Source organism: Synechococcus sp. UW179A (assembly GCF_900473965.1).
Lineage (GTDB): Bacteria > Cyanobacteriota > Cyanobacteriia > PCC-6307 > Cyanobiaceae > Synechococcus_C.
This window is the reverse complement of the sequence record NZ_UCNJ01000028.1, coordinates 1-56,549: the sequence shown is the minus strand read 5'-3', so window position 1 is coordinate 56,549 and position 56,549 is coordinate 1. Positions and strand designations below refer to the sequence as shown.

Genomic DNA, 56,549 nt, shown 5'->3' with positions numbered 1-56,549 from the left:
GCTCCCGGGAGCAGGCGCAACGATGCGAACTGTGATCAATATCCGATCAGGCGGAAGGACCCCCCTCTCCGGCATGACCCATTCCGTGGTCTTACTGGTCTTGTTGTTAGGAGCCGGCCCGCTGGCGGAAGGGATCCCTACAGCACTGCTAGCAGGAATCCTGATCAAGGTTGGTCTGGACATCATCGACTGGGGCTTCCTGCTGCGCGCCCACAGGCTGTCATTCAAGACCGCCCTAGTGATGTGGGGAGTGCTGCTAATGACTGTGTTCTGGGACCTGATTGGCGCCGTCCTTATCGGAATGTTTGTGGCCAATCTGCTCACCATTGAATCGCTAACTCAGCATCAGCTCGGCAACATGGACACGGACACAGACCATCTCTCCACGCGAGAGCAAGATTTGCTGAGACGCTGCGGTGACGATCTTATCCTGTTCCGGATGCAAGGTCCCTTGAGTTTTGGCGCAGCGAAGGGAATCAGTGAAAGAATGATGTTGGTGAGGAAATACAAAGTCCTGCTTCTTGACATCACTGATGTGCCACATCTAGGAGTCACAGCAAGCCTGGCCATCGAGCGAATGGTCAAAGAAGCCGAACGACAACAAAGAACAGTGCTTGTGGCAGGTGCAAGCGGCAAAGTAAAACAACGTCTGGCCCAGTTTGGAATTGAGCATTTAATCGATGACAGAGTCCAGGCGCTGGATCAGGCCGTGAACTGGATCAACCAGAGGAACAATCAAGCCAGCGGAAAATGATTCAAGAAAAATACACTATAAGCACAAATAGATCAGAAGATAAAACCACCCGATACTTAACCAAGGGACTTCGAAATAGCACATAAGCACACCAAGCATTAGGCCCAGCCGGCGAAAGCAAAATAAGGAGAATGTGTCAACGAGCAACAATCGTGAAAGTCGAACACATGAAAAATTGACAAAAAATCAAAACGACACTGGGCATTAGACCAACAAAGAACTAACGAATCAGCCGAAAGGCCAGCCATGGATCTACAAGAGTGCGGGAAAAGACAAAAACAACATCGAACAACACTTAAACAGGCTGAACGAAATAAGTCATTAGCCCTTGAAACCACGAGCCAACTATTCGACAATCGATACGTAGGCGCGTAAAAGCGAAGCCGAAAACAAGCCCGTCGAGGAGTAAGGTTTCACGAGAAAAGGGGGCGGACATGCCAATGAATGGCAAGCAGATTCTCGAAGCATTTATTGACTACATCGAATCTGATTCTCTGAAACGCAAGCACTGGCTAAGACGCGTTAGAGAAGCTGGTTTCGACCAAGCACTGTCCGAATATCGCGAAAAGACCTCAACAAAAGAGATGCCGTTACAGATGTGACTAGAACCACACAAAAAACAGCAGTCTCAACACAAAATGTCACAGGGTTGTAGCATAAGCACGAGTGCATGTGTCGCATACAACCAAGCAGCGCGTCAAAAGCGGGAACAATCCCGCCCGGAAGCAAGGATGATGATTCAGTTATTCAATTCCTATGGCTTTCACGATTTTCTTTGCAACATCAACGGGCAAGACGGAAGATATAGCCGATCGCCTGAAAGAACTCCTGGGGACTGATGCCAAAGACGTTGACAGCATCAGCGGTGTTGACGAATTGGCCTCCGCAGAAGCCCTCGTCTGCTGCATTCCAACATGGAATACAGGTGCTGATGAAGCACGTTCAGGTACAGCCTGGGATGATCTGATTACTGAAATCCCTGACCAAGATTTTGGCGGTAAGCCTGTTGCCATCCTCGGACTGGGTGACTCCTCCGGTTACGGCGACTACTTCTGCGACGCCATGGAAGAGCTATACAGCGCATTCAAAAAATCGGGCGCCAAAATGATCGGCCAGGTATCTCCCGAAGGATACACCTTTGATGAATCAAAGAGTGTGGTCGACGGTAAGTTCTGTGGACTGCCTATCGACGAAGATAACGAGTCTGAACTAACCGATCAACGTCTATCTTCATGGGTAGAACAAATCAATTCTGAAGCCTGATTAAAATTCAGATTTAAAAGTCAACAAAAGCGCCCATCGGCGCTTTTTTTATGTTCTGTTAAAAATCAAAACAGTTAAAACCCCAGCCCCCTACCTACCTGCCTACCGGTGAACCCAATCGACCCTGATTTCCTTGCGCTGATTTAGAAACTTATCAATAGACATTGCCGCGATGCAACCATCCGAACAAGCAACAACGGCTTGTTTGAAAGGGGTGTTACGGATGTCTCCAATAGCCCAAACTCCATCCAAGCCGGTCATCATATCATCGTTAACAACTACACCACCCTCATCATTCAAAGGGATCTGTCCATGTAAATAATCAGTAATTGGCAAACTGCCGGAAGAATAAACAAAAACACCGTTAACATCTAATTGAGTATCTTCTTGACTTCCGGATTCTTGAAGCTTAACAGCAGTAACACCTGAATCGTCACCATCGACAGATGTCAGGCGTGTACGCTTCCAATGCTGAACATTAGGAGCTGATTGAAGCTGAGACAGACCAGTGCTGTTAGCGTTTGGCTTGCTATTCGTGATCCAATGAACAGTTGACGCGAATTTGGTAAGAACAAGAGCCTCATCAATAGCTTCTTGATTAGAACCATATACTGCTACTTGCTGGTTTTTATAGAACGCTCCATCGCAAGTAGCGCAATAACTCACACCACGACCTAGGTACTGATCTTCTCCAGGAAGTGTTGATGTACGCCCCATCGCACCGGTGGCAAGCACAAGCGTTTTGCCTTTAAAAGTGCCTTCTGGAGTGTAAACAGTTTTTTCAGGCCCTGATAAATCAATTCCATAGACTTGCACTTGCTGGTAATTAGCTCCATAGCTAATAGCCTGATCTCTCATCGTATTCAGCAAATCCGCCCCTGATGTATCTGCCGGAACACCAGGATAATTTGCGATTTTATGAGTAATCGCCAGGGCTCCAACCGCAGGGTTTTTATCCAAAATATATGTTTTCAACGAAGAACGGGCAGTGTAAAGAGCGCATGCACAACCTGCTGGACCACCACCAACGATAATGACGTCAGCCTCAAAAATATCTGACATAATTAGCTCCGAGCGAGAGAAGTGAAATCATTGGAGCTAAGTTCGCGATCAATCCATTGACCAGGAACCATCTGAATGAATGCGGTAATTAAATCCGCTGCATGTTGAGCCTGATTAAACTGAAAGAAGTGGCGCCCGTTTTTCATACAAACGTATCGATCACCAGATTTTAGCGTTTCAGACCAGCGATCGTGCGAATTGATGTCTACAACAAAATCAAATTCACCATTTAAGACTAATGTTGGAACTTCGGGAGTTTGTAAGTTTTTGATAGTTTGTTGATTAACAATAGAACCTTGGATGAATTCAGTATCTAAACATTTAGCCAAAAGACAGGGAACTATCTCAGTAGAACGAGAGTTGTTACTGGAAAAGAGTAAAGACGACAGATGGCTCAAAATAGCTTGCCTCGAAGTTGGCAATTGACTCCGCATGTCCAGGTAATGAGAAGACCAGTGGTTAGCTGAAAGAGTATCGACAGAGAGCAATGTAAGAGATTTTACCAGGTCGGGGTACTTTTCTGCAAAAAGACAAGCTACCGTACCACTGATGCCGTGGCCAACCAGATGCATTGGCTCGGAAGACGCCACAAGGGTCTGTCGAAGCAACTCCAGAACAGTCTGCACAGAGCAAGACTCATCGAGATCATGCTGGAAGGACCATCGCTGTACAGCGAATGACCGACTTAATAATTGAGCAACACGCTTATTGAGGCAATGCAAGGTCGGCTGCAGATCTATCCAAAGGACCTTGTCTTGAGGCATATGTTGCACCATTTCAATTATTTTGAAAGAGCACAGCACTGTTCAGTCGGCACAGCTAACAAGCCGTTGTATCAAATGGAATCGCAGAAAGTAGACGATAAAACTACGCCGGGGAATTGATCACTGATATCGAACCCTGTAAAATTCTTCGTTTTAAATGCTGGATGAGCTTTTGGTCGATCTTGTCAGCAGATTCCTCAAGACAGATCAGGGATTCATAAGCACTTCCCGAAATGGAGCCAGAACAAGTGGTCTCAAGGTATAGATCAACGACCTTGGAACATGAGAAGAGCAATTGAGATTGTCCGTTAAACAAAAGAGCAAGACGCAATCCTTAAGCAAAAATAAATGCAGCAGGGTTGAACAGGTCGTATCAAATGAGTCATGAGCAGACGTCTTATGCAGGCAAGAGTCACCCAGAAGAAAGACGATCACGTCAGTTCTTTAAAAGAGCTAAGACAAGGAGTCATGCTAAAAATAACATTCATAAAAAATCAAAGAGAGAACTACACTGAAAAAACACTATTAAAGAACAAGAATTTTTCCTTCAAGGCAAGCAACACATAACCACTAATGATGAATAGCTTTAAATGACTCGTTAATGGTCAGTGTCAAAAATATAGACAATAAAAAAAGCCTCTACAGGAGAGGCTTTAAAGCTTTAAAGAAAACTACTTGAATAACAATCAGTTAATTTTGGCTTTATCCATAGATTCAAAAGCGTTAACAACACTCTTGAAGTTGAAACCCATACCTCTCAGAGCATGCCAGAGATGCCCCTGAAGGAAGAAGAAAGCAAGGTAGAAATGTGTATTCGCCAACCATGCACGGGCAGTGTGCGCATCTCCAGGAAGTGTGGAGGTATCAGTGAAGTACGGGGAAAAGGCGAAATTAAGCTTCAAAGGAGCGCCATACAATTCCACGGGATAGATTGTCGTGTTTTGTGCACACCAGATAGCGGTCACAAAACCCATCAATGCGATGCCCGCTAGCGAGTAAGAAAGGATCGACTCACCGTTATAAATCAGGACTTTCTTGAACGGACCAAAGGGAGAACTGATGATATGCCAAACACCACCAATGGTGAGAATGAACGCTAATACAGCATGACCGCCCATCACATCTTCCAAACTGCTAATGGTAAGGAAGTTGGTCTGATAGCCCCAAACCATTCCGAGGTCAATGTTGGGCTCAACAGTACGAACAGCTCCGAGAGAAGCATCATAAATACCGTGGACGCGAGCCCATTCAACAAATGCGATTACACCCAGACCTAGAAAAATCAGATGATGACCAAGGATAAAAGTCAGCTTTTTAGGGTCATCCCAACTGAAGTCGAATTTTTTAGCACGACCAGTCGCTTCTGACAGATCCTTGGGTGCACGAAGAGTATGCCAAATACCAGCAGCACCCAGGACAGCTGAAGAAACAAGGTGCGTTGCAGCCACAACGATCAGTGGTTGCTGGTCAATGATGACTCCGCCATCCCCAACACCAAGACCTAAACCAGCCAGGTGAGGAATCAAAATCAGACCCTGCTCACCCATCGGAAGGGAGCCGTCGTATCGAGCGAGTTCAAAAAGAGTGAATGCTCCGGCCCAGAACATGATGAGACCGGCATGGGCAGCATGCGCAGCGATGAAAGAGCCGGAGCGCTTCGCTACTCCAGAATTTCCCGCCCACCAGTCATAAGTGACTGATGAATTTCCATACGATTGCATTGGGAAAATGAAAGGCAATCACAACCTAATAAGCAATCAATTTGCTCTAATCATCCGTTAACAATAGTTTTCAACCTAAAAATTTATGAGACACGCGCAAACTGCTTTTGACACCCTCTCTCGTAGCGTATGGCTCGCCTCTCAGCGAGAGGGCATAGAGGCAAGCAAAACCTTGTGAAAAGTAAATGTTGCTAGGCGGAACGCAATAACGTGCTGTAATGGGCGAAAACGCAAAACCTCAGAAGCCCTCAAAAGCAATCTGGATCAAAGATTTAAAACAAATTTAAGACCAGGAGGCAGCTCAGATCATTTCACAACCCATATTACAATTGAGTTGAATAATATATCGTGAACTACTCCCAGTAACAGCAACAGCAACATAAGACCAGTCAATCAACACAAAAGCAAACAATCACAAAAATTGTGCCCATTGTCATACAACGATGGCAGTAGCCCAAGCAAGCCGAATAAGTCAAAAAAAGCACCGCTTACATCTGAATCAAATCAACATGATTGATAAAAACAAATGTGTATGGTTTAGTCACAACATGCACATCGAGAGTGCATACGAAAGCGCTTTTGATCACTTCGAGCTGAAGCATAAAGCACGGCACAGGCTTCATCTTGCGAAACACACCACAAAGAAGAGAAAAAAGACCAACTGAATATCTGAGGGGCTAGATCAAAAGAAAATTCATATTCTACGCTGATTTCAATCAAAGTTGACATAGAGCGACCACTCCGAAGCCGATAATCAACTATCTGATAATCCCCGCATATCAGTGAGCTCTCCAAATCAGATATCGAGACGATTAGGGCCTAGTGAGGGTTGGCGAAGTAAACGCGTAAGAATCGCAATGGCCCTAAGGCAGCAAGGGTGGACTTATAAAACAATTTCTGAGCATTTATTTGTCTCACCAAAATCAATCATGCGGGATATCAAATGCTTTGTAATCAATCCCAGAAACTTGCCAAGACCTTAAAAACAATGCAAAATTCGATAACTGAATAGTGTATTTGAAACAACAATAAATTAAAATTCTTAAGAAAACTAGTAATAGCAATGTCGTGTATATAAATTCGATTAAAAATAAAACCTTTGAGAATTGGATTAAGGAGTTGTCAGCCCGACAACTCCAAAATCCCGATGCCGGTGCCCACCTGCATCATACTCAAATCAGTCGTTGAAACTGAAAGAGCAGCGATTATCCAAGTCGCTCATCAATTGTGATCGCTTCTCGATCACAATTCACAACATTTTTAACCGAGGGGGCGATCATCGAGTCTAAACAAAGGCCTTAGATGTTACCAGTCGAAGGGCATGGCCGAAAAAGCTGCCTCATCGACGTTTAAAGAGCCATCAAAAACAGGCTGGATAGAGGAAGCAAACAATAAAACTTGAACTTACGGAGTAAAAAAGGCAGAACACTCATAACAACCGCTGAGATTAAAACCCCTACAGTCAAAGCATTCCATCATTAATAACAGCGAATATGGGTCTAATATATACGAATACTGAAGAATCGGAAGTAAAATTCGGAAAAGCCAATAAAAAAATAGTGCTATTCCAGCAACTCAAACCCTGACAAAACCTTAACCAATGCTGGTTTCAACAATGTATGCCAGGCTTTTAATAAGATAGTTAGACCAACTGCAAGTTACTGTTCACACAATGCTCCAATCGAATAAGTGAAGCATTGTGTGAGTCTGAATGATCAGTTATATGCTTTAGCAATCAGAGGCCCAGCCTGCTCATCAGTAAGAACTGGTGTCACTTCCCAATCAAGACATTCTGCCCATTCGGCAGCATGTTCATAACATGCATCAGCGCTGTCAGCCTCAACAAGAATCCAACCTTCTACTGAACCTGGTCCATGAAAACGTTTCCAAGATTGACAGGCTGGAAAAGGTGCTCCAGAGGACAAAAATTTCTTCGCCGCAATCTCGTGATATCCGGTCTTAAAAGACCAATGCATCAAAAAAGTCATAAAAAAAAAGTTGACCCGAGCAGAATCGCACAAAATCCAAGAAAAAGGAAGTGGTTAAAAGACCATAATAATGTATGGGCTCTGCATCAACACGATGCAATCAAGAAAGTAGCAATCACTACGATCAGAAAAAATCAACAGAACGGCTCCACTACAACCTATTTTTTTGAGCAATACATTACTAGACAAACCAAATACGAAGTATTCACAATTCAGCCTCCTCTAATCAACACCGACAAATTGAACGTGATTTCCTTAATCCGAGATAAGAAAACAGGGTCAGCAAACAAACGATATAAACCAAACTAATGCCTAAAGAAAAAACGAGACTAAGCCTAACTAACATATTATTAACGAACCAACTCACATTATGTACAAAGATTAAATGACACGACTTCACGGTCGATGAATTAATAGCTGTGAATTCAATGAATGAAAAAGCACCTGGGAGCCACAAGCTGCGGTTGGTTAACGCCGCGCAGGTTTCGACACAACAACCCTAACAACAATGATCAACTGAATACAATGAAAGGTCCAGAGCGAAAAAGTTAGCTCACTTAAAATACATCAAAGCTACCATTAATAGTAATCAGTGCTATTAATTATCCTTCAATGCCACGCTCTAATGGCAGTATGTCCTCATCAGAGGTATCTTTAGATATGGTTGGAACTGGTATCGCTACCTTAGCTTTTGCCTTTTTAATCGTAAAGGGAGGAACTGCAAACGATGGAATTGGAACACGTACAGAAAATTGACTAGTGCCTACTGGTACGTTGTTAATTGAACCAATTCTAGGGCGATTTGGCAACACTTCTTCGTCGGATGCGTCATAAATAAATGCAAAAACATCAATATCCTTGGTCAAACTTTTAGCAGAACTCTTAATCTGTCCATTCAAAATATAACATCCGGAGCGATAACCTTTTGGCTGCTTGGAAGCAGGGTCAGCAGTATCGCATTTCACGAGCTCAAGCTGACTTAACTCAAAATCAAGCGCATGAACAGAAGGAGTAGCAAATAAAAAAGCCAAGAGAAAGACTAGAAAGATTGTGAAAAATCTACGCCTCAAGAAGCCCATAATAAGTACACTTTTGGATTAACGTTGCTGCAAAACAAGAAAAAAGGCAACTGCAAATGAGCAAAGGCATGTATCGATTGATGCGCATGGATCGCACAGTGCAGCTGGTCACCATGCAAGAAATCGCGTGACTTGAATAAAATCAAATAATTCAACAACTTACAGTTAATTCAGAATAAAATAGCCCTAAAGTTTGCAACTGCATGATGAGTTCTAGTCCAACAGTGACGCACCAGCAATCTATGCTGGTGCGCTAATCCCATAATATTAAATGTGAGCGAGAGTATTTTTAGACCATATCAGAGAATGATTATTGTTTTGAATAAAAGCCACGGCGCTCAACACACCTCTTGTAATCTTTTGATTCGTATAACCAGAACTTTTCCTTATCGAGAACGAACCCCTCACTCAAGGCAATCGCAACAACGTGATCTTCGTTATTTGCTTGGCTGATTTGTTGCTGAAGAAACTGATCCTGCTTGAGACGAGAAAGGAAAGCGCAGAGATCTTGTTCTGACTGCTGACACTTTTCCAATCTCCCCATGTAAAAGGGGACAGGCTCGTGATAATTCATAAAAAGAATGGAAGCAAGCACAAGCTACAAGCAAAAAATGCATTGATTGAGAATAAATAAATATCTTAAATTAAGATAAACTCTTAAACTGTTGAGCTTTATTGAATAATTTGAATTAACGTCCTGCTGAAATGGGGGGTTAATCAGAATCGTTCTTGAAAAAACAGCAATGATTATTCATTAATACTGAATAACAGTCAATCAATCCAATTTTTACTCGTCGAACTTGAAAAACTAACTGATATCTTGATTCATTTTGCAAGGTTGATTGTCCATCGTCTCCCTCCCATTCGATCATCCTCTGAATAACAATTGGCCAACAAATCGCCCTTTGCACTTCGAACCATACACTCAAGACCATCTTTTGTGGTAATAAAGCTGGAAGCATTAGGGCATATAAGCTTGGAGAAATCACTGCTCATCTCTTCAACAATCTTCTGCCAAACGATATCAATATTTTCATCAAAAGCTGCAATAAAGTGCATGGGACTAAGATTGAAATAAAGTTATCGTAAACAGCTGGATGGTTATAGCAACGTTCAGATGTCCACTTAGGGTGTCAATTATGCTCAAGCCAACGACTCGTCCAATCAAGAACTCTATATCGATAAATAATGCAATTGAATTATGGCAACAAATTGTCTCTCATGAATCATGACGTAAATTTTTAATTTTTAATCCGCGATGCAACTTTCATATAGTCAAAACCGTCCAGATCATCAATCTTTTGGGGCGAAAACCCCTGCGGCTGAACAGTTTTAGCCATACTCAGGAACTCACTAATGTAACCGCGGCGGAGAGTACGCGCAGGGATGCGCTTAGGTGAAAGGTCGCTAATGATGAAAAGCTCAATTGCAGTGATTATAGAACTTCATGAATTCATGCGAAGAATGATTTTTTACAGATCATCCGCTGCACAACAAACTGACCCCAGGAAAGCCCGCGTCCGAATCAGGCTGGAAGGTTGCAAACGCAACGAAGACGGAACTTAAACGAATCGTTGACAGAATTGAATCTGAGCAACAAAAATATCTACCAAAACGCGAATGGTTCTTGTTTAATACAGGCAAAATTCAACCAAATATTGTCAGAATAATGTTGATTGCTTAGACAACATCACTCAGAGAGTATCTTAGGAACTTGAACAGAGAAATCGGACTCAAAGTCAACCAAATCTCGAAGATTGTCAGCCGATCGGAAGAAATAGAGCATTGCGATTCGTAGCGACGATTAAAATTATCTCGACTTACAATTTGATCTTGCCTCTGCTCAAGTTGCTTGTGCAGATTTGCCATATTTTCCTGATCGATAATCACCTCATCGATCACCAAGAACCAGCGATCACCTCCCTTTAGTACATTGACGAAACTTTGAAGGAGGTTGCTGATCAAAGCAAGTAAATTTTGCATCTGATCAAAAAGACATCTGATCATAAGACCCGTTCTTCGGTGTCACTGGTGTTAGGGAATACATAGGCATGAAATTATCCGTTGCTAACGAGGATTGAGGTTTGGTACTCTGTTTTGAACAAACGAATCATGCTGATCTACGCAGGGATTTTCATCGCAGGTTTTCTATTCGTCTCCACAGGGCTTGCCTACGACACCTTCTGAACGGTTTACACAACAGCATGACTTATTCCGCTAGCAATTCATACAGATCACAATTATGGCTACGGCAACAAAGCATACAAAAAAAGACTGGGGGAAGTTACCCATCAAAGAGCCAGCAAACTATTTCATCGTTTCGTCAAAACCATCTAATTAAGACAAATCTTCATCAGCAGGATAAAAATATAATCATGAATTTAAAGAGATGAATAGAGTAGAAAACGAAGAATTTTTTGGAGGTAGAGTGTTGAATATTCAACCAAAGAAAGCTGAACCAAAGACAAGGCTTGAGAACCTATGCAGACACATTCAAAACGCAAGATCAAATCATATGATCTTGATAAACAATTCAAGATCAATACTAGTAGCTAGGGTTATGTTAAGTGATCAGACTTGCAACACCAAGGAATCGTCTGATGAATGATTCAGAACAAGGAGACTACCCGAAAGCGGTATATGACAATGCCTGGGAAGACCTGAATGTGATGTACGAAAGCTGGAAGACAGTACATGGGGTAGATCGTCAATTCTGCATCGAAATAATCCAAAAATTTGCCAAACATCTTGATACTGAACGCAGTTAAATGATCAACAATAGCTTTATGTCAGCTATAAGGAATGGGTTCTAAATAATTCAAAAGGTCAAAAAGTATAAATTCAAACCAAGACGTGTGCAAACAATAAATGCAACGTCACTACGCATTCAAATCATCATCGAGAAACATACACCATAAAGAATGCCAGTGCAAAGCAAGCCGACAGCCCAGCATATCGATCTAAGCAGTGGAATATTGCCTATGTAAGCAACAATATAAATAGCTCGAAGAATTGGATGAGCAATTGCAACATTAATTGCGAGAGAAGGAAGAGTAACTCCATTCAGAACAGTAAGAATGGCAAAAAGGGCAGAAGGGGCATGAAGCGAAAATGATTCAAAACTGTTTTGCTGTGCCCAGCTGGCCCGTTTCCCCCATGCTGGATAACGATCAAACATTGAACGTAGAGATGACAGATCACTCAGCTCGAACTGAGATTTAAATCGAGCCGCATAAAGAGGCGCAATACTCAGAATCACTATTGCAAACGACAGCACAAGCGACCAGACGTATGGAGCCACATCGGAGTGAGGTAATAATTGCTCAAAAAACATGGATCTAGGTGTTGGATTAATCTGCTGTATTCCACAATTCTAATGAATCATTCTCACCTAAACAACTAATTCTTTTTAGTCAATGAAAGAGCAGAGTTTGTTAAATCTGCTTAATATCTCCCAAATTGTAGATGCAACATCATTGAAGCTTCGTGATCATTGCAAAAGACTTGCAGACTCTATACCACCAAATTACGATCTCATCATCGAGGAGGATAGGCAGATAAAAGTCACAGCGGTAAGTGCCGAAAGAACAAGCGAAACAAAAAACCACGTCTTATTTTTGCAGAAATATCAAAGCGCTCGTCTTCTGAAACAAAAGCCATCAATCAAGTCAATACGAATGAAGCTTAGATGAATTGCGTACAAGCTACTTATTCAGTAGAGTGAAGTAAAATGATGTCCAGCGCGTGCTCATCAATCCAAACGAACTTCCTCTCAAGCAAGCCGCAGATCAATGCCAATCACTGCTAAGCAGCAAAAAAGTATTGGTGTGTAGCAAAAACCGATTGACTTTAGCTGCATTATGTCTTTGCACACCAATTTTAAAATCACTGATTGGTGGAGCAACGACTGAAGATGAAGGCTTAGATTTACAGCTTAAATTTGACCCAGACATCTTAATCACAAGCGAAGATCTTGAAAAGGGCTATGGAATTCGTCTGGTAGAGAGGGTCAAGCAACACAATCCAAAGATCACAACACTTATTTTTCTAGGGCGAGAAACAACTGACGTTGTCCATGAGGCGATGGATGCTGGAGCAGACGGAGTCATGTTTGTCTCATCGGTAGGATCAGGGCACGGAGACTTCATCAAGGCACTAATTACGACTAACGATGGTGGTGTCTACTACCCAAAATCAGTTCGTGCTGCAGCTACGGCAAGAATAAAACAACCGCCTGAGCTCATCGATCCACTGTCCGAACGCGAGCGTGAGGTTCTTCGTTGCATTATTCAAGGCATGAAAAATGCCGAAATAGCAGAATCGTTATTCCTATCTGCAGAAACGATCAAAAGCCACGTCAGCACTACAATCCAAAAACTAGGTGTTAGAGACAGAACTCAAGCTGCTGTGTTTGCCCTCACTCATGGTTTAGTCGACGTCGATATTTAGGTTTCAATTGGTGATAGATATGAGTCCGCTTTAGATAGAAGTCCAAAAAGAAACGTCTACACTTATGGCGAATCACATTTAACTCACTAGCTTAATTTCACTATTAATTCGTAGACAAGCAGATTCCAGATCACGGCGGACGAGTTAGGTCAAACTTTTAAAATTCCACGAAAAACTCTGTAAAATCATTACTGAGATCACAAGAAAAGCGGTCACGCCGGTACATCCAACATTCTCAGAATAACTTGCATCAATCAAAAAATCACATCACTCACGGTAGAAATGTTGAACCTCTGAAGTAATTGTACTCATTGAACCATCATGACCAGTTCTTGCCTGCTCATACTCTTTGTCAGCTTTTCAACTGCCTGCCTCGTGCGTAGCATTTACAAAATCAACCAGACAGCTCAATGAGTTGACGCTAACAATTCCGCCGACAGAGTTCTGGCTCAGGGCTGCTACCTAACTAAGACTGAATATTTACAGCACGCTCCAATTGATCAAGGGTTGTATTCCAAGTGCGATCAGCAGACTCACAATTAACCCTACAGAGGCTTTTCCGATATCACCACCAATCACCTTCGCAAGGCTTCCATGAACCTGGTTAGTAAATACGGTTGTTTGTTTAAGCTGTCTAATACGAAGAGCTAATTCTCTACCTGCAAGTAAACCAAGAAACACCCAGGTTGTGCTTAGCGGAAAGCTGCTTAGAAACGCCCTATAAAGCAAACAAAGTCCAAACATGAAGTCGATTACGCTTGCTGATCGCAAATCCGATGTATTAGTTTTTGAACGCAAAACACCCTGAATCGGGCCACCTCCGATCACGATGAGCATGCAGAGACCCATACAAAGAATCAAAGTGCATACACACATCGAAATAAGATTTAAATTACGAGGCAGATAGACAAAGATATTCGCCATATCCTGAACCAACCACATACTCCACAAAAAACCAGTCGAAAGCCACTGGATTGGATACCAAATTCTATGGATCTCTTTTGAATCCTGATGACGTCGAAAAATCCATCGTTCTAAAACCCATACACCCAAACCCCAAGAAGCAAGGCCTAGGAAAAGTGCCATGACATATCCGGAAATTGAACTCCCTAAAAGTCTTCCGATATTTTCAGGAACGAAAGAAGAAAGTACCAGAAATGAAGTACTCACGGGTGCGCCCCATGCAGTTAGAGCAAGCACTGCAATCGGAGGAATGATGTAGGCCCAGGTGAACGGTTCGGGGACAGGGAATGAATCAAGACGACCCCAAGCAGGTTCGCCTTGATTAAGAAACCAACCCAGAAAAAGAACGATAATGGTGATACAACAAACAAACAGCATCTGAACACTCTTGGGCGTTCGCTGTCGATTTGAGGCGATATAAGTACCAAGCGTTTGCAGAGAATCGTTGGAAACAACTGAAAATGCTGCAAGCAGAAACCCGATGATCATCCAGACATTGACATCAATCACCAGCAGGACTGCTTACTGACATCGTTAGATCATCGCATTGCCCAGAGACACTGCAGGCAGAGTAAAAAACGCAGAGCCATCAGAATATACGTTAGTGGCTGCGAAACAACGCTTTGGTCGCTGTGCAACAAAGGTTACTGCGAAGTTTTTTGACATGAATCAGTTGTTGTTCGTTGTTAACTCGGGCCAGCTCAAGAGAGATTGAGGAGCTTCTCCAGCCAAACCATAAAACGCTGTCGCCATGGACAGGATTGGAAACAATCGACTAAATAGTTCAGATGGCTAGCTATGAGACGGCATGCTGCACGCTCAGCCTCTAGAGAAGCGCTAAGACAACTCCCTAATTAGCAGTCTGCTGCCTTAGCTGCAGCAGCACGAACCGATTCAAGCCAATAGAGATTAAGTGAATCTACGTTCTACGCTCATGCTCGTAGCATTGTTCATGACTCGAAAATATGAGTACTGCAGCGTGAGATGGACTAAAGCAAAAGCAGCCCTCTTCAATCATCCAATCAACGCAGACAACTCAAGGGATATTCCTTAGGCAATTCTTCCCCCCATTCGTTGTGAGGAAGCTTTGTAAATGGAGAGGGGTAAATCTGTTTAACCATTTGAAACCGAATAGGGATTTGTGAATAATTTGGATCATAATCAATGATCCAAAAGTAATCATAATTGTTCTTCCATTCCTTGGGCACACCTTCTAAATGGTCGATATTCAGCAGCTGACGAAGAGTGACTTTTTGAGCTGAATACAGCCGCTCCAATCGTGGACTAGCGATATGGTGGTGTTCCCAGAACATTAAAACAATACGATCATGCCATTTGGGATTTCCTAGTACATCAGCTGCAGCGGCCTGGGTAGCACTATTTTTTTCTGAGGTTTTCGTTATTCCATTTTCACCAGGCATCGCTGCATAAGTCTTGATCGGCAGCCTCCAACTGACAGCAGTGTGACCTGCCGTTTCAAGCGTGTGAAGAGTCATCGCAAAAATCGCGGCAGGAACCTGTCCTTCGAGCAGTGACTGATTCTTCGCGTTCTGGCCCAGATAATATTGACTTAATGCAACCGCACGTCTCAAACCGATCCCACAAAGCGCGTGGGAATTAGCCTTTTCGCCATGACGCAAAAGAATAATCCGACGGGGCACAGCCCGTACAGATGTTCCATGCAAAATGACACCGGTACAGAGGCAAGCAGCAGCCGTCAGCATGCCTAGCCACTTAGGCCTTTTCGCACATGTCATCGATCACCCCTGTCTGGACTCCCTTGGTAGCAGCACCGGATCACCAGAGTGATGGGAGCTATCCATCCAATGCGCAGAACCAGCCAAAAACCTTGAGCTCTGAATGGCCAAAACGGCATTCAAAGCTTACATGAAAGACAAGAATAGTACGACTGTTTTGCAATAACTAGCTAGCAAGCCAACGGGTTATCACCGTCCCTTCGTAAACATGGCCAGAGGCCTCAACAATGGGCTTGGTCTGCGGGTTCGTGAAAATGTCGTGTAAAACATTTTCCTGCCCTTGAAACATGACCGTTGCTCGCTTGGGATCCTCTTTAGAAAAACCAAGATAGAAGATCTTGACACCCATTTCTAAGAACATCGCCTGCTGCTCAGGTGCTTCCATATGGGCTCTATATTCTTCGAAGGTGTTGCTGAGCTTGAAATCAAGAACAGTGGTTTCGATCATCGCCAATTGAAGAAAAGAATGATTTCACAAAGGATATGCACTTAGAGCAGTGATGGCGAAGATCGATTCAAGGCTGCGATGTCGCTCGTGGCTCGAGCAGGTGAGCATTGGCCAACACATTCTGTGCTTCTTCGAGACGACAGCTATTCCTTGGAGAGAAGGCGTTTAGCAAAAACAACCATGGAGAAAGACTTGCAAACCAGTGAAAAACCGTTGCCTTGTCAGCCCTCAGTGGCATTCACAGCTCAGGACATCAAGACAGTGCCAACCACCAACTCAACCAAGTGGAAGCAGCTCTGGGCCCAGTCACAGCATGCCTACAGTGGCAGAACAACGTTTGACAAAAGCTGAGGCCTCTGGAGTTGAAATTTTGAGCTGCCCCCTCGCTACGGCATAGGGAGAAATTGTTATCGCACCTTGACTGTTCCCAAGGCATTTCTAAAACACTGGAAGAGGCACTATTCCAATGGAAATCCATACTGCCCACGCCGAACCAATCGGTGAGTTCATTCGTGAGGGCCATCACAAGCCATTTCGTGCTTTGGCTTGCCCGATAGGCCCCAGCTGCAAGCTTGCAGGTCCAAGAGCACAGGCCAAAGAAAGCTAAATCCGAGCGACAGACATCGCTATGAAGTTATTTTCACGCGATCAGTCAAGACTGATACATCGCAGTGGCGAAGCATAAAGTCTCCAGCCGACACCAAGAATTCAACTGGTGTGGTGGTCTCATTTCAAATACTTCCATAGGCCCTGTAGCAAATTTCAAGTGAGATCACAAAAATTGAGAGCATTTCAGACTTGATTTTTCTTTTGATACGCCTGAGTGCATTCATTTTTATTCGCCAAGCAAAACTAATTTCAAGATAAAAAGCACCAATTCGGAATGATGACGCAAGCAATACATGGATCGTTAAATTTTGGCAAAAATCACCGAGATCTTTCTATTAAGCGCAGCACCATGCAAGACCCCTCATCGAGCAAGCTGGCGTTGGTTGGTTGAGAAAAAAAGGAAAGGGCACCTCTCGATCCTTTTGGATTCATTGCGAACTGCCACCTCAACTGTCCAGAAGCAAAAAATGTATTGAGAAGCTTCAGAGACGCCGGCAGCGCATGGGAGACGCGATGATCAAGGAGCACTCGGCTTCGATAGATGGCTTCTAAGTTCTACCACGTTCACCATGAGTTTCGGGCTGGGAAAGCCCAGCAATGGTGTGGGACAGCTCAAAAAAGCGATGGCTCCGGGCGGAGGCTGGGATGATGCAGTCGCCAATAAATTGAAGGCTGGTTTCTATAACCACTGCTTCTGCCCGGTTGGTCCTGAAGGTCCGGCGTTCTGCATCTGGGAAGTGCGTGAGGGCATCACTGCTCAGCAGTTCCAAGACTTCATCGATTGTCCAAACGGTGTGAACTTTGGACTTGGTGCCTGGATGAATATCTGCAAAGAGATCAACGTCGAACTGGCTGGGAATCCCCCTTATCCGCGCAAGTTCTGAACACCATTGCAAAACTGACCTGAATCAATTCGGGGCAGTTCATGAAAACTTTGGATTAAGCCATCACAAGGCCTCCAAGGTGCTAAACATTCGGCATCATCATCGGGTCGGTTCTAATGAACCGAATCAACCGTGATTCCCATGACTCTTGTAAGAACGAGATAGCCGCCCCAAGCGATCATGTTTAGTCCGATCACCCAGAACCAGACAGTTTTTGTTGTTTTGCTGGTGTCTTCATCCATGAGTCCTCTACTCGTCAGCCCATAACCACTAAACGGTGCTGAAAAATCACTGCTCAGGCGGCAGCCTGCTCCGAAATATTGCGAAGGACCTTCTCTTGAAGTTGCTGGACAGCGCAAAGAGCCTCATGGGCAGGCCAACCATGGTTGTTCATCAGCTCCTCCACCAGATAGTCAGGAGAGTTGGAGATTCGAGCGTTGAGATCAGCCACAGCCCTGTCGTCACGGGCTAAAGCATCGAGTCGGAGTGATCGAAGTTTTTGAATACTTGGCTGATTCATGCCCATACTCTGCATGACGGTGGTGCCTGAGCGCCATCAAATGACCATTAGACACACCTCAAGTGGGCGCACCCGGGGCCGATGACAAGGACGGTCGGGGTCAGCTCGTGCTTTCGGCCAGGGGCCTACATAATGCACTGCTGGAGGCGGTGCCAGCCGTACGAGTGCTTGTTATTGATGCCGATAGCAAAGACCGCGAAGCAGCCCGGCGATTACTAAGGGGTGAGTTGGCAAATTGGGACGTGGTCATCTGCACACCGGTGACTCAGTCGGGGGTGAGCTGGGTGGGAGCGTTTGCCGAGACTGTGTTTGTTGCCGGCGGGAGAACACTGCCGCCGAGTATCTGTGACGCCAAGGCGGGGCGGCGCGAGAGGAGAGCGACTACATGCGTGACCTTGCTACCCAAAACAGCATTGGACCACTCCTTACCGTTACGAGGGCGGGTGGCAGAAGCCATACGTGAGGAGCTGGGCCAGGCGCGTGAGCAAGCAGATGACCTGGCCGTTGCAGGTCGATGGGAGGGCTGCTGGAGAGCATCTACGTGTTAGCAGCCCAACGCCAGATCGAAGTCTTGTATTTATTCCATGACTACACGCTGCACTACGCAGCAGTAGATGACTGGGCCACGGAAGGGCTGGCGGGAAGGGCTGGCGGTTGTTGAGCAACTGCCTCGGCTGAAGACGGCATGTGGCATCCACGAAAAGCGTACCGAGCCAGTGCATTAGCAGGAGCAGGACCTGTGGCGCGAACTATTGGTGCGCAGTTTGCGGCTGCAGGCGGAGGGAGCAGAGCGCGAGGCGGCCAAGACCAAGACAGAAGCGCTGAGAGCAACGCAGGCGAGGAAGGTTGAACGTGCCGGCGCCGACCTAGTGTCCACGAAACTGAGCGAGGTGCAGTAGCTAATGCTCAGAGATGGGCTGGAGCGGTTGTGTAATGGAGAGCGGCGTGCAAGTGACCACAAGCTGGAGAAGGCCGTGGCTGAGGCCTTGCAAACCCTTGAGGCCGCGCTGAAGAAAATGCTTGATTACTCCGCCTTTGTTTATTGAAGATTGCCAGATCAAAGGCATCCTGTTTCAGGGGGTTTGGATGAGGTTATGGGCAATTGCGAGAGATCCATTTACTCGCGTTTGATCATTTAAGCAGGCTTGTTCTAGTGTTGAACTCGTTTTGATTTATTGTTGGGTGAAGCTTGGTTTTTGTTTCCTAGTCAAGGAAGGATTGAACCATGTTTCCCTGTGGGAGAGCTTTCTAAGGCCAGCACCACCTGGATCTGTAGGGATTTATGTGCATGCCAAAACGCCCACGCCATGGCCTGTGCTGAACGGTGCCTGGATCGATCCTGCTCCCCTTGAAACAGCATGGGGAGAGAGGAGTCTGGTGGCGGCCACCCAACGATTGTTTGTTGCGGCGATCAATGATGGCTGTGACGCCATGGTGCTTTTGTCGGGAGACATGCTGCCCCTGCACCCATTTGCCTGGATTCAGTCATTCTGCAGTCAGACGCGTTTGGCGTTGCAGCCCCGGCATGGTCTTAGCGAGCGTCAGGTTCGGGCCAATGCAGAACGATTTGCACAGATCGCCCTCTATTTCGGGCTCTCGGTGGATCAGCTGCGCAAGCAAAACATGTTCTTTGTGATCCAGAGAGAGGCGATCTCCAGGATCATCAAGAGCGCCAGTGTGGATGATTTTCCATTGCTTCAGCTGGCCGATGAGTATTACTGGATCAATCATCTGATTCGCATTGGAGCGGAATGGGAACGATCCAATGTTGTTTTCTGCAATTCTGACCCCACCCGCACCCAGGCCGAGGTGATGCAGCTGACCCCCGCTCTCCTGGAAAGTTGCCGCAATAATAATTATGGCTTCATTCGGAAGATCACGTCACTTGATGATCAGGTCAGGGTACATCTTCAGGCTATTTATGAATCGGTATGAGTTCCTACACTGCCGATTTGATTGTGACCTGTCCGTAGTCTTCTGAGTCCTGAGGCCCTTCTGGATCTTTTGACGAGCGCGGGCTCGATCAGCCCCTGATACAGCAGGATCCCCAGAGCCCCTCTCCTGCCGTCAACGAAAGGATCATCAGGTCTTTGATTGTGTCAGGCAAATTCACCAGTTCTCAGCGGTTCGATCGAAGGGTATGGGGACCGCTCTGCCAGAGGGGTCCAACATCCCAGTGATGGTTGATCCCTATGGCGTTCACATCCACATGGACCGATGCATCCGCTGCTGTAATCGGATCTGCTGCGATCGTGACGCTGATTTCGCCATCGTTGTCGAGATCGAAACATTGGTTCGGGGACGGCCGGGAGTCTTTGAGAAGGTCGCATCTCCGATCACTCCCCTCAACCTGGGAGAAGACAATGAGTTTCACGGCAACGCTGGCGGGGTAGCTGATACCTATTCGATGCCGAAGGCTGCATCCACCAGGCTTCTTTCCTTCCGCAGAACTTATCCCAGAAGTCCAGGCTGACTGGGTTGGCATCCCGAAGTAAAAGGCCCTCACGCCAGTTGCCCTGACGAGCAATGGATGCGCGATTGAGCGCAGTTGAGCAGTAATCAGGCTGGTGAAAGCGCTGCCAAACTAGGTGTTGACTTAGTTCTGAGTCATTCACCAGAAGCGCACCAGAACCTCGCGGGGTCTACACCAGAGTTGTGTAGTGGGGTTCACCAGAAGAGCTGTGATCTTGAAGGAGTCGAGGGGGCAACACCCCCAACAATTCATTCCTTAGAACCATGACACAAGAACAACTCACAGCTTTCCTGGCTAACGCTAAAGGCAACAACAGCCTTCAGGAGCAGCTCAAAGCGGCTGCTGATGCCAATGCTGTTGCTGCAATTGCTAAAGAGGCAGGATTTAGTATTTCTGCTGATAACCCCACCAAGGCTCAAACAAAGATTTCAGCAGAGGAGCTGGAAAGCGTGGCTGGTGGCAAGGATTATGTTGGAAGAACGCTCACTCAGGGGAAGTGTGGCTGTTAAACAGCGTGCTACTTGCCGCCCGGTGGATATTAATTAGCGTTGGCCTACTCATCAAAGCCCCTGCATTGACAGGGGTTTTTTATTGCCCTGGAGCCTTGGCGTCACCGGCTTCCGGGTCAGCGTGGATCGACCGGCACCAACTTGCTCCGGTTACCACCTTCCGGCATCTCAGGCCCGACCTTCATATCCGTCGTACATCGATATTGCGACGGCTGCTAAGTCCACCCCACCACTCACATTCTTTAGTTCTGATTCGCTGAGTTCTGGCACATCTTCACATCCACAACCGGCACCTTCGACACCCTTTAGCTCTTCTTTGCTGATTTTTGCTTGCGTTCTTTCTTCTTGACTTGCTCTTCGGTCATCAGCTTCTCCAGGACTTCCCCAGTGTTAGCAGTTATCTCGGGTCTGTTGGCACCAGCTTCCACTGCAATGGCAGCAAAAACCCAGCACTTGGCAGGGTTTTCAGCAATATTCTGTTCTCGAAGTTCCCATTTCTTGGTACGTTATCTACCATGTCGTTACGAATAAGTTGCGAACTTGGCTAAGTAGGCTTGTAATAGCTGGTCAGCTGACTTTGGTTGGCTTGATGATGTTTGGAGTCCTCAACATATTTTTTGAATGCTATGAAGGAAGGCATCCATTAAAGCGCAAAGTACCTGAATTTTGTCGGGAATAAATTAGCGATATTGTTTGCCGCCATCTCCCGGCATAAACCTCACACCAATCACGCCCCGCCAAGTGCGGGGTTTTTATTGGCAGTCGATGAGAACAATTGCAATGCCAAGCGCAACCAGGCAAAGCTCGGCATCATGCGCGGACTGACGCCTGATCCAATGCACCAGTCCCTGCGCCAGTCGTTATCGCTGAGTGGTCTTGCTGCGCTGGTACTCGCTGGCACACCTCTTCAACCAGTGGCTGCTCAAGAGGACGGCAATGCTGAGGATCTGGGTGATGTGATGAGCATCAGCCTCAAGGATGTGGTCAAGCCTACTCTTGGCTTCCAGGGCGCACTGCAAGGCGCTGGGACACCAAGCCAAGCAGGCATTGGCGGGTTCCTGCCTCTCTCTGTTGGCGAGAACAGTGTTTTCTTTGCTGATGTGCTGCTCAACGTCAACTTCGCTGATTACGGCAACTACAGCAGCCTGATCAATACAGAAGTTGCTGGAACCACGATCAGCACCTCATCACGGCTTGGTTATCGCTGGCTGAATGGTGATCGCTCATGGATGTTTGGCGTCAACGGTGGTTATGACAGCCGTCCGATGAATACAGGTGATGCTGATACAGGGGTGAACGTCAGCAACAAGCGCAGTGTGTTCTTCCAGCAGGTGGCTGTGAATGCAGAAGCAGTCTCTAATGACTGGAACTTCAATGCTTATGCCTTAATTCCTGTAGGGGAGAAAGAAGCTCAACTCAACAGCGTTTATCAAGGCGGTTCACTCAACACCTACGGGCTTAATGTTGGTTATTTCATCACTCCAATTATCAATGCTTCTGTTGGGTATTACTACCAAAATGATGACCTAGGCACGGCTGATGGTTCTGGGGTGCTCGGACGATTGACCTATGAAGTCAGTAGTGGCTTAACAGCAGGAGTAAATATCTCCTACGACGAGGCTTTTGATACCAGAGTTTCAGCAGATCTTAAAGTTCGCTTTGGCGGCCCAAGCACAACAGCAGCCAAGAAGAAAAAGTGGGACAATCCGACAATTAACGCCCTAACCGCATCACCCAATAACAGGGATGTGCGGGTGCATGATCCAGTCTTCTCCAACACCCAATCTTACAGAAACACTGTACCCGCGCAGGCTTAGTGAAGCGAACAAACAGTTGAGCCAAACCATCTAAAGCCTTTGCAATTGCGGGGGCTTTTTGTTTCTTCAACCAACACCATAAACCCTTAAATCAGCCTCCAATACCTGGCACGATTGAGCGCAGTTGAGCAGAGATAGCCGGGGCTTAATTAGTAATCAAGACTGCAATTATCTAGCAACTCCGGCCAATACTCGTTCAGCGGCAGCCCGATCCACCGGGACGCCCCAAGCCGCAACGGGCGCAGCTAAGCAAAGCCCGGCATCATGCGCGGAATGATGCCTGAATCAATGCAGCGGTCCTTCAGTCTGTCGTTATCGCTGAGCGGTGTTGCTGCACTGGCACTAGCTAACGCCACTCTCTTGCCTGCCGCTGCTCAAGACGCAGGTGGTGCAGATGATCTCGGGGTGATGGAGATCAACCTCAAGGATGCAGTCAAGTTCAACTGGGGTTTTCAAGGCGCACTGCAAGGAGCAGGCACACCCAACCAAGCAGGCATTGGTGGGTTCCTGCCAATCGCTGTTGGCGAGAACAGTGTGTTCTTTGCTGATGTGTTGCTCAACGCCAACTTTGCTGATTACGGCGGATACAGCAGCATCGTCAAAACAGAGGTTGCTGGAACAACAATCAGCACCTCATCAAGGCTTGGTTATCGCTGGCTGAATAGTGACCGCAGCTGGATGTATGGCGTAAACAGCGGCTATGACAGCAGGCCGATGAATACAGGCAATGCTGAAACAGGTGTCACGCTCTACGACAAGGAAAGTGCTTTTTTTCAGCAGATCGCAGCAGGTTTAGAGGCAGTATCAGATACCTGGAACTTCAATGCCTATGCCTTAATCCCTGTTGGTGATACAGAGCAGCGCCTCAATGCGCGTTATCTCGGTGGGGCGCTTGATACCTATGGCCTTGATGTTGGTTATTTCATCACCCCTGAACTCAATGCCTCTGTTGGTTACTACTACCAAAGCGGTGATCTAGGAACAGCAGATGGTTCAGGTGTGCAGGTGGAGCTGGATTATCAGATCGCTGATGGTTTAACTACTGGGATCAATGTTTCCTATGACGAAGCTTTTGAAACCAGAGTTTCAGGCAACATTGAGTATCGCTTTGGCAGCAACACTACAGCTGCAGAAACCAAGAAAAAAGCATGGCAAAAGCCAACCATTCAAGCCTTATCTGAAAGCGTTAAAAACAGGAATATCCGCGTTCATGATGCAGTAGATCCAGATGCGAAGTGCAAGTTCAAGTTGTTCCCCGGCAGCCTCCAGCCCTCCTCCTGGTCTGCTTTGAGTACCTATCATGGACCCAATTCAACAAAGTCCCTATGGCATTGCAACCCTGGCGCGCCTGATGCAAATGCTAACGGCTGGACGAAGAAAAAAAGGGCTGAGGAAAACCTTTAAAATTTTCTTGGGTACTGGCCCCTCTGGGGTTTAATATCTCACCAAAACGCCCATACAAGCAGCTAATGAACTGCTCAATACCTGGCACCATCTGAGTGCAGAGTTGGCTTGCTTGGGTCAATTTATTTAATACCTAAGTTGCATTAAAACCTGGGCAAGGTGAATACACTTTCGCATTTAAGTCCGCTAGTAATGTAGTTATTTGCTCTATTGTTGCGCCGTTAAGCGCGAAAATAATTTATGAAAGAAACATTCTCGTGTCACCATCGCGAATGCCATTTGCTCTTCTAAATTTCACCGCAACTTGCTGCCACTCCTCTGGGATTTGATTGAGGCGAATGTCAAAGGCAAACGGTAATTTCTGTTGTCCTGGTGATACTCGGCTCTTTTTGGTTTGTCTGCCTCTGCCCTTCTCAACTAATCGTTTCAGCATCCTTGAGCCCCAATGGCACCTAGAGCCGCCTTTGCTTTTATGCCGGTAGTTCTGGCAAAACCATGCATACCGTTTGGAGCAAGCTTTCAGGCTTGATCCCAATTGCAAAAAACTGGGGTGCCACTCACTGATGCCATCACATTCCAACCTGCCGTAATGCCCGTAATTGGAATAGGGGTCATAAAAACCTTTCCTGATTCCTGCTGCTTTGGGATTGGCATGGATATACCTCAAGGTATTCAGCATTCGCCTGTGATCTTTGGGATGGATTGGGGTTTAGAAATACCTGGCCTCCCAGAAGTGTCCGCAACGACCGCTCAAGCGGTTCAAGGCCATGGCGGAATACCAGGCGAACCAATGCATCAACCTCGGCAGCTCACTTGCATCATCAGGACGCAGCAGCAAGTGCAGGTGGTTGGCCATCAGGCACACCGCATACAAGCGATGAGGAACCTTCTGCTTGGCTTTTGCCAGCACAGCTAGCAGCACATCTCTTCTCAATCCTTTTGCAATCAAGAACTGCCTGCTATTGCAGCGCAGCGTGATGTGAAATGAATGGCCTGCTGGCAGAAAGCGGGGTTGACGTGCCATATCCTGACCATTGATCTATGCCATTATTGACAAGATGTTAATGATGAGTTTTAAAAGCTAGATGGTAAGTGGAACCAAACGCTTTAAACAGCATCCCCAAGCTGTCTGCACAGAACTCGACGGCGGTGTGGCTTTATTTCAAAGCAATACCTGCGACTATCTTGTTCTCAATGAGACAGGCTCAGCTATTTGGCATGCACTGAAAACTCAGCCAACACTGCCTGAACTCTGCAAGAATTTACAGGCGGAATATGAAGTAACTCTCGATGAATGCAAGTCTTCCATTGAAACATGGCTGGAAGCTGCCTTAGAAAAAAAAGTGATTGCCGTAGTTGGTGATTAAAACGAGAAGTGTGTTTTGAGCTTTCTTGCCCAGACTTCACCACCAAGTCGATTTCCTCCAAGCATTTGGAAACCAAGGCGTGCAAAATAACGTCGCATGGATGCTTTTTGCAAGCCAGGATTAATGTTTTCAGCTAGTAATACTTTTGCTCGATGATCGCGTTTCTCTTCTTCACGATCAAACCCTTTAAGGAATGCTCTAAAGAGCTGATTTGCCAGACGTGGATTCCTGGATTCTGGAATTACATACATGCGTTGAAAATAGGCATGGCTTCCAAGGTCTAGCGAGGTTTCTAACTCTCGTAATACGACAAATACAATGCCATCAATTGCTCCTGATTGATCACGTGAAATTGCGGCTGGCTGTCGCGATATAGGCTTTTTAAGTAGACCCATGCGCTTCTGGTTATTGCTTAGTGTTGCTCGAAACGACTTCAATTCTTCTTGATATGGCTTGCCATACTGTCTCCAAAAAGCCTTCAATTCGCTTCTGAGCTGATCATTCACCTGTCCAAATACAAACTGAATTCGAGGATCAGTCAACTTCTGGCCCTTCGTATTTAAAGCGATTCATCGCTTCAGACAACCCATTTGCTAATCGCTTTCGCTGCTCAATTGAAAGTTGTTCTGCTCCTTCTCCGGTGCGACCTGAGCGAAAGAATCGTTCACAACCAGCAGGCTTTTCTGCAAAACCATTAACATCTTCCTCAAGCTTCTTGAGTCGATCAATGGAGGTGTTTTCCAAAGCCTGATGTATGAGTTTTGAGTCAGTAGGAAGCCCTAAAAAAGTTGCCAATTCAGTGAATATTTCTGATCCTTTCGATAGCATATCTTCATAGCGCATGATCAAGACTGGTAGCTGAGTTTGATCGGCCCATGAGCGCACATGTTGATCCCAGCGGCCCATGTGTTGTCGTACTTGATGACCTCCAAAGCGTTCTCCTGGCACCAGTGCTGCACCGGGATCCAACAGAAAATCAACGCATCGATCCAACGGCCATGAGAAGAAGTGACTGAGTGACAGGGCCACATCCTCTGGGTGGCGCAGAATATAAACAACTCCAGAGCAACCTGTTGTGCTCACCACCGGGCGTCTACGGGAATCAGGAGATTTAAATGAATCATGCACTTTATGAAATCGCTCTCCTTCTGCGAATAGCCACGAACTGGCACCAGCACGTCCGCGCAACGGGTCAAGTTCACTAAAACTTAGATCACAACTATTAATTCCTAATTGATCGTCCAGCCAAAGCCTGGATGAGGCAATCGCTCCAGTTTCAATATCTTGATTAAGGTTTAGTTCTTCTCCAGGATTATCTCCTGCCAACCTCATTAATTCAGTGATAAAAACCCGGCACCAGGTGTTGCCTGATTTTGGATAAGAAGCCAGATACCAGTAGCTGTGATCTTCATTCATTGCTTGAGTCCTCTTCTGTGGCTTCTCTGCGCTGTTGCATCGATTCAGGTTGCATCAGGTCCACCTTCTTCAGGCTTTTGGCCATTGCTTTGATTCCATCTGGAACGATCAAGGCATGCAACGGCACCGTTCGAGCTAGTGCAGCTGCCTGCATAAACAGCTGCGCTTCTGCGTCCATGCCTCGATACATTCTTGCGTGAAAGGCTTGGTTACGCAGGCGCATCAAGGAATTGGTTTGTGAGACATTGCGTGAAGCCTTAAGAGACATTTTTTCCTTCTCATCTTCTGCTTCAGCGTCATCCTCTTGACCCGAATCCTCTTTGGCGCGATTCAACACATAAATCAGCCGCAATGGTGATCCTTGGGGCAGACAATCCAAATCGTGAGCATGCAGTGCGTAGCGCTTCAATCCCTTTCTCACCGGTGGCAACTGATGCCAATTCAGTTCCAATGCCACAGCGGCGTCATGCCAGAGCTTGAGTTGATGCATCCCTGGCAGAACCAGCCCATCAGGGCTCACGGCAACGAGCTCACTGCTGAGTAAACGCCAACCGTCTTGCAGCAAACACCAGGCCAGGGTGGACTTACCGGCAGCTGGATGACCCAACAGAAGGATGGCCTCACCATCTCGCTCCAGCGCTGTTCCATGCAAAACCAAGGCACCACGCTGAATCGCCAAGGCCCCAAGCCCACTGGTGACAGCAAACGTGCGGATGTCGCGATCGCTGACGCTGTCGTCCCAGCGCTGCCATTCCAAACGCTCACCACCGGTGGCACGGAACCAACCAATGCCTTCCAGTTCCAGCCGCCATTCCTGCGGCGCCAACTGCAACGTTGGCGTGCTGTGGGGGCTGGCCTGCAGCATTGGCCACTGCCTGTGATCAGCTTCCACCAGCTGCACCAGCGACTCACGCTCCACAGACGCGGCCGCTTGGATCAACTCCGGCAAGACCAACGTGGACTCCAGATGCATGCCCAGGGCTTGATAGATCCCAGGCGACGCTGCAGGCATCAGCTCACGTGCTCGCGTTTAGAGATCAATGCTGCCAGCTCTGCACGGTTTAATCCTGCCATCGACGCCAACAACAACAGCACCCGTGCTTTCTGGGGATTGAGGCGGCCTGCTGGCAGCAGCCCAGTCCCAGGCCTACCGAGTGCTCCTCACCATCCACGAGTCACTTGCGTGCAAATTTGCGTGCAATCAACTTCAAGGCGCTGCGCCAAGACCCTACGAAGCAAGTCTCTGGCAATTAAAAAGGGCCCTTCCAGGCCCCATGAGTCATTTGGGTGATAAGGCTGACTTCACCCCATCTCCCTTAAAGGGTCAGGCAGCAACAGGGGCTGCTTGACGGGAGAAACGAACGATGTTGTTCGCAGTTACGGGTTTGCTCTTACCGAGCAGGCTTCAGTCACCCTCCTCATGCCCCGTCGAAACCATTGCAGCCCCAGGAAGGGGGAATGGAGCTGAGCGGAATCGAACCGCTGTCCGAAACACTGGTGTGGATCACCTAGTCCGATCAAGACCGGACGTTGTCATTCTGACAGCAGTGGTGAAGTGGAGCAGAGGATCTTGGGGAGTGAGCACCGACATGCGCCGCTGCCGATTCATGGCGTCGCCGTGTTGCCCCAAGGTCTCGAGGACATCGGCAGCCAGGAATTGCAGGCACTCGGAGCCAAACAGATCACACCACTACGACGTGCTGCATCGTTCGAATCCGACATGGCCTGTTTGTACAGGCTTCACCTGCAATGCCGGCTGCCCTTCAGGTTGCTGCGGGAAATGGCACGCTTCCGCTGCGATGGTCGCGATTCCCTTTACGACGGCGTTCAACAGGCCCTCGACTGGGAACGCTGGCTTCATCCATCGATGAGCTTCCGAGTGGATGTGACCGGCACAGCCCCCGGGCTGAAACACAGCCACTTCACAGCACTCCAGGTGAAGAATGCCTTGATTGATCGTCAACGTGATCTCTGGGGAAAACGGTCGTCTATCAACCTGGACGAACCCGATCTCTGCCTGCATGTTCACTTGCATCGTGATGAAGCAGTCCTAAGCCTGGACGGCAGCGGTGGCAGCCTGCACCGCAGGGGATATCGAGCCGCCGTAGGGGTAGCTCCGCTGAAAGAGAATCTGGCAGCAGGACTGATCAGGCTGACCGGCTGGGACGGAAGTACCCCACTGACCGATCCTTGCTGCGGCTCAGGAACCCTGCTGATTGAGGCCGCAGCGATGGCTCTGCAGCGCTTCCCTGCTCTGCATCGCAACTTCCTGCTCGAATCATGGGCGGATTTCGAACCAGATCTGTGGAATGCAGAACAACAAAGAGCCCAGAAACGGCAGCAGCCCGTGGACAATCCACCACGAATTTTGGGCTATGAGCAGGACTCAAAGATTGCCCAGCAGGCACGCGACAACATCAGAGCAGCAGGCCTGGAGGAGGTAATCGAAATCGTTGAAGCCGATTTCAGAGATGCACCAGCTCCAGAAGAGGACCACGGCGTGGTGGTGTGCAATCCGCCCTATGGGGTGCGACTGGGCGACAGCATTGAACTTCAAGAGCTCTACAGAGAGCTTGGAGCAGTGTTGAAAAAAGATTACGGCGGCTGGGATCTGTGGCTGCTCAGCGGCAATCGAGAATTAACCGGAGCCCTACGCCTCAAAGCAAGGCGAAGGATCCCTGTGAATAACGGGGGATTGGATTGCCGCTGGCTGCATTACGAGCTGAACAGGCGACTCCGCTAATCCAATCCTCCTGGAAAACTGAAAACTGGCGATTCATTTGCCCAGGACGGCCCGCGTGGTCCGCATCAAGCCTTCCAGTGTCTGAGGCAGATACGGCCCTTTGGCGAGTTGACCGCCAATCCGCAGACTGAATCCGGCCACCACCAGATTGAGAATCGCTATCGCCAGGAGCGCTTGGATCAACGACCAACCCCAGGATTCCAGCATCCAAACCAGCAAGGCAGCTTCTCCAGCCACAAGGGCCATCAGCATCAGGGTGCCTCCCATGGCCAGAAACACGCCGCCACTGATCAGGCGCCGTTTCTCGCGATCCACCTCCTGCAAGGCAATACGGACGTGGAGGTCCATCACCGAGCCCGCAAGTGCAGTGACCCGGGCAGCAGCGCCAAGTCCTCTGGAGCGCGGTTGCTCGGAACGGGGCAGCTCACTCATGAGGATCTCCGTCCACCGGTCAGCAAGGCACCCACCAGAAGCCCTACACCAGCGGCCACAGCCAGTGACATTAAAGGTCTTTCGCGCACCGGTTTCTCAAGCTTCGGCCGGAGAGTGCTGTTGAGCTCATCGAGAAGATGCTCAAGCTGCTCTTCCAGCGGATCAAGGTTGTCAGCAAAGTTGCGGGTGCGATCTCCAGCCTGATGCAGCAACTCTTCGAGTTGGACAGTGACAAGGCTCGCAGCACGGTCGCTCTGGGCAGAAATCAGTTGAACCACCTCATCGAAACTGCCGCGGGTGGCTTCAAGAGCTTGATGGGTGACTTCAGGCCAACGCTTTTGGATTTCTGGCAAGAGACTCTCAAAACGATCCCGAAAGCGGTAAGCCAGATCCTGGGAGTCCGCAGGCGCATCGGCTGATGAGGGAGCTGAATCCATGGCGATCCTGACGGCCAACCGCAGGCTAAGGGTGGTAACTCTGAGATGAAACCCATTGGCATTGGTGGGGCATCAGTTGCGCTACGCCCTGTTAGAGCATTTTGGGGCCCCGGATGACCCAGGCGGTTGCCACCTCGACTTGTTGCTTGAGGACGGAGACAGCTGCCGCAGCTGGCGACTGGAAGCGATTCCACGTTTGAACGGTCCTGCGGTGCAAGCCACACCTTTGCCCCCCCACCGACTGGTGTGGCTGGATCGTGAGGCAGCCTCCGTATCCGGCAACAGGGGTTGGGCGCGACGGGTCGTAGCAGGCAAGATGCGAAGCGGCCTGCCCTCTGATGCCAATCAGCCCATTCAGGTGGAGCTGGAAGGGATGGCCGTCATCGGCCTCAGCGAGCCGGTTGTTCTGGAAATCGCAGCAGCAAAGTGCCGCATGCGCTCTCCCAGCGACCAGAGCACTGCAAACAGCACTTGAGCTTTTTCAAGGCTCCGCTAATTTCGGACGGCTAACAGCCGTGGCCCCTGTTGGTACACATCAATCAGGTCGGGCTGACACAGTTCAAGTCCTTCGGGGGGGCGATGAGCATCCCCCTGGAGCCCGGGTTCACTGTGGTGACCGGGCCAAACGGATCTGGCAAGAGCAACATTCTCGATGGAGTGTTGTTCTGTCTTGGTCTGGCTAACAGCAAAGGCATGCGTGCTGATCGCCTGCCTGATCTGGTTAATAGCAATGTGCTGAAGGCCGGCAAGTCAGCCGAAACCACGGTGAGTGTCCGTTTCGACCTATCCGAATGGGAGCCTGACGCGGCTGAGGAAGGACTGGAGCCCCCGGAGGAGGGGCCATGGATCCGCGCCGATCAAACGGAATGGACCGTTACACGCAAGTTGCGGGTGATGCCAGGAGGTTCCTACAGCAGCAGCTACAGCGCGGATGGGGTCCCGTGCAATCTCCAGCAATTGCAAACCCAGCTGCGCCGACTGCGCATCGACCCTGAGGGCAGCAACGTGGTGATGCAGGGAGATGTCACCCGCATCGTTTCGATGAGCAACCGCGATCGTCGCGGCCTGATTGATGAGCTGGCCGGTGTGGCGCTGTTCGACACCCGCATTGAACAAACCAGGCGCAAACTCGATGAAGTTCAGGAGCGCCAGGAGCGCTGCCGCATCGTTGAGCAGGAGCTGCTGACGGCGCGGCAGCGACTTGAAAAAGACTGTGCCAAAGCCAGGGCCTATCAAGAACTCAAAGAACAGTTGCAACTCGGCCGCCGACAGGAGCTGGTGTTGGCCTTCGAAGCGGCTCAATCCGAACGTCGACGCCTTCAGCAGCGACAAGAACAACTGAGCACCAAAGAGGAAAACGATGCTCGGTCAATCGAGCAACGCGACGTCAGCCTGCAGGAAGCGGCTGGAAGGCTTCAGACCCTTCAGGAGAGCGTCAAAGCTCTCGGCGAAGACCAGCTGCTGAGCGTGCAGGCTGAACTGGCAGGGCTTGATCCACAGAGCCGCGAACTGGAACGGCAGGCAGGCCAGCATCAGCAGGAGGCTGAACGCCTGCAAGGACTGCGCCATCAGCTACAAGCCCGCCGCGGCCAACTTCAGGATGAAACAGAAGACCTGCGCCTGAAAACCAACAATGGATTGCTGGAAAAAGCGGAGCAAGACTGCAGAGATGCGGAAGCAGCAGTGGAGCTCTCCCGGCGGCGACTAGGAGAAGTGGCAGGACGCTCAGGAACCTGGCTCGAAGAACAAAAGCAGCTCTCCGGCCAACGTCAGGACCTTCAAGGTCGCGTCACACCGCTTCAGGAGGAACGTCAACAGCTGCTGGAACGACTTCGACAAGACGAAGAACGACAGCTGGAGCTGGAACAGGAGCGAGATCAGGACGGGGAGGAAGACCAGCGGGTCCAGACCTTGCTGGAGCAGCTCGAGCGAGAGTGGCAGACGCTGCTGGAGTCGATTCGCAGCGGCAGAGAGCGACTTCAGCAACTGCTGGAGTCGGTCGCGATCCAACAACGCACCCGTTCCAGGCTCGAACAGGAACAGACGCGGCTCGAACGCGACATTGCCCGCCACGACAGCCGCCGGGAAGCCCTTCAGGAAAGCAGGGGCACTGGGGCACTGAGGCTGCTGCTCGAATCGGGCCTGGAAGGGATTCATGGCCATGTTGCGCAGCTTGGTGAAGTTGATGAACGCCATCGCCTGGCTCTGGAAGTGGCTGCCGGCGCAAGGATGGCTCAGGTGGTGGTGGACGATGACCGCATCGCTGCTCGAGCGATTGACTTACTGAAAAGTCGCCGCGCCGGTCGACTCACCTTCCTGCCGCTCAATAAAATCAGAGCTCCTGGCGCGGGGGCTGCGGCAGCTACAGCTCGTGGCCGCAGCCCCCAGGCGGGTGAGGGGAATGGCCTGATTGGACGCGCTGTCGAACTAATCCGCTACGAAGCGATTTACACAGACGTTTTTGCCTACGTCTTCGGTGACACGCAGGTGTTCAGCGATCTGAACAGTGCCAGACAATTCCTAGGCCGTTCACGAGCCGTCACCCTCGAAGGTGAGCTGCTTGAAAAAAGTGGTGCCATGACAGGCGGAAGCTTCTCGCAGCGTGGTGGCGGGCTGAGCTTCGGTGCCAGCAGTGATAGTGATGAAGCCGCCCCACTGCGTCAGCGACTGCTGGAGCTGGGGGAGAGCCTGGCCGCTTGTCGGCGGGAGGAACAGAGGCTGGCGGAGGCCGTGGATCAGCAGCGGCCAACATTGCGGCAACTGGAACAGCGCCAGGCCGCCCTGGAAGCAGAACGCCAAGCCGCCAAGCGTTCCCATGGCCCACTGCTCGAACGCGTGCAACAGCGTCAGCGCAAACTCAGCGAGCTGCAACAGGCCCAGCAGAAACATCGTCTGAGGCTTGATCAGCTTGAGACGAGCCTGAACCCCCTACAAATACAACTCAATCAGCTCAATTCCCAGGAATCCAACCTCGAAGCCAATGGTGATGCCGAGGGTTGGCAAGCTCTGCAGCAGGAGCTTGAACGGGTGGATTCCGGCCTTGAGGCCGCGCGGCAGCAACGCGATGCACTGCTGCAGCAGGAACGCGACCGACAACTCTCTCAACAGAGACTCGGCGATCAACAGCAAGCCATTGAGCGGGAAGAAGCTTCGCTTCAGCAAGCGGTTCAAGCCCTCTCGGAAGCGCATGGCCGGTGGCGTGAGCAGCAACAGGCGTTGAAGACCCGCCGAGATGCGCTGGAAACTCAGCAGCAGGAACTGCAAACCCGTTTCGGGGAAGAGCGACGCGCAAGAGATGAAGCGGAGGCTGCCGTTGCTGAACAGCGGCAGGCCTTGCAGCAGGCCTGCTGGGAGCTGGAGCGCCTACGCGAGGAGCGCAGCTCACTCGAGGAGCAACTGCGCAACGGAGGTCTCCGTTTGGAGGAGCTGCGGTCCACGCTCCCTAATCCACTTCCGGAAATTGCCGACGAGCTGCGTGAAAGTGGTCTGGAGAGCCTTCAAGAACGCCTGCAGCAATTGCAGCTGCGCATGGAAGCTCTAGAACCGGTAAACATGCTGGCCCTGGAGGAGCTGGCAGAGCTCGAACAACGCCTGGGCGACCTGGGTGAACGTCTGGATGTGCTCAGCCAGGAGCGAGAAGAACTGCTGCTGAGGATCGAAACTGTGGCCACGCTGCGCCAGGAAGCCTTCATGGAAGCCTTTGAGGCAGTCGACAGCCATTTCCGCGAAATCTTCGCCAGCCTTTCTGATGGCGATGGCAAGCTTCAGCTCGACAATCCGGATGACCCTCTCGAGGGTGGGCTCACACTGGTAGCCCATCCCAAAGGCAAAGCGGTCAGACGTTTGGCGGCAATGTCAGGAGGAGAGAAGTCGCTCACTGCACTCAGCTTTCTATTCGCTCTGCAGCGCTTCCGTCCATCCCCGTTCTATGCCCTGGATGAGGTCGACAGCTTCCTCGACGGGGTCAATGTGGAGCGTTTGGCAGCCCTGATTGCTCGCCAGGCCGAACAGGCACAGTTCCTAGTGGTGAGCCACCGCCGGCCCATGATCGGAGCCTCCACTCGGACCATCGGCGTCACTCAGGCGCGCGGTGCCCACACCCAGGTGGTTGGCCTTCCTGATGCAGCCTGAACAGCCAGCGCAGGGTCCTTGCGCCAAAATGTCACGAATCCCTCCGGCTGAGGCCCGCGGTTGAGCTTGTCGTCAACTCCGAATGACCCCCTGGCGAACGTGCCGAGTGACCGCCTCTGGCTGAGGTCGGAACTGATGGGTACGCAGGTCATCACCCGCGACAGTGGTCGTCGTCTGGGCGTTGTGGGTGAAGTGGTCGTGGACATTGACCGCCGCGAAGTAGTGGCCCTGGGATTACGCGACAATCCGCTCACCAGGTTCCTGCCGGGCCTGCCGCGCTGGATGCCCCTCGACCGAATCCGCCAAGTTGGGGACGTGATCCTTGTCGACTCAGCCGACTCCCTGAGCGAAGGCTTTGCAGCTGATCGCTATAGCCGCATCATCAACTGCCAAGTCATCACGGAATCAGGTCAGCAACTCGGTCGTGTCCTGGGCTTTTCGTTCGACATCGAAACCGGTGAATTAACCACCCTGGTGATGGGGGCTTTGGGTGTGCCGCTACTGGGTGAAGGTGTGCTGAGCACCTGGGAGATTCCCGTGGAAGAGATTGTCAGCAGTGGTGCTGACCGGATCATCGTTTACGAGGGCGCCGAAGACAAACTCAAACAACTCAACAGTGGATTCCTGGAAAAGCTGGGAGTGGGAGGAGCCAGCTGGGAGGAGCAGGAGAGGGAGCGTTACCGCTTGAACGTGGTGCCAGTGGAAAACCAGCTCAGCTCTGGTCAGCCAACTGAAGCAGCCCCACGGCAGCTCGAGGCCTCTCAGGTCGAACGGTTTGAGGCCGAGCAACCGGAACTTGAATATGTGGAACTGGAACAGCCTCGAGAGCAGGACGTGAGACGGCGCCGCTACCTCGATGAACTGCCCATGGATGAACCCGAGCCCTATCGACAGCCAGAGCGCTACTCCAGACGCGAACCTGAGCCTGACGATCGTCGTTATCGGACTCAGGGACAGGACGAACGGTCTTATCAGGAGCCGGAGCCCCGCTATCCAGAACCCCTAGGTGAACTGGATCCATCCAGCTATGAGGAACGTTCTCGCTACGAGGAAAGGCCTCGCTACGACGATCGTCCCCGCCCGGCTTCAAGACGCCCTGTGGAACGCCCCGGGGCACCACTAGATGTGGAACCGATGGATGTGGAATCAGTCGAGCGCCAACCCTTGGAGCTAGAGCCGAAAACGCGCAACACATGGAATAACGAACGACCAGAAGGGACTTCCGGCGAGCCCGTTGAAGATCCCTGGTGAATTAATCAGGGCAGATTGGCCTTCGGATCAGCGGCAGTTCAATCAAGATTCATCACCACCCTTGAACTGCAGTGAAGCGCTATTGACGCAGTAGCGCTGTCCAGTAGGGGCTGGTCCATCACTGAATACGTGTCCTAGATGCGAATCGCAGCGTGCACAAAGGATTTCTCTACGCACCATTCCATGGCTGAAATCTTCCTTGGTGACGATGGCCCCAGAACTGACTCCCTGCCAGAAACTGGGCCAACCAGTACCGGATTCAAATTTTGTGCTGGAACTGAACAAGGGGATGTCGCAGCAGATGCAGTGATAAGTGCCATCGCCCTTGTGGTCCCAATAAACACCGGTGAAGGCCCGTTCAGTGCCTCCTTTACGGGCCACCTGAAATTGCTCGGGAGTCAGTTGCTGCTTCCACTCCTCAGGGGAGCGTTCAACGCGATCGCCGCCGGAGGTTGAGGGAGTGGTCATGAACTGTTCGGAATTCGTCTCAAAAGCTAGTCGGAAAGAGCCTTCGGCAGCAGGCTCCTCACCTCTTCAGCCAAAGCCGCCACCGCTCCCGGCTGTCCGCGCAGCGCCCTGAGATCGTCGCGCTGACCCTCGAGCCGCTCAGGCTGCTGCAACCAGCCCGATGCTTCAGCTGCGATCTGCTCGGGTGTGATGGCGCCCACACGCTCAGGGACCACCATCCGGCCTGCGGAAATATTCGGCCAGGCCAACAGGCCATGGTTTCTCATCCTCCAGGCGCTGAGCAGAAGACCGATCAGTCGCCGCAGTCCAGGCAAGCGGGCCAACAGCCCCATCCAGCCGTCCCAAGCCTGCATCACACCAAGATGCTGAGTTGGCACCAGCACGATCATCGGCACTCCCAGAGCGCCCAGTTCGGCTGTGTTAGCACCCACCGTGGTGAGAGCCAGGGAACATTGACTCAGCACTCCATGGGCAGGGGGGTCCTCCTGAAGATGGATGAGTGTGCCGGCATTGGTCAGCAGCCGCCGCCAGGGCCAGCCATCTCCCGGAGGGAGAACCTCCCTCACACCGGCCGCATAAGCATCCGCGATGCGATTGGCAGTACTGAGATACCGGAGAAAAGCCTCAGCACTGGTGGTAGGGGCTACTGGCAAAAGGAACCGACAATCTGGGCGTCGCGCCATCAAACGGTCGGCGGTTTCAAACAAAAACGGGACCCCCACGCTGAGTTTGGCTGGCTTGGATCCCGGCAGCAATGCAACCCACTCCCCTTCAGGCAGAGGATCGCTTGCCCTGGCATGGCTCGACAGGTCTGCCATCAGATCGCCAACAACACGGCAACGCGAACGAAAGCGCTTTGGCAACTGCTGCTGAACCTCTGGCGCCATGGCCGCAATGCGGTCATTCCAACGCGGCCAACGGGCCACCCATTCGGCGTAGGTGATGTGCCGATAGCCAAGCCTTGCTGAGAGCAATACACTCCAGAACTGATCGCCGCCAAGAAAGACCACTACACCTCTGTTCGGCCAGTGGCCGAACCGATCTGGATGAAGCAACAGCGACCAAAACTGAGCCGCAGGAATGATTCGATCGAACTGTTGCCAGCGACCGGCAGCTTCGGCCTCCAGGCCTGTGGCGTTGGGGCATGGGACCAGCACCAGCCTCAAGCTAAGAGGCGAATGCATGGATCTCGGCCTGAGCAGCAATTGCCGGTGGAGCCGTTCCGCCAGCGGACGGACCCAGGTACTCAGCTCGCCGGGTCCGTTGGAAACGAACACCACAGAGAGCGTTGGATCCTTGGATCGGAGCGTCAATCGAAACGGATCGGCTTTTGGAAAAGAAATGCGGATGGCGAGACTTGAACTCGCAAGGCCGAAGCCACACGCCCCTCAAACGTGCGTGTCTACCAATTCCACCACATCCGCGTGGTTGATTCAGCCCTTCGGGCTTCACCGGGGATCGATCATACCGGCTGGGGTGCCCTTTATTGCCCTGCCCGCAGACGCTGCAGGAAGCCGATGAACTCCCATGCACGGACACTGATACGATCCGCCCTGGCCTGGAATCTGCGGGATGCCCATCGGCAAGGTGCTGATCGCCAACCGCGGCGAAATTGCTCTCAGAATTCTGAGAAGCTGCCGGGAGATGGGAATCGCCACGGTGGCGGTTTACAGCACCGTTGATCGCAACGCCCTCCACGTACAGCTGGCCGATGAGGCGGTCTGTGTGGGCGAAGGACCCAGCAACCGCAGCTATCTGAACGTTCCCAACATTCTTGCGGCAGCCACGTCAAGGGGCGTTGACGCCATCCATCCCGGCTACGGATTTCTAGCTGAAAACGACAAGTTCGCAGAAATGTGCGGCGACCATGGCCTCACCTTTGTCGGACCATCGCCCCACGCGATCCGCTCGATGGGTGATAAGTCCACCGCCAAAACAACCATGCAATCGGTGGGGGTTCCCACCGTTCCCGGCAGCGAAGGGCTGCTTTCAGGAACCAAGGAAGCGGCTGAGCTGGCAGCCAGCATGGGCTACCCGGTCATGATCAAGGCCACGGCCGGTGGGGGTGGCCGGGGCATGCGCCTCGTTCAGAGCCCTGATCAGCTCGACACTCTCTTCAAGGCAGCACAGGGAGAGGCAGAGGCTGCGTTCGGCAATCCTGGGTTGTACATGGAGAAATTCATCGACCGCCCGCGTCACGTTGAAGTACAGGTGTTGGCCGATCGCCATGGCAACGTCGTTCACCTCGGTGAACGGGACTGCTCCATTCAGCGCCGCCACCAGAAACTGCTGGAAGAGGCGCCCAGCCCTGCTCTGGACCCTGAGCTGCGCCGACGCATGGGCGAAGCGGCTGTGGCTGCAGCGCGCAGTATCGATTACGAGGGCGCCGGCACGGTCGAGTTCCTACTAGACCGCAGTGGCGGGTTTTATTTCATGGAGATGAACACCCGCATCCAGGTGGAACACCCTGTCACTGAGATGGTCACCGGCGTTGACCTGATCACTGAGCAACTGCGCATCGCGGGAGGCGAGCCGATCAGCGTTCTTCAGAAAGATATTCAGTTGCGTGGTCATGCGATTGAGTGCCGCATCAATGCAGAGGACGCACGCCACAACTTCCGCCCAGCTCCAGGACGGATCACCGGATGGCTTCCCCCCGGAGGTCCTGGAGTTCGCGTCGACAGTCACGTGTACACCGGTTACGACATACCACCCTTTTACGACTCTCTGATCGGGAAACTGATCGTTTGGGGAACCGACCGCACACATGCATTGTCACGCATGAAGCGTGCCCTCAATGAATGCGCCGTCACTGGGATCCCCACAACGGTCGACTTCCACCTGGAGATGATTGAGCGGCCGGAATTCATCAACGGCGACGTCCACACAAAATTCGTCGAGCAGGAAATGCTCCCCTGAGCTATTCACGGACGCTCGCCGTTTAAGCGATGGCTTGGGAACGCATCAGGATCTGTGAAAGCACACCCTGCTGACCAACCAACAGCTCACGCGCGAGGCTGACCAAACCAAGCCAGATGACCGGCGTGACATCCACTCCGCCAATCGGTGCCACAACACGGCGAGTGAGAGCCAGAACAGGCTCCGTAAGCCAGATCACCAGAGCCCAGACCCCTGATTTGGAGTCAACCTTCGGGTACCAAGTGAGCACGATCCGCATCAGAAACATCAGGCTCCATGCAGCCAGCAGCAGACCCAAGATCAGATGCACTGTCGGCAGAACCTGAAGCAGGGTCGGCGTCACAAAGCTCAAAGCAACGGGATCAGCATCGTAGAAAGTCGCCAACGATCCCTAAGATCGCTCTTGCCTTGCATCCAGGGTTTGGTTCCGGCCCGATCGCTATGACTCCCTCCCTCACCAATTTCCTTCTCAGCCTGGTCGCGGGTGCCGTGATCGTGGTTGTGCCAGCTTCCATCGCTCTATTCCTGTTCAGCCAAACCGACCAGGTGGACCGAAAACTCTGAAGGGCCTGGCGCGCTTCGTAAACTTGAATCAACTGTTCCCGGTTACAAAGAAACTGGTGAACGCACTTCGAGGTCCTAATCGTGGTTAACGCCAGTCTTAATTGGGCCAGCATCGTTGGCATCGTGCTGGCCGTTGGCGGCGCGATGCTGTACTTCATGCGCAGCTTCAAGCCTGCCCTCGCCCGCGATTACGACGTTTTTTTTGCAGCCATCGGCCTGCTGTGCGGCGGAATCCTCTTCTTCCAGGGCTGGAGACTCGATCCGATTCTCCAGTTCGGACAATTTCTGCTAGCCGGCACAACGGTCTTTTTCGCCTATGAAAGCGTCCGCCTGCGAGGAATCTCAGCAGAGCAGGCTCGGCGCTCGGCCTATTTCGATGACGAGCCTCCTGCCAGGGGACAAGCCCCAGGGATGCGTGGCGGATACGACGACTCCTACGAAAGCTTCGACGAACCTCAGCCGCTGAGACGCCGTTTTGCAGGGCAAGAATTCGACCGCAATGAAGGACAGGAAGACGACCTCTATCGCCCGCGCCGAAGTTCCAGAGCAGCCATTCCCGAACAAGCCGCCAGTCGACGACGCGGCCGCCCTGAAGAACCCTCCAGCTGGAGGCAGGACAGTGAACAGGATCGCCGCATGGCTCGCTTCGGCAATCGAGACGACGATCGCCCAGCCTCTGGTCCCAGCTTCGGGGATCGCCGCAATCAGCGTGAGGATCAACGACGCGGCAGCAGACCCAGCGCTGCTTCTTCACGCACTGGGTCCCCGTCAATGACCTCCCCGCGTCCAACCGACGACTCACCGGAAGCCGTGTCCCGCTCTCCCTTTATCAATCGGTCCGCAGCTGCAACTCCGCCGGGAGTTCCTCAAGGAACGCCATTCCGCCAGGCTGCTGAAGATGCGGCCTACAGCCCGAGCAAACGTCAACCTGGCCAGGAGTCCCCGCCCAACACGCGTTCCCAAGATTCTGGGCGAACCCCTCCCCGTAGTTCGCGTCCACGGGATAACAGCTCCCGCTTCGACGACTGATCCGCTTCCGTACGCTGCTGCTAATTGGCCTATTGATGGCCGGGTGCAGCGGCAGAACCCAGCGAGCTCCCAGATCGCTTCTGCCTGAGCAGCAGCAGGAGCCCGCCCTCAGTGGAGACGGCAGCAAGCTGGCCATGATTGTTGACCAGCGCGGCAGACCCACCGTGCAGTTGAAAGACCTGCGTGGAGGTGGTCGCCTGCCCCTGCGCCATCTGAACCGGCAACAGCCCCACAGCTCTCCCTCCCTGAGCTGGAATGGTCGCTATCTGGCCGTGATTGTTCAGCGCGGCAACCGAAGGCTTGTTCTGATCGAAGACCGACTCAATGGCCGAGCCCATCCGCTACGTCTTCCCTCAGGTCGTTCTCCAGTCCGAGTAAGCCTCTCACCGGATGGGCATCAGCTGGCAGTACAGACCGCCGATCGTGGGCGTTGGCAGGTTGAACTACTTGATCTGAGCGGCCTGCTCGAACCAGATCGACCCGGCGGCCTGCGCAGGTCAACTGCGGCGGAGCCTCAGCCATGACAACTCAATGGCCACAAATCACCGCATTACTGCTTGGACTTTGCCTGATGGGCTGTGGTCCATCAGGCCTGCGTCCTGAGCAGGGCATCAGCAGCGCACTGCAGCGCAGTGCTGAAAGCAGGCGATGGCCTTCCATGGGCAACCGCTGGTTGGCATCGATCGCCAGTCGCAACGGTCGGGAACGGGTCGAGCTTGTGAATCTGCGCAATGGTCAGCCTGTGCCGCTGCCTGGCATTAATCAGGCGGATGCCCAGCCAATCAGTGTCAGCGTGAGCGCTGATGGCAATCGCATTGCCCTGATCCGCAGCCGTGATGGACGCACGGAACTGATGCTCTATCGCCGTGGTGTGGGAATGCTTCAACGCTTACCCATAGAACCTGCCGGAGTCCCCAGAGAGGTCAGCCTGGATGGATCAGGGCGACTGCTGGCGGTGCAGGTGAGCCGCCAGGGGCGATGGGACGTGGATCTGATCCGACTACCTTGATCAGCGAGGACCACTCAGGGCACCAGACCAGACCAGTGCAGGAAGGTGTCGTGGCTCAGTGTTTCCACAAGCAGCACTGAAAGAAAGCCGATCATGGCGAAACGACCATTGACGCGCTCCGCATAGCCGCTCCATCCGAACGCAGGAACATCACTTGTAGTAGCGGAGGGTGTCTGGTCGAGGGGAGCCTCAGGCGGCTTCGCTGAGTCGGTCTCGGAAGTCATCGGGGATCAAACGCGGCCGAATTCATAGCTTGCCGCAGGGAGAAGACGCCATCCTCCCTCGCCATCAAGCTCGAGAACCGTGTCGTGGAACTCACGCAGTGTGGGCCGGTGCCCCACACTGACGACCGCCATCTCTCTCTCCACCAGCAGTTGGTAGAGGTAGCGCTCTGTACCAACATCCAAAGCACTAGTGGCCTCATCCAGCACAACGACTTTGGGAGCATTCAGCAACAAACGAGCAAACGCGAGCCTTTGCTGCTCGCCCAACGAAAGCAGCCTTGGCCAATCCTGCTTCACATCGAAGGATGGGTAGCGATCAAGCACCGACTGAAGCTGCACTTCTTTAAGAACGGCCTGAAGGTGCTCATCGCTAAAGCGATCGCAATCAAGGGGGTAGCAGAGCTGTTCACGCAGTGAACCCAGGGTCATGTATGGACGCTGAGGAATGAACAGCAGATCGCCAGTTGCCGGTGTCGAAACCTGTCCGGTGGGGGAGGCCCAAAGGCCGCTGATCACACGCAGTAAAGACGTTTTGCCACATCCGGATGGTCCCACCACAAGCAGACGCTGACCGCTGGAGATGCTCAGATTCAGATTCTCAGTCAGCAGACGATCGGCAAAAGGGGTCTTCACAGCGGCACCTTTGAGCACAATTGAATTGGCCGGAGTGACCTCTGAGAAGAAGTCGGTGTATTCATCACGATCAACATGGGAAATGTTTGATTGGAAACCCTCGAGACGACCAACCGAAGCCGAGAAACGAGCCAAAGACTCGATGTTGTAAATAATGAAAAATAGAGAACCTTCGACCAGCGAGTAGGCGACATTCGCCTGAGCAAAACTTCCGTAATCCATTTTTCCCGCCAGGATTGGAGCGAGCAAAATCAAGTAAGGGATAAAATTACTTCCATAAATTCCCGATCGCTGCACCATCTTCAAAAGAGCCTGCCAGATAATCAAAAGGTCGTAATTCTTGATCACGGTGCCCAATCTTTGACCCACTTCTCTCGACTCCTCAGGCTCCCCGGAATAAAAGGCAATCGATTCAGCGTTATTCCGAATGTGCACAAGGCCGTAGCGAAAATCGGCCTCATATCGCAATTGATTGGTATTGATCGCCACAAGCTTTCGTCCCGCGAAAATCATCAGGGCCGACATCACCCCCGCATAAGCCAACAAAGCCACTGTTAGCTCGCCGCTGATACTCCATAGAATGGCAATATTGAGAGAAAAACTAAGAATCGAATCAAAAATATCCAGCGTGAATCTCAATGCTTCAATCGTGAAGTCCTTGGTGTCATCGGCCATTCGTTGATCAGGGTTGTCAACATCACCACCTGAACCTTCGTTGGGATTCAGAATGTAATAAGCTCGATCTTTGAGGTAATCAGAGATCAAACTCTGGGTGAGCCAGTCCCTCCAGACCAAACTCAGCTTGGCCGTCAGGTAATACTGAAGGGTGCGGATTGGCAGCGCCGCCATAAAGCAGACGCCATAGACCCAGAGATTGCGATAACTGGCTTCTGGATTCCGTGCAATCAGCGCGTTGGTTAAATCACGGGCAATAAAGGTGATGCCGGCATTGATTCCATTCACAGACAGCAGCATCAGAATGATTACCCCGAGCATCAGCCAGGGGATCCAGCGTCGCTGACGCAAACGCGAGCGAAAGGTAATAAAACAGCCGAGCCCTAATGCAAACAGAAGAAGAATGAACTGGCCCCAACAGAGCAGACCCAACCCGAGGCTGTTCATCCAGGGAGAAATGGACTCGATCGAGCTTGACCAAATTTGTGTCAGGGGATTCACCACCCCCGAGAAAGACGCTGTGACCGCAGTCGGGGCCAGCCATCCCAACAGCCCAAAAACAGTAGAGACGGTGAACAGTGCCGTAATACCCCATGCCAAAAGAATGCTCGGGGAATACAACCAGGCCTTAACTGGAAATCCTCGACCAATCCGCTCCTGGGAAATAAGAGCGATGAGCAGCGCGACCGGGTAAATGAAAAGGAAGAGCTGTCCCCATGACAGGATCTCGATGATTGGCCTTGACCACAGCGACGTGATCGCCCCCTGCACACCACCGAGATATTGGGAGGTGAGCTGAGGCCAGACGGCTCCCAAAAATGCCATCAGGCCTGAGACGAGGCCCAGAACCGTTGCAGCAACGCAAAACAGCAACGACAGCAGCAGTAATGCAAACTGCCAGGCATTGCTCTCGGTGTAAGGCAGAAAATACGGCTGAGAGAGCCTGCGCAGCCTCGTCAGCTGGGCCCGAAACGACTGCAGGGACGCCATGAAATCAACCACCTCTGATCATTCTGGCGACAGGTTGCTTTGGGCGGTTGGTTAACCGGGGGGCCAATCCAGAGCACGACCTCCAATCACATGCACATGCAGGTGAAACACTGTCTGACCTGCAGCGGCACCACTGTTGATCACCGTTCGCCAGTCCTTCAATCCCTCCTGCTTAGCCACTCTGGCTGCGATCAGGAGCAAATGTCCCAGCAGAGCAGCATGCTCTTCGCCGACGTCCTGAAGGCTCGGGATCGGTTCACGCGGGATCACCAACACATGTACTGGAGCCTGGGGAGCGATGTCACGAAAGGCGAGGCATTGCTCATCGTTGTAGACCTCGTCGCAGGGAATCTCACCCCGCAAGATGCGGGAAAAGATTGTGTCCTCGGCCATGGCACTAGTGCTGGGGGGGCAGGTGATGGGACAGGCAGGGCATCAGATCCATGCACCACTCATCATTCCAATGCTGGCACGCTGCCTCAGTGCATCCCTGCTCGGATTCGACGCCATTCCTGTGACCGTCGAGGTGGATCTAGCGCCAGGATTACCAGGCCTGCAGCTGGTGGGCTTGCCGGATACCGCCATCCAAGAGTCGCGAGAACGTGTGAGAGCCGCGCTACGCAACAGTGGATTTCGCGGGCCTCTCGTGCGGGTGGTGGTGAACCTGGCACCTGCGGACCTGCGCAAGGAAGGTCCCGCCTTCGACCTCCCCATCGCACTGGCCTTGCTTGTGGCGAGTGGACAACTCGATGCACCTGTTCTCAACGGACTCTGGTGTGCCGGGGAGCTGGGACTGGATGGCAGCATCAGGCCCTGCCGCGGAATCTTGGCCATAGCCTGCCAGGCAGCTGAGCAACAGGCCCGCGCCCTTGCCATATCGGCAGATGATGCAGCAGAGGCCTCGCTGGTGAAGGACCTGGCAATCCGCAGCGCCACCACGCTTCGAGAGCTCGTGGAGCGTCTTCACAGTGACCGAGATGAAGCGCCTCAACGCTGCAGACAGTCGGAACAGGAAGCCATTCTGCAGAGCGCTCCAGCGCCTCCAGCAACCAACAGACTTCTCCACCTTCCTGGACAAGATCTCGCCCGTCAGGGACTCGCCATCGCTGCTGCTGGCGGCCACCACCTGCTGCTGGTGGGTCCACCTGGATGTGGCAAGACCGTTCTGGCCCATCAGTTGCCATCTCTGCTTCCTCCTCTGGATAGGAAGGAAGCCCTGGACATCACCCGCCTGCATTCGATTGCCGGACTCATCCGTGGGAAAGGCCAGCTGATCAGGCAACGCCCCTTTCGAAGCCCACACCACAGCGCAACAGCAGTCGCCTTGCTTGGAGGAGGTGCCAATCCCCGACCAGGAGAACTCAGCCTCGCCCACGGTGGAGTGCTTTTCCTGGATGAACTAACCGAATTCCCCAGATCGGTGCTCGACCAGCTGCGCCAACCGCTTGAAGAGGGTGAGATCTGGCTGAGTCGAGCAAGGCTCAGCTGTCGTTTCCCCAGCCAAGTGACCCTGGTCGCTGCCGCCAATCCCTGTCCATGCGGCTGGTCAGGCGATCGCCGCTGCATCTGCAGTGAGCTGAAACGTCGGCGTTACTGGGGGCGTCTGTCAGGACCACTGCTCGACCGGCTGGATCTTCAGTTGAAACTCGAACCAGCGGAACCCAACAGTTTGCGACAAAGCATGGCTGAAGACTCTGCTCAACAGGATCCGACGTTTAGCGCTGCCTCAATCCATCGCGCCCGGGTGCGGATGCGTCAGCGCAATCCAGATGGCGTGACCAATCGGGAACTCAGTGCCGAAGGCTTACAGCGTCATGGACGGCTTGGGGCAGAAACCATCAGCCATTGGGAGGAGGTGATCCGCGCACGACGTTTGAGCATGCGCAGCGGACTGCGTCTGCTGCGCGTTGCCAGGACAGTGGCAGACCTCCATGCCAATGACCAGGTGACCCTTGAGAATCTGGCCTCTGCCCTTTGTTTCAGAGCTTTTGATGTTGCAGAGCCATGGAGCTGACCAGAAACCATGCACCATCAGTCTCAACTTGTCATCGAGCTGACCTGGGATCATCCCGATAGGGCTGTGGGCCAATGGCCGGAGGAATGGTCATCTTCTCCTCTCTGGGATTTCCCATGGCATGGGTAAGCGTTTCCACCATCCAGGAGCGGAATGCATTGATTGAGCGACCCATTGTGTTGATTCCTCATCTCTGAGTTCAGTCTCGACAGGAGCGCTGAGGAAGCCAACAGGCCGAAATACGGGTTTTTAGTCCTTTCCCAAGAACTCTCAAACTCCCCCAATCACCCAATGAACCGTTTGAGAACTCATCGGGTGGGCTTCTTCAGCGACGGCGGCGACGCTGCTGAGCCTTGCGCTTGTACTTCTCGATTGGTGTTTCGTGGTGACGCAGACGCTTGAGGTCAGCGAAGATTCCAGCTTTGGAGACCTGACGCTTGAAGCGACGCAACGCCGATTCGATGCCTTCGTTTTCGCCGACCGTGACCTGGGTCATTCAACAAGCAAGAGATTTCCAGTGCACTAACTTAGCAAGTGACCTCAAGGGGTCTGTTCTGTTTCGTCAGGGACAGCAGTCTCAGCAGCGCTCCCTGAATCGGACTGCACGCCATCTCGGTACACGTAAAGATGACCGAGGGTGCGCTTTCCGTATTGACGGCGCATCAGCCGCCAGCCGGGCTCGAGCTTCAGTTGGACGAAATTGTTGCCAAAGCCGCCTGCCCGAGCCACCAGCAAAGTGGGCTCCGATGGATTACGAGTTGGAACCGCCATCAACTGAACATCGTTCGCCGACTTGATCACCGACAGGCGATAACGCGTTCCCAGATCGTCGCCACCGATGCGCAGCGAATAGCCATTGCCATCGATATAGCGATTACAAATTCCCGTGAAATCAAAGGTTGCCAACAACGGATCAACTGAGGCTGGCGCACTGCCGCTCACCGCGTAGCAGGGACGAGCACTGGTGCGTTGCTCGTAGATATTGAGCTGGGATCGTTCGCCAGAGCCGATCGGAGCCGCAACCAAAACAAATTTGGTTTCATCCACCTCAGAGGTGGTGAACAAGGAGCCCTGGGCGCGCACCGAGGACATCAGTCCTGTGGCGACAGTGGCACCGAAAACCGTGAGAGCGGCAGCGGCGATCCGGATACGGGCCATCGAAGCAGAAGAGTGTGTCTGGATCGTAAAAGTGCCGAGGCGCTTCGGCTGCCCTGATCAGGCCGGTTTGTTGAGCCGAATCGCAACCAGAAGTGACCCGACCGTGGCGGGAAGCGTCAGCCCGAGGATCCAGCGGGTGAGCGTAACGCCAAGATCCGGGTCTCCATAAGCAAGCTCGAAAACACTTCCGGTAGCAGCAATACCGAGCACACAGGCAAGGGCCAGGAACAGCCCTGCGAGGGGTTTCATCGGCATGGGATCAAGTGACGGGGCGCACGTCGGTGGAGTGGAAACCATGATCTTTGAGCTCTTTGAGCAGTCCGCCTTTGTCTGTAACCCGATCGACGAACAGCACACCATTGAGATGATCCATCTCGTGTTGGATACAGCGAGCCATCAGACCATCGGCCTTCATCGTGCGCGGTCGACCCATCTCATCCCGGAAACTCACCTGCACCGCAGTGGGTCTCACCACATCCAAATAAACCCCTGGAATGCTCAGACAGCCTTCTTCGTAGGTGTCCAGTCCTGCGCTGGCGGAGACGATCTCGGGATTGATCAACACCAAAGGTGGAGTGCTCGGTGTTTCCGGATCGAGATCGATCACCAGCAACTGTTTGTCTACCCCTACTTGGGGAGCTGCCAAACCGATGCCTCGGGCCGTGTACATGCTGCGCAGCATGTCTCTGGCCAGATCCCTCACCGACGCATCGACTTTACCGACGCGGCGGCCTTCAACCCTGAGAACTTCGTCACCGAGTTGGTGAATGTGAAGAGGCGGAGAATCCAGAGGCTTCTTCGGCACAGCCACTGAAGAACTGGTCTTCTCGGCGGATCGTGCCAACTGGGCGAAGCTCCTGGCCAAGGTCTCAACCTGAATCAAATCTGTGCTGATCTTAGGCAGTTCTCCCATTTGCATCGGATTGCAGCGATGAGCAGTTCTCAGCCCCTGTCCGCGAGGACCGCCCTCGGACGCCAACCGGTGCTGAAAACACCACGGATTCTGGGCAACTGGGTGCTCTGGCTGGAGCAGCGACCTCAGGAAAAAGGACGGACCACGGCCATGATCCGCCCCTGGCATCAGACCGATCAACCAGCGAAGGAATTGACGGCAGCCCCCGCTAATTTGCGTTGCCGCATTCATGAATACGGCGGTGGGGCCATGGCCGTGGCCCTGATAGCAGACAAGCTGTTACTGACCTGGATCGACGACGGCGACGGCTGTCTCTGGCAGCAGACCTGGCGTGGATTGGGCAGTAAAAATTGCTCAGCCCTCACAGCGGAAGCACAACCGATTCGCATCAGCGCACCAGGCGAGTGGGCCCTGGGAGGAGGCCTGATTGATCAGACACGGCTGCTTTGGTTGGGAGTGATGGAGTGCAACGGTCGTGACCATCTGGTGAGCGTTGCCCTGAATCAGAGCGATCAACATCCCCAGGTGCTTCACGCAGCCGATGATTTTGTCGGCTATCCAGCGCTCAGCGCAGATGGAAAGCAGCTGGCCTGGGTGGAATGGCGACAGCCCGCTATGCCCTGGGATGCCAGCGAGCTTCGCCACGCCACTCTCACATCAGAAGGGGAGCTGATGCAGGTACAAACGCTGGCCGGAAGCCGACCGGATGCCGAGCAGCCGATCTCCGTGTTTCAGCCGCTGTGGCAACCCGACGACAGCCTGGTCGTTGCTGAAGACAGCAGTGGTTGGTGGAACCTCATGCGGCTTGGCGATCCCGCCAGCGGAAAGCACAACTGGGAGCGTCAATGGCCCATGCAGGCGGAAACCGCAATGCCCCAGTGGGTGTTTGGCATGAGCACCAGTGCCTGGGATGGCGAGCAGCTGCTGGCAGCGGTTTGCTCTGAAGGTCGCTGGGAGCTGAAGCAGCTGAGAGGCGATGGAACGATCCTCAGCATCGATCAGCCCTTCGATGATCTAGCCGATCTGCATGCCGACGCAGGACGGGCCGTTGTGCTCGCCAGCAGCTCCTGTATCGGCCAGGGCCTGCTGGAGCTGGAGCTTGCCAGCGGCGATTGGCAGCACACGCCGGCCAGCGAGGCCGCGCTACCGAACGACGCCGTCAGCAGCGCCGAACCATTCTGGTTTGTAGGCGCCGATGACCTGCGTACTCACGCCTGGTATTACCCGCCCCTCGGTGGAGCCAGCAGCGATTCACCCTTACTTGTGAAAAGCCACAGCGGACCAACTGCTATGGCTCGCCGCGGCCTCAGCCTTGGCATCCAGTTCTGGACCACCCGCGGCTGGGGGGTAGTGGATGTGAATTATGGAGGATCCACCGGGTTTGGTCGGGCTTACCGGGAAAGGCTGAACGGCAGCTGGGGGGTGGTGGACGTGAAAGACTGCGCAGCGGCAGCCATGGCTCTTGTCGAGGCCGGCCATGCCGATCCCCAAAAAATCGCCATTGAAGGGGGCAGCGCCGGTGGATTCACCACCCTGGCTTGCCTCTGCTTCACCAATGTGTTCCGGGCAGGAGCATGCCGATACGCCGTGAGCGACCTCACATCTCTGGCTTCGGAGACGCACCGCTTTGAAGCTCGCTATCTCGACTCGCTTGTAGGGGCCTGGCCTGAAGATCGAGCCCGCTACGAAGAGCGCTCACCGCTCCAGCATGCACAATCCATGAGCTGCCCAGTGATCTTTTTCCAGGGTCTACAGGACAAGGTGGTAGTGCCGGAGCAAACGGAACGCATGGCCGCTGCACTGAGCAACAACGGCCTGCCTGTCGAGGTACAGACCTTTGCGGAAGAAGGTCATGGATTCCGTGACAGTGATGTCAAGGTGCAGGTGCTGGAAGCAACGGAGTGTTTCTTCCGTCGTCACCTCGGACTCTGATCGGCCTGTCCGTAATGAAGACCGCGGAACTGGGCATGCACAGCTTGCATTTGTTGCGTGGAGAGCAGCGGGGGCTCCCCCAACTGCAGAGCCTGCAGATACATGCGCGCCAGGGTCTCCACCTCAACCGCCACCCGCAATGCGGACTCCAGATCCTTCCCCAGCGTGACCATCCCGTGCCTGGCCAGCAAACAGGCGCTGCGTTGGGCGAGAGCATTCACCACGTTCTCGGAGAGTTCCTTGGTCCCGAAGGTGGCGTAAGGAGCACACTGGATCTCATCACCGCCGGCCACCGCAACCATGTAGTGAAATGCAGGAATGCCGCGGTCATGGCAGGCCAGTGCTGTGGCATGAATGGGGTGGCAATGCAGCACAGCCATCGCTTCAGGGCGGCAGCTGAGCACATCCGCATGCAGGCGCCATTCCGACGACGGTCGCCGCTGTTTCTCCTTCAAGGGTTGTCCTCTCAGATCCAGTGCCACCAGATCACCAACCTCCATCTGTTCATAGGGCAGTGAACTGGGAGTCACCAGAAGTCCTTCCTCAATCCGTACCGAGAGATTTCCGGACGTGCCCTGGTTGAGGCCGGTTCCATTCATTCGGCGTGCCACGGTCACCAACTGATGGCGCAGCTCCTGATCATCCAAGCGATCAGCCACAGCCATACAGGCTCTTCAGCCCCTCCTCACTGGCATCAGCAACACCACGATCAGTGATCAGCGCAGTGACCAGTCGGGCAGGGGTCACATCAAAGGCGGGGTTGAAGCCATCACTTCCCTGGGGTGTGAGCTGCACCTGAGCCAGCGTCCCTGCAGTTGGTCCATCCAGCAGGCGACCCTGAATCGCCGTGACCTCCCGGGGAGATCGAGCTTCAATCGGAATTTCCGCCACCCCGTCATCCAGGCTCCAGTCGATGGTTGATGCGGGGAGTGCCACATAGAAGGGCACCGCGTTGTCATGGGCCGCCAGGGCCTTCAGATAGGTCCCGATCTTGTTGCAGACATCTCCACGGCGGGTGGTGCGATCCGTTCCGACGATCACCGCATCCACTTCACCGTTCTGCATCAGATGACCTCCGGCGTTGTCAACGATCACGGTGTGGGGAACGCCTTCTCGGCCGAGCTCGTAGGCCGTGAGCGATGCACCCTGGTTGCGGGGTCGGGTCTCATCCACCCAGACATGAAGATCAAGACCGGCGCGTCGGGCCTTGTAGATCGGGGCTAACGCCGTACCCCAGTCAACCGTGGCAAGCCAACCAGCATTGCAGTGGGTCAACACCTGAAAAGGCCGGCTCTGACGCGCTTCTGGCCTAGCCGCCGCGAGCCTCTGGAAAAGCTCCAGGCCGTGGTCGCCGATGGCTGAGCACATAGCCACGTCTTCGTCAGCGATCAAACCGGCCTCCTCGCATGCAGCTGCGGCCCGTTGCGCCGGAGGCAGAGGCAACACACGATCACGCACACGCTCCAGCGCCCAGCGCAGATTCACCGCAGTGGGGCGCGTGGCATTGAGATCTTTAAACGCCTCTGCAAGGGCTGCATCACTGGCGTCATTTTGCAAAGCCAACATCAGGCCATAGGCACCGGTCACCCCGATCAGCGGAGCGCCGCGGACCACCATGGTGCTGATGGCAGTAGCCGCCTGCTCACAGCTGCTGAGGGTGCGGGTCTCAAAGCGATGGGGCAACTGGGTCTGATCAATCACCCAGACCGAGAGGCCGTCCGGTTCCAATCCGATGGTGCGCCAGGCCTGGCCGTCAATGTTCATCCGGATCGAGTGGATAGACCTGGGCCAATCTGCCTGTCCGATCGCCATCACGAACAAAGCACTGTCCGAGATGGCATCGTTCCATCAATTGGCACACAGCAATGAGGATGCAACTGTTCGATGTTCTGGTGGCCTTCGCAGGGCTCAGCCTGTTGCTGCTTGTGGGAATGGCCCTGCGTCAGCGCCTGCGCTGGCTACGCAGCCTGGGGATTCCTGAGGCACTCGTGGCAGGCCTTCTTGGCCTGCTAATCGGCCCATTCGGACCATGGAAGTTGTTCCCTGAACAGGTTTACCAAGTCTGGAGCGAGACACCCGGCGTGCTGATCTCCCTGGTCTTCGCCACCTTGTTCCTTGGTCAACAGCTCCCAAGCCCTGGTGTGATCTGGAACCGGGCCGCTGGCCAAACAGCCTTTGGCATGGTTCTGGGCTTTGGCCAGTATCTGGTCGGAGGCCTGCTGGTGATGGCGGTGCTGCAGCCCCTGTTGGGCACCAATCCATTGATGGCAGCGCTGATCGAAGTGGGCTTTGAAGGTGGCCATGGCACTGCAGCCGGCATGGGACCCACCTTCCGTGAACTGGGTCTGGCCTCAGGCGAAACCCTGGGCTTGGCCATGGCCACAGTGGGTGTGCTCACCGCAGTGATACTGGGCAGCACCCTGGTCGTCATCGGTCGCAGGCGGCGTTGGCTATCAGTGGAGCCAACGAACGAAGGTCCCACAAAGGCGTCATCGCTTTTGCGACGAATGGCCGACGACGATCCGATGTCAGCCGACGAACGCCTAGCTCTGGAGACAGCATCAGGAACGATTGACGCAGACTCGTCAGCCTCGATCACGATCGACGCTCTGACGGTCAACATGGCCCTGGCTGGCGGGGCCGTAGGACTCGGCCTCCTGTTGAAGGCGGGGCTCACGCTTTTCGGCTCCCTGACGGGAAGTGTCGAAACATCCCGTCTGATCACCGCAATTCCCGTCTTTCCCCTCGCGATGGTGGGAGGACTGATTGTGCAGGTGCTGCTGCAACGCAGCCGCCAGACCTCACTCGTGTCGCCCGTGGCCCAAGCCAGCATCGGATCCCTCTCCATGGATTTATTGATCACCGCGGCCATGGCCAGCCTCAATCTCCCCTTGCTTGAAGAGAACTGGCTGCCCTTTATCGCACTTGCCCTGGTGGGGCTGACCTGGAACGTGTGCGCCTTTCTTTGGCTGGCTCCACGCATTTTCAGCGATCACTGGTGCGAACGAGGCATCGCCGACTTCGGCCAGGGCACCGGTGTCACAGCAACAGGACTACTGCTGCTGCGCATGGCGGATCCCTTCGGAAGCAGTCGTGCCTTGGAGGCGTTCTCGTTCAAGCAGTTGCTGTTCGAACCATTCCTCGGGGGAGGACTGATCACAGCCATTGCCCCACTGATGATCATCAGCTGGGGACTGCCCCGATTCAACGCTGTGGCGCTGTTGCTCACCCTAGCCTCCCTGCTACTCGGCCTACGGCTCGGCCGTCAAACTCGCAGGCGCTGATCACTCCAGAGAGCCATTGCCCATCCCAGCGAGATAGCTGTCTCAGCGATATGCAGCTGGCTCTAGGCAGAGAGCAAAGAGCAGGAGGCGGGGAAAGGGCTTTAGCCGTTCTCCCGGAAAAAATCGATCACACCCTGAAGCTCATCGGCGAAACGATCAATCTCCGCCAGCGTTGTGATGAAGCTGAGGCTGGCGCGGGCGGAACCGGTGACTTCGTAGTGGCGGTGCAGTGGTTGACAACAGTGATGTCCACTACGAATGCAGATCCCCGCGAGATCGATCATGGCCGCGATGTCATTGGCATGGACCCCATCCACGAGGAAGGTGGCGAGGGCAGCACGACCAGGCTGTTGCTGAGGTGTGGGTCCAAGGATGCGAAGACCATCAATCGCCTGCAGGCGATTGAACAGATGCCGGGTGAGTTCCGCCTCCCAGGCGGCGATGTTCTCAAGTCCGATCTGTTCGAGATAGGTGAGTGCTGCACCCATCCCAACGGCCTCTCCGATGGCGGGCGTTCCGGCCTCGAACTTGTACGGAAGGTTCGCCCAGGTGCTGTGATCCAGATAGACATCCTGAATCATTTCTCCGCCGCCGAGGAAGGGCGGCATCGAGTCCAATAGAGCTTCCCTCGCCCACAGGAATCCCATCCCTGTTGGGCCGCAAAGCTTATGCGATGAACCCACAAGAAAATCAGCATCGAGAGACTTGACCGACATGGGGTGATGGGCAAGGCTCTGGCACGCATCCACCAACACCAGGGCTCCGGCAGCATGAGCAGCTGGGATGACCAGATCAAGAGGATTGCGGCAACCCAGCGTGTTGCTGATGTGCACAAGGCTGACCAGCCTTGTGCGATCAGTCAGCTTGGAATGGAAGTCATCAAGATCGAGCTCTCCTGTTTCGGTGATTCCCACATGACGCAGCACACAACCGGTTCTCTGCGATAGCAATTGCCAGGGCACCAAGTTGCTGTGGTGCTCCATCAACGTGAGCAGGATCTCATCACCTTCACGCAGATTGGCGTTGCCCCAGCTGCGTGCCACCAGATTGATGCCTTCGGTGGCGTTTCGGGTGAACACGATCTCCTGCGGGCCGGCCGCACCCACATAGGAAGCGGTGATGGAGCGGGCCGCTTCAAAGGCCTCGGTTGCCCTGGCGCTGAGCTGATGTGCTCCTCGATGAACGTTGGCGTTGTCACAGGCGTAATAAGCCTGCAAGGCGTCAAGCACTACCTGAGGTTTCTGGCTGGTGGCGGCATGGTCGAGATAGATCAGAGGACCGCCCTGGGACGATCGCTGATCCAGGATCGGGAAATCTGAACGGGTCCGTTCCGCTAGAGAGACGCCGGTATCACGAGAAAGTGTGGTCATAGGGGTCGAGAGGGGTCAGCGATCGCTCCAGAGGCCATCCAGGCCTTTGCCGCTGCTGGTAGACGATCCACCACTTCGCAGCAGAAACCCCTCAGTAGCAATGCAGCTGCATCGTCGCCGTCAACTCCACGACTACGAAGGTAAAAAAGTTCCTCCTGCTGAAGTTGGCTGACGGTGGCGCCGTGTGCGCACTTCACATCGTCAGCAATGATTTCCAACTCAGGCTTGGCGTCCACGCGCGCGCGCCGTGAAAGCAGCAAACTGCGGCTGAGCTGAGCTGCATCGGTTCGCTGCGCCGGTCTAGGCACCTGAATAGCGCCGTTGAAAATGCTGTGGGAACGATCAGCCGCAACAGCTTTCTGCAGCTGATCAAGCTCACCCTCAGGACCACCGAAACGCATGCTGCTGTGCGTCGCGAATTGTTCGTCGGCCGTTGTCATCGACAGGCCATGGATTCCTGTGGTGGCCTGCCCCTCCAGTTGCAGCACTCGCGGTTCAAGCCTTCCGAAACACCAGCCTCTGCAAACGCTCGTCAGCCCGTAGTGACTGCTTGGCTCCTGCTCGATAGCCAGATGCACCATCAACGATGCGTTGCCAGAACCACTTGCGAGAACACCGTGACACAAGCAGGCGTCTTGTCCGAGTTGAACTTCCAATACGTGGCTATGAGCTCGCTGCACATCAGGCGGAGAACCCTCTGCAGGAAAAACCTGCAACAGCTCCAGCTCCGCACTCGACTCCAGCAGCAACAACACCCTGGTGGCAGTCAGTCCAACACCGGTGGCGAACACAAGTTCTAGAGGAGGGACCTTGCCGCAAACCCGAAGAGCGAGGACGTGCCGGCTGTGAGCGTGATTGAACTGAACAGGCCAGGCTTCGGCACAGCCGCAGTGATCCAGGCTATGGCCAAGGTGATCCGTGAGCTCGGCATCGGTGAGTGAGGTCACCCCCTCCGGAAGAGTGACTCCGTGCAGCGGATCCGTCTGACCTCCCAAGACGAGCCGCGTCACCCCATCAGCGACCGCAGGCATCCTGAAGTCCGGAGTCTCCCTGACCTCAGGAAGCGTGGCCACGGCCTCAAGGCGTTTGAGGTCCGTGAGTCGCCAGGCTTCCTGTCGACGGGTGG

General features: G+C 52.7%; 58 protein-coding genes, 1 tRNA gene and 3 pseudogenes (1 of these 62 running past the window's edge). 25 read left to right on the top strand and 37 right to left on the bottom strand.

From position 1 onward, the window contains the following. The 3 genes from DXY31_RS13850 to fldA form a co-directional block, all read left to right on the top strand. On the top strand, nt 1-754 hold the final stretch of the coding sequence (locus DXY31_RS13850; RefSeq protein WP_114994319.1) for a SulP family inorganic anion transporter. 911 nt of this gene lie to the left of the window's left edge; 754 of the gene's 1,665 nt are visible here — the last part of the coding sequence; its start codon lies off the left edge, out of view; it ends in the stop codon at nt 752-754. A gap of 434 nt (nt 755-1,188) precedes the next feature. Next, nucleotides 1,189-1,356, top strand: coding sequence for a hypothetical protein (locus DXY31_RS17110; RefSeq protein WP_206749821.1), 168 nt, complete (start codon nt 1,189-1,191; stop codon nt 1,354-1,356). Nucleotides 1,357-1,510: 154 nt separating this feature from the next. Beyond that, nucleotides 1,511-2,017: a flavodoxin FldA gene (gene fldA / locus DXY31_RS13845; protein WP_114994318.1), complete on the top strand. Its 507-nt coding sequence runs from the start codon at nt 1,511-1,513 to the stop codon at nt 2,015-2,017. A 102-nt stretch (nt 2,018-2,119) separates the two neighbouring features. On the opposite strand, the gene DXY31_RS13840 is transcribed toward fldA, so the two are convergent. The 8 genes from DXY31_RS13840 to DXY31_RS13795 all read right to left on the bottom strand — a co-directional run bounded on the left by DXY31_RS13840 (nt 2,120) and on the right by DXY31_RS13795 (nt 11,965). Further along, nucleotides 2,120-3,079, bottom strand: a complete 960-nt coding sequence (locus DXY31_RS13840; RefSeq protein ID WP_114994317.1) for an NAD(P)/FAD-dependent oxidoreductase — start codon at nt 3,077-3,079, stop codon at nt 2,120-2,122. A gap of 2 nt (nt 3,080-3,081) precedes the next feature. Then, nucleotides 3,082-3,843, bottom strand: coding sequence for an alpha/beta fold hydrolase (locus DXY31_RS13835; protein WP_114994346.1), 762 nt, complete (start codon nt 3,841-3,843; stop codon nt 3,082-3,084). Nucleotides 3,844-4,529: 686 nt separating this feature from the next. After that, nucleotides 4,530-5,564, bottom strand: a complete 1,035-nt coding sequence (locus DXY31_RS13830) for a chlorophyll a/b binding light-harvesting protein (protein ID WP_114994316.1) — start codon at nt 5,562-5,564, stop codon at nt 4,530-4,532. 1,715 nt (nt 5,565-7,279) lie between these two features. Then, complete coding sequence (locus tag DXY31_RS13820; RefSeq protein ID WP_114994314.1) at nt 7,280-7,552, bottom strand: DUF3303 domain-containing protein; 273 nt, start codon at nt 7,550-7,552, stop codon at nt 7,280-7,282. A gap of 602 nt (nt 7,553-8,154) precedes the next feature. Further along, on the bottom strand, nt 8,155-8,583 hold the full coding sequence (locus tag DXY31_RS13815; RefSeq protein ID WP_137025003.1) for a hypothetical protein: 429 nt from the start codon (nt 8,581-8,583) through the stop codon (nt 8,155-8,157). Nucleotides 8,584-8,941: 358 nt separating this feature from the next. After that, nucleotides 8,942-9,226, bottom strand: a complete 285-nt coding sequence (locus DXY31_RS13810; protein WP_114994312.1) for a Nif11-like leader peptide family natural product precursor — start codon at nt 9,224-9,226, stop codon at nt 8,942-8,944. 230 nt (nt 9,227-9,456) lie between these two features. Continuing rightward, complete coding sequence (locus DXY31_RS13805) at nt 9,457-9,690, bottom strand: hypothetical protein (RefSeq protein WP_114994311.1); 234 nt, start codon at nt 9,688-9,690, stop codon at nt 9,457-9,459. 1,828 nt (nt 9,691-11,518) lie between these two features. Next, nucleotides 11,519-11,965, bottom strand: a complete 447-nt coding sequence (locus DXY31_RS13795; RefSeq protein WP_114994309.1) for an MAPEG family protein — start codon at nt 11,963-11,965, stop codon at nt 11,519-11,521. 410 nt (nt 11,966-12,375) lie between these two features. Here DXY31_RS13795 and DXY31_RS13785 point away from each other — a divergent pair, with 410 nt between their 5' ends. After that, nucleotides 12,376-13,080, top strand: coding sequence for a response regulator transcription factor (locus DXY31_RS13785; RefSeq protein ID WP_114994307.1), 705 nt, complete (start codon nt 12,376-12,378; stop codon nt 13,078-13,080). A 480-nt stretch (nt 13,081-13,560) separates the two neighbouring features. Here DXY31_RS13785 and DXY31_RS13780 read toward each other — a convergent pair whose 3' ends face one another. The 3 genes from DXY31_RS13780 to DXY31_RS13770 all read right to left on the bottom strand — a co-directional run bounded on the left by DXY31_RS13780 (nt 13,561) and on the right by DXY31_RS13770 (nt 16,248). Continuing rightward, entirely contained in the window at nt 13,561-14,532 is a 972-nt protein-coding gene (locus tag DXY31_RS13780; protein ID WP_114994306.1) for a hypothetical protein, read from the bottom strand. 533 nt (nt 14,533-15,065) lie between these two features. Then, nucleotides 15,066-15,767 (bottom strand): histidine phosphatase family protein, encoded by a 702-nt coding sequence (locus DXY31_RS13775; protein ID WP_137025002.1) that lies wholly within the window; start codon nt 15,765-15,767, stop codon nt 15,066-15,068. Nucleotides 15,768-15,966: 199 nt separating this feature from the next. Next, nucleotides 15,967-16,248 carry a DUF3764 family protein gene (locus DXY31_RS13770; RefSeq protein WP_114994304.1) on the bottom strand — a complete coding sequence of 94 codons (282 nt, stop codon included), beginning with the start codon at nt 16,246-16,248 and terminating at the stop codon, nt 15,967-15,969. 1,150 nt (nt 16,249-17,398) lie between these two features. Here DXY31_RS13770 and DXY31_RS13760 point away from each other — a divergent pair. Then, nucleotides 17,399-17,741, top strand: a pseudogene (locus DXY31_RS13760) (hypothetical protein). 113 nt (nt 17,742-17,854) lie between these two features. Here the strand turns inward: DXY31_RS13760 and DXY31_RS17745 are convergent. Together DXY31_RS17745 and DXY31_RS13755 are read right to left on the bottom strand one after the other, a co-directional pair. Then, a complete protein-coding gene (locus DXY31_RS17745; RefSeq protein ID WP_256359638.1) occupies nt 17,855-17,983 on the bottom strand; it encodes a hypothetical protein in 129 nt (42 codons plus the stop codon). A gap of 53 nt (nt 17,984-18,036) precedes the next feature. Then, complete coding sequence (locus tag DXY31_RS13755) at nt 18,037-18,261, bottom strand: hypothetical protein (RefSeq protein WP_244279816.1); 225 nt, start codon at nt 18,259-18,261, stop codon at nt 18,037-18,039. A gap of 62 nt (nt 18,262-18,323) precedes the next feature. On the opposite strand from DXY31_RS13755, the gene DXY31_RS13750 reads away from it, so the two are divergent. The 5 genes from DXY31_RS13750 to DXY31_RS13735 all read left to right on the top strand — a co-directional run bounded on the left by DXY31_RS13750 (nt 18,324) and on the right by DXY31_RS13735 (nt 21,243). Then, nucleotides 18,324-18,809, top strand: a complete 486-nt coding sequence (locus DXY31_RS13750; protein ID WP_114994301.1) for a hypothetical protein — start codon at nt 18,324-18,326, stop codon at nt 18,807-18,809. Nucleotides 18,810-19,163: 354 nt separating this feature from the next. Continuing rightward, entirely contained in the window at nt 19,164-19,307 is a 144-nt protein-coding gene (locus DXY31_RS17105; protein WP_170953718.1) for a hypothetical protein, read from the top strand. Nucleotides 19,308-19,443: 136 nt separating this feature from the next. After that, a complete protein-coding gene (locus tag DXY31_RS13745; RefSeq protein WP_256359637.1) occupies nt 19,444-20,196 on the top strand; it encodes a beta-1,6-N-acetylglucosaminyltransferase in 753 nt (250 codons plus the stop codon). Between the two features lie 205 nt (nt 20,197-20,401). Further along, a complete protein-coding gene (locus DXY31_RS13740; RefSeq protein ID WP_114994299.1) occupies nt 20,402-20,734 on the top strand; it encodes a hypothetical protein in 333 nt (110 codons plus the stop codon). Between the two features lie 263 nt (nt 20,735-20,997). Next, the gene (locus DXY31_RS13735; RefSeq protein WP_114994298.1) at nt 20,998-21,243 is read left to right on the top strand and encodes a Nif11-like leader peptide family RiPP precursor; all 246 of its coding nucleotides are present in this window, start codon (nt 20,998-21,000) and stop codon (nt 21,241-21,243) included. Between the two features lie 168 nt (nt 21,244-21,411). Here DXY31_RS13735 and DXY31_RS17870 read toward each other — a convergent pair whose 3' ends face one another. After that, complete coding sequence (locus tag DXY31_RS17870) at nt 21,412-21,513, bottom strand: class IIb bacteriocin, lactobin A/cerein 7B family (protein ID WP_170953716.1); 102 nt, start codon at nt 21,511-21,513, stop codon at nt 21,412-21,414. A 566-nt stretch (nt 21,514-22,079) separates the two neighbouring features. On the opposite strand from DXY31_RS17870, the gene DXY31_RS13725 reads away from it, so the two are divergent. Then, nucleotides 22,080-23,060, top strand: a complete 981-nt coding sequence (locus tag DXY31_RS13725) for a carbamoyl-phosphate synthase (RefSeq protein WP_114994345.1) — start codon at nt 22,080-22,082, stop codon at nt 23,058-23,060. A gap of 288 nt (nt 23,061-23,348) precedes the next feature. After that, on the top strand, nt 23,349-24,464 hold the full coding sequence (locus DXY31_RS13720; RefSeq protein ID WP_114994344.1) for a carbamoyl-phosphate synthase: 1,116 nt from the start codon (nt 23,349-23,351) through the stop codon (nt 24,462-24,464). Nucleotides 24,465-24,702: 238 nt separating this feature from the next. Here the strand turns inward: DXY31_RS13720 and DXY31_RS13715 are convergent. Beyond that, nucleotides 24,703-25,488, bottom strand: a pseudogene (locus DXY31_RS13715) (transposase). A gap of 61 nt (nt 25,489-25,549) precedes the next feature. Here DXY31_RS13715 and DXY31_RS13710 point away from each other — a divergent pair. After that, nucleotides 25,550-25,831 (top strand): PqqD family protein, encoded by a 282-nt coding sequence (locus tag DXY31_RS13710; RefSeq protein WP_244279815.1) that lies wholly within the window; start codon nt 25,550-25,552, stop codon nt 25,829-25,831. Here the strand turns inward: DXY31_RS13710 and DXY31_RS13705 are convergent. The 4 genes and pseudogenes from DXY31_RS13705 to DXY31_RS17620 form a co-directional block, all read right to left on the bottom strand. Further along, nucleotides 25,828-26,337 (bottom strand): hypothetical protein, encoded by a 510-nt coding sequence (locus DXY31_RS13705; RefSeq protein WP_244279814.1) that lies wholly within the window; start codon nt 26,335-26,337, stop codon nt 25,828-25,830. The two genes, DXY31_RS13710 and DXY31_RS13705, sit on opposite strands and share 4 nt — an antisense overlap. A 28-nt stretch (nt 26,338-26,365) precedes the next feature. Continuing rightward, a complete protein-coding gene (locus DXY31_RS13700) occupies nt 26,366-27,247 on the bottom strand; it encodes a sulfotransferase domain-containing protein (protein ID WP_114994295.1) in 882 nt (293 codons plus the stop codon). Continuing rightward, nucleotides 27,240-28,259, bottom strand: a complete 1,020-nt coding sequence (locus tag DXY31_RS13695) for a hypothetical protein (protein WP_114994294.1) — start codon at nt 28,257-28,259, stop codon at nt 27,240-27,242. The genes DXY31_RS13700 and DXY31_RS13695 overlap by 8 nt, the downstream gene beginning before the upstream one ends. Further along, a pseudogene (locus DXY31_RS17620) lies at nt 28,259-28,384 on the bottom strand (asparaginase); the annotation flags it as partial. The gene DXY31_RS13695 and the pseudogene DXY31_RS17620, both read right to left, overlap by 1 nt. Nucleotides 28,385-28,817: 433 nt before the next feature. Between DXY31_RS17620 and DXY31_RS13680 the strand changes: the two are divergent. Next, nucleotides 28,818-29,990: a class I SAM-dependent RNA methyltransferase gene (locus tag DXY31_RS13680; protein WP_244279813.1), complete on the top strand. Its 1,173-nt coding sequence runs from the start codon at nt 28,818-28,820 to the stop codon at nt 29,988-29,990. Between the two features lie 33 nt (nt 29,991-30,023). On the opposite strand, the gene DXY31_RS13675 is transcribed toward DXY31_RS13680, so the two are convergent. Further along, on the bottom strand, nt 30,024-30,422 hold the full coding sequence (locus tag DXY31_RS13675; protein ID WP_114994292.1) for a phage holin family protein: 399 nt from the start codon (nt 30,420-30,422) through the stop codon (nt 30,024-30,026). Then, complete coding sequence (locus tag DXY31_RS13670; protein ID WP_114994343.1) at nt 30,419-30,859, bottom strand: hypothetical protein; 441 nt, start codon at nt 30,857-30,859, stop codon at nt 30,419-30,421. Before DXY31_RS13670 ends, DXY31_RS13675 begins: the two co-directional genes overlap by 4 nt. Nucleotides 30,860-30,920: 61 nt before the next feature. Between DXY31_RS13670 and DXY31_RS13665 the strand changes: the two genes are divergently transcribed. The 3 genes from DXY31_RS13665 to DXY31_RS13655 all read left to right on the top strand — a co-directional run bounded on the left by DXY31_RS13665 (nt 30,921) and on the right by DXY31_RS13655 (nt 36,241). Then, nucleotides 30,921-31,334 carry a hypothetical protein gene (locus DXY31_RS13665; RefSeq protein WP_371639471.1) on the top strand — a complete coding sequence of 138 codons (414 nt, stop codon included), beginning with the start codon at nt 30,921-30,923 and terminating at the stop codon, nt 31,332-31,334. Between the two features lie 104 nt (nt 31,335-31,438). Beyond that, a complete protein-coding gene (smc, locus tag DXY31_RS13660; RefSeq protein WP_244279811.1) occupies nt 31,439-34,990 on the top strand; it encodes a chromosome segregation protein SMC in 3,552 nt (1,183 codons plus the stop codon). Between the two features lie 60 nt (nt 34,991-35,050). Further along, nucleotides 35,051-36,241 carry a PRC-barrel domain-containing protein gene (locus DXY31_RS13655; protein WP_170953715.1) on the top strand — a complete coding sequence of 397 codons (1,191 nt, stop codon included), beginning with the start codon at nt 35,051-35,053 and terminating at the stop codon, nt 36,239-36,241. Nucleotides 36,242-36,283: 42 nt separating this feature from the next. On the opposite strand, the gene msrB is transcribed toward DXY31_RS13655, so the two are convergent. The 3 genes from msrB to DXY31_RS13640 form a co-directional block, all read right to left on the bottom strand. Next, nucleotides 36,284-36,709 (bottom strand): peptide-methionine (R)-S-oxide reductase MsrB, encoded by a 426-nt coding sequence (gene msrB, locus DXY31_RS13650; protein ID WP_114994290.1) that lies wholly within the window; start codon nt 36,707-36,709, stop codon nt 36,284-36,286. A 26-nt stretch (nt 36,710-36,735) separates the two neighbouring features. Next, nucleotides 36,736-38,022, bottom strand: a complete 1,287-nt coding sequence (locus DXY31_RS13645; RefSeq protein ID WP_114994289.1) for a glycosyl transferase — start codon at nt 38,020-38,022, stop codon at nt 36,736-36,738. Nucleotides 38,023-38,051: 29 nt separating this feature from the next. Then, nucleotides 38,052-38,133: transfer RNA gene (locus tag DXY31_RS13640), tRNA-Leu, on the bottom strand. A 148-nt stretch (nt 38,134-38,281) separates the two neighbouring features. Between DXY31_RS13640 and accC the strand changes: the two genes are divergently transcribed. Then, nucleotides 38,282-39,628: an acetyl-CoA carboxylase biotin carboxylase subunit gene (gene accC / locus DXY31_RS13635; protein WP_114994288.1), complete on the top strand. Its 1,347-nt coding sequence runs from the start codon at nt 38,282-38,284 to the stop codon at nt 39,626-39,628. Between the two features lie 22 nt (nt 39,629-39,650). On the opposite strand, the gene DXY31_RS13630 is transcribed toward accC, so the two are convergent. After that, a complete protein-coding gene (locus DXY31_RS13630; protein WP_114994340.1) occupies nt 39,651-39,980 on the bottom strand; it encodes a YggT family protein in 330 nt (109 codons plus the stop codon). Nucleotides 39,981-40,069: 89 nt separating this feature from the next. On the opposite strand from DXY31_RS13630, the gene psbX reads away from it, so the two are divergent. The 4 genes from psbX to DXY31_RS13610 all read left to right on the top strand — a co-directional run bounded on the left by psbX (nt 40,070) and on the right by DXY31_RS13610 (nt 42,230). Next, a complete protein-coding gene (gene psbX / locus DXY31_RS13625) occupies nt 40,070-40,192 on the top strand; it encodes a photosystem II reaction center X protein (RefSeq protein WP_066910860.1) in 123 nt (40 codons plus the stop codon). 81 nt (nt 40,193-40,273) lie between these two features. Further along, nucleotides 40,274-41,221, top strand: a complete 948-nt coding sequence (locus DXY31_RS13620) for a Ycf66 family protein (RefSeq protein WP_114994287.1) — start codon at nt 40,274-40,276, stop codon at nt 41,219-41,221. A 35-nt stretch (nt 41,222-41,256) separates the two neighbouring features. Next, on the top strand, nt 41,257-41,745 hold the full coding sequence (locus DXY31_RS13615) for a Tol biopolymer transporter periplasmic protein (RefSeq protein WP_114994286.1): 489 nt from the start codon (nt 41,257-41,259) through the stop codon (nt 41,743-41,745). A 47-nt stretch (nt 41,746-41,792) separates the two neighbouring features. After that, nucleotides 41,793-42,230 carry a hypothetical protein gene (locus tag DXY31_RS13610; RefSeq protein ID WP_244279821.1) on the top strand — a complete coding sequence of 146 codons (438 nt, stop codon included), beginning with the start codon at nt 41,793-41,795 and terminating at the stop codon, nt 42,228-42,230. Between the two features lie 14 nt (nt 42,231-42,244). On the opposite strand, the gene DXY31_RS13605 is transcribed toward DXY31_RS13610, so the two are convergent. From DXY31_RS13605 to DXY31_RS13595, 3 genes are read right to left on the bottom strand one after another with little or no spacing between them, the layout of a single operon-like run. After that, the gene (locus DXY31_RS13605; RefSeq protein ID WP_114994284.1) at nt 42,245-42,454 is read right to left on the bottom strand and encodes a chlorophyll a/b-binding protein; all 210 of its coding nucleotides are present in this window, start codon (nt 42,452-42,454) and stop codon (nt 42,245-42,247) included. 6 nt (nt 42,455-42,460) lie between these two features. Beyond that, the gene (locus DXY31_RS13600; protein WP_244279809.1) at nt 42,461-44,752 is read right to left on the bottom strand and encodes an ABC transporter ATP-binding protein/permease; all 2,292 of its coding nucleotides are present in this window, start codon (nt 44,750-44,752) and stop codon (nt 42,461-42,463) included. 51 nt (nt 44,753-44,803) lie between these two features. Beyond that, a complete protein-coding gene (locus tag DXY31_RS13595; protein ID WP_114994283.1) occupies nt 44,804-45,145 on the bottom strand; it encodes a histidine triad nucleotide-binding protein in 342 nt (113 codons plus the stop codon). A 70-nt stretch (nt 45,146-45,215) separates the two neighbouring features. Between DXY31_RS13595 and DXY31_RS13590 the strand changes: the two genes are divergently transcribed. Continuing rightward, entirely contained in the window at nt 45,216-46,766 is a 1,551-nt protein-coding gene (locus tag DXY31_RS13590; protein ID WP_114994338.1) for a YifB family Mg chelatase-like AAA ATPase, read from the top strand. A gap of 31 nt (nt 46,767-46,797) precedes the next feature. Here the strand turns inward: DXY31_RS13590 and DXY31_RS17100 are convergent, their stop codons facing one another. The 5 genes from DXY31_RS17100 to def form a co-directional block, all read right to left on the bottom strand. Continuing rightward, the gene (locus DXY31_RS17100) at nt 46,798-46,941 is read right to left on the bottom strand and encodes a hypothetical protein (protein ID WP_170953714.1); all 144 of its coding nucleotides are present in this window, start codon (nt 46,939-46,941) and stop codon (nt 46,798-46,800) included. Between the two features lie 150 nt (nt 46,942-47,091). Next, nucleotides 47,092-47,262, bottom strand: coding sequence for a 30S ribosomal protein S21 (rpsU, locus tag DXY31_RS13585; RefSeq protein WP_006043142.1), 171 nt, complete (start codon nt 47,260-47,262; stop codon nt 47,092-47,094). A 44-nt stretch (nt 47,263-47,306) separates the two neighbouring features. Next, nucleotides 47,307-47,924, bottom strand: coding sequence for a DUF3747 domain-containing protein (locus DXY31_RS13580; protein ID WP_114994282.1), 618 nt, complete (start codon nt 47,922-47,924; stop codon nt 47,307-47,309). Between the two features lie 57 nt (nt 47,925-47,981). Beyond that, nucleotides 47,982-48,179: a hypothetical protein gene (locus DXY31_RS13575; RefSeq protein ID WP_066910887.1), complete on the bottom strand. Its 198-nt coding sequence runs from the start codon at nt 48,177-48,179 to the stop codon at nt 47,982-47,984. Nucleotides 48,180-48,183: 4 nt separating this feature from the next. Next, a complete protein-coding gene (gene def, locus DXY31_RS13570; protein ID WP_114994337.1) occupies nt 48,184-48,789 on the bottom strand; it encodes a peptide deformylase in 606 nt (201 codons plus the stop codon). Nucleotides 48,790-48,855: 66 nt separating this feature from the next. Between def and DXY31_RS13565 the strand changes: the two genes are divergently transcribed. Then, nucleotides 48,856-50,769, top strand: coding sequence for a prolyl oligopeptidase family serine peptidase (locus DXY31_RS13565; RefSeq protein ID WP_114994335.1), 1,914 nt, complete (start codon nt 48,856-48,858; stop codon nt 50,767-50,769). Here the strand turns inward: DXY31_RS13565 and DXY31_RS13560 are convergent. Then, nucleotides 50,754-51,434 carry a class II aldolase/adducin family protein gene (locus DXY31_RS13560; RefSeq protein WP_244279807.1) on the bottom strand — a complete coding sequence of 227 codons (681 nt, stop codon included), beginning with the start codon at nt 51,432-51,434 and terminating at the stop codon, nt 50,754-50,756. The two genes, DXY31_RS13565 and DXY31_RS13560, sit on opposite strands and share 16 nt — an antisense overlap. Then, nucleotides 51,421-52,533: an S-methyl-5-thioribose-1-phosphate isomerase gene (mtnA, locus tag DXY31_RS13555; protein WP_114994334.1), complete on the bottom strand. Its 1,113-nt coding sequence runs from the start codon at nt 52,531-52,533 to the stop codon at nt 51,421-51,423. The genes DXY31_RS13560 and mtnA overlap by 14 nt, the downstream gene beginning before the upstream one ends. Nucleotides 52,534-52,634: 101 nt before the next feature. On the opposite strand from mtnA, the gene DXY31_RS13550 reads away from it, so the two are divergent. After that, nucleotides 52,635-54,053: a sodium/glutamate symporter gene (locus DXY31_RS13550; protein ID WP_114994281.1), complete on the top strand. Its 1,419-nt coding sequence runs from the start codon at nt 52,635-52,637 to the stop codon at nt 54,051-54,053. Nucleotides 54,054-54,154: 101 nt separating this feature from the next. Here the strand turns inward: DXY31_RS13550 and DXY31_RS13545 are convergent, their stop codons facing one another. Further along, a complete protein-coding gene (locus tag DXY31_RS13545; protein WP_114994280.1) occupies nt 54,155-55,423 on the bottom strand; it encodes a SufS family cysteine desulfurase in 1,269 nt (422 codons plus the stop codon). Then, a partial coding sequence (locus DXY31_RS13540; RefSeq protein ID WP_114994279.1) for a SufD family Fe-S cluster assembly protein occupies nt 55,420-56,549 on the bottom strand: 1,130 nt, incomplete at its 5' end. The genes DXY31_RS13545 and DXY31_RS13540, both read right to left, overlap by 4 nt.

Coding starts and splice junctions, on each gene's coding strand:
- DXY31_RS17110 (WP_206749821.1), top strand. CDS start 1,189: ATGCCAATGAATGGCAAGCAGATTCTCGAAGCATTTATTGACTACATC.
- fldA (WP_114994318.1), top strand. CDS start 1,511: ATGGCTTTCACGATTTTCTTTGCAACATCAACGGGCAAGACGGAAGAT.
- DXY31_RS13840 (WP_114994317.1), bottom strand. CDS start 3,079: ATGTCAGATATTTTTGAGGCTGACGTCATTATCGTTGGTGGTGGTCCA.
- DXY31_RS13835 (WP_114994346.1), bottom strand. CDS start 3,843: ATGCCTCAAGACAAGGTCCTTTGGATAGATCTGCAGCCGACCTTGCAT.
- DXY31_RS13830 (WP_114994316.1), bottom strand. CDS start 5,564: ATGCAATCGTATGGAAATTCATCAGTCACTTATGACTGGTGGGCGGGA.
- DXY31_RS13820 (WP_114994314.1), bottom strand. CDS start 7,552: ATGACTTTTTTGATGCATTGGTCTTTTAAGACCGGATATCACGAGATT.
- DXY31_RS13805 (WP_114994311.1), bottom strand. CDS start 9,690: ATGCACTTTATTGCAGCTTTTGATGAAAATATTGATATCGTTTGGCAG.
- DXY31_RS13795 (WP_114994309.1), bottom strand. CDS start 11,965: ATGTTTTTTGAGCAATTATTACCTCACTCCGATGTGGCTCCATACGTC.
- DXY31_RS13780 (WP_114994306.1), bottom strand. CDS start 14,532: ATGATCATCGGGTTTCTGCTTGCAGCATTTTCAGTTGTTTCCAACGAT.
- DXY31_RS13775 (WP_137025002.1), bottom strand. CDS start 15,767: ATGCTGACGGCTGCTGCTTGCCTCTGTACCGGTGTCATTTTGCATGGA.
- DXY31_RS13770 (WP_114994304.1), bottom strand. CDS start 16,248: ATGATCGAAACCACTGTTCTTGATTTCAAGCTCAGCAACACCTTCGAA.
- DXY31_RS17745 (WP_256359638.1), bottom strand. CDS start 17,983: ATGGATGAAGACACCAGCAAAACAACAAAAACTGTCTGGTTCTGGGTG.
- DXY31_RS13755 (WP_244279816.1), bottom strand. CDS start 18,261: ATGAATCAGCCAAGTATTCAAAAACTTCGATCACTCCGACTCGATGCT.
- DXY31_RS17105 (WP_170953718.1), top strand. CDS start 19,164: ATGCTCAGAGATGGGCTGGAGCGGTTGTGTAATGGAGAGCGGCGTGCA.
- DXY31_RS13740 (WP_114994299.1), top strand. CDS start 20,402: ATGGGGACCGCTCTGCCAGAGGGGTCCAACATCCCAGTGATGGTTGAT.
- DXY31_RS13735 (WP_114994298.1), top strand. CDS start 20,998: ATGACACAAGAACAACTCACAGCTTTCCTGGCTAACGCTAAAGGCAAC.
- DXY31_RS13725 (WP_114994345.1), top strand. CDS start 22,080: ATGCACCAGTCCCTGCGCCAGTCGTTATCGCTGAGTGGTCTTGCTGCG.
- DXY31_RS13720 (WP_114994344.1), top strand. CDS start 23,349: ATGCAGCGGTCCTTCAGTCTGTCGTTATCGCTGAGCGGTGTTGCTGCA.
- DXY31_RS13710 (WP_244279815.1), top strand. CDS start 25,550: ATGGTAAGTGGAACCAAACGCTTTAAACAGCATCCCCAAGCTGTCTGC.
- DXY31_RS13700 (WP_114994295.1), bottom strand. CDS start 27,247: ATGAATGAAGATCACAGCTACTGGTATCTGGCTTCTTATCCAAAATCA.
- DXY31_RS13695 (WP_114994294.1), bottom strand. CDS start 28,259: ATGCCTGCAGCGTCGCCTGGGATCTATCAAGCCCTGGGCATGCATCTG.
- DXY31_RS13675 (WP_114994292.1), bottom strand. CDS start 30,422: ATGAGTGAGCTGCCCCGTTCCGAGCAACCGCGCTCCAGAGGACTTGGC.
- DXY31_RS13670 (WP_114994343.1), bottom strand. CDS start 30,859: ATGGATTCAGCTCCCTCATCAGCCGATGCGCCTGCGGACTCCCAGGAT.
- smc (WP_244279811.1), top strand. CDS start 31,439: ATGAGCATCCCCCTGGAGCCCGGGTTCACTGTGGTGACCGGGCCAAAC.
- msrB (WP_114994290.1), bottom strand. CDS start 36,709: ATGACCACTCCCTCAACCTCCGGCGGCGATCGCGTTGAACGCTCCCCT.
- accC (WP_114994288.1), top strand. CDS start 38,282: ATGCCCATCGGCAAGGTGCTGATCGCCAACCGCGGCGAAATTGCTCTC.
- psbX (WP_066910860.1), top strand. CDS start 40,070: ATGACTCCCTCCCTCACCAATTTCCTTCTCAGCCTGGTCGCGGGTGCC.
- DXY31_RS13615 (WP_114994286.1), top strand. CDS start 41,257: ATGGCCGGGTGCAGCGGCAGAACCCAGCGAGCTCCCAGATCGCTTCTG.
- DXY31_RS13610 (WP_244279821.1), top strand. CDS start 41,793: ATGGGCTGTGGTCCATCAGGCCTGCGTCCTGAGCAGGGCATCAGCAGC.
- DXY31_RS13605 (WP_114994284.1), bottom strand. CDS start 42,454: ATGACTTCCGAGACCGACTCAGCGAAGCCGCCTGAGGCTCCCCTCGAC.
- DXY31_RS13600 (WP_244279809.1), bottom strand. CDS start 44,752: ATGGCGTCCCTGCAGTCGTTTCGGGCCCAGCTGACGAGGCTGCGCAGG.
- DXY31_RS13595 (WP_114994283.1), bottom strand. CDS start 45,145: ATGGCCGAGGACACAATCTTTTCCCGCATCTTGCGGGGTGAGATTCCC.
- DXY31_RS13590 (WP_114994338.1), top strand. CDS start 45,216: ATGCTGGCACGCTGCCTCAGTGCATCCCTGCTCGGATTCGACGCCATT.
- DXY31_RS17100 (WP_170953714.1), bottom strand. CDS start 46,941: ATGGGTCGCTCAATCAATGCATTCCGCTCCTGGATGGTGGAAACGCTT.
- rpsU (WP_006043142.1), bottom strand. CDS start 47,262: ATGACCCAGGTCACGGTCGGCGAAAACGAAGGCATCGAATCGGCGTTG.
- DXY31_RS13580 (WP_114994282.1), bottom strand. CDS start 47,924: ATGGCCCGTATCCGGATCGCCGCTGCCGCTCTCACGGTTTTCGGTGCC.
- DXY31_RS13575 (WP_066910887.1), bottom strand. CDS start 48,179: ATGCCGATGAAACCCCTCGCAGGGCTGTTCCTGGCCCTTGCCTGTGTG.
- DXY31_RS13565 (WP_114994335.1), top strand. CDS start 48,856: ATGAGCAGTTCTCAGCCCCTGTCCGCGAGGACCGCCCTCGGACGCCAA.
- DXY31_RS13560 (WP_244279807.1), bottom strand. CDS start 51,434: ATGGCTGTGGCTGATCGCTTGGATGATCAGGAGCTGCGCCATCAGTTG.
- mtnA (WP_114994334.1), bottom strand. CDS start 52,533: ATGAACATTGACGGCCAGGCCTGGCGCACCATCGGATTGGAACCGGAC.
- DXY31_RS13550 (WP_114994281.1), top strand. CDS start 52,635: ATGAGGATGCAACTGTTCGATGTTCTGGTGGCCTTCGCAGGGCTCAGC.
- DXY31_RS13545 (WP_114994280.1), bottom strand. CDS start 55,423: ATGACCACACTTTCTCGTGATACCGGCGTCTCTCTAGCGGAACGGACC.